The sequence below is a fragment of the Pseudomonas sp. BTN1 genome, from assembly GCF_001907715.1.
In the GTDB taxonomy this organism is placed as follows: domain Bacteria; phylum Pseudomonadota; class Gammaproteobacteria; order Pseudomonadales; family Pseudomonadaceae; genus Aquipseudomonas; species Aquipseudomonas paracarnis.
Genome location: NZ_MPBM01000028.1, coordinates 1 through 57,671, shown reverse-complemented (window position 1 = coordinate 57,671; position 57,671 = coordinate 1). Strand labels below are relative to the sequence as shown.

46 protein-coding genes and 2 pseudogenes (1 of these 48 running past the window's edge) are annotated in these 57,671 nt (G+C 59.2%); 22 read left to right on the top strand and 26 right to left on the bottom strand.

The genetic code is table 11. From position 1 onward, the window contains the following. On the top strand, window positions 1-1,482 hold the 3' portion of the coding sequence (locus tag BMH52_RS14805) for an IS66 family transposase (protein ID WP_034128274.1). The gene continues 66 nt to the left of window position 1, outside the view; the window shows 1,482 of its 1,548 coding nt (coding positions 67-1,548); its start codon lies beyond the left edge, outside the window; it ends in the stop codon at window positions 1,480-1,482. A 132-nt stretch (window positions 1,483-1,614) separates the two neighbouring features. On the opposite strand, the pseudogene BMH52_RS29985 reads toward BMH52_RS14805, so the two are convergent. The 5 genes and pseudogenes from BMH52_RS29985 to BMH52_RS14785 form a co-directional block, all read right to left on the bottom strand. Further along, a pseudogene (locus BMH52_RS29985) lies at window positions 1,615-2,055 on the bottom strand (methyl-accepting chemotaxis protein); the annotation flags it as partial. 102 nt (window positions 2,056-2,157) lie between these two features. After that, a pseudogene (locus BMH52_RS29980) lies at window positions 2,158-2,934 on the bottom strand (PAS domain-containing protein); the annotation flags it as partial. A gap of 152 nt (window positions 2,935-3,086) precedes the next feature. Continuing rightward, window positions 3,087-5,156, bottom strand: a complete 2,070-nt coding sequence (locus tag BMH52_RS14795) for a bifunctional diguanylate cyclase/phosphodiesterase (protein WP_033690316.1) — start codon at window positions 5,154-5,156, stop codon at window positions 3,087-3,089. 655 nt (window positions 5,157-5,811) lie between these two features. Then, window positions 5,812-6,771, bottom strand: a complete 960-nt coding sequence (locus BMH52_RS14790; protein WP_073844135.1) for a DMT family transporter — start codon at window positions 6,769-6,771, stop codon at window positions 5,812-5,814. Between the two features lie 34 nt (window positions 6,772-6,805). Next, window positions 6,806-7,729, bottom strand: coding sequence for a hypothetical protein (locus BMH52_RS14785; RefSeq protein WP_073844133.1), 924 nt, complete (start codon window positions 7,727-7,729; stop codon window positions 6,806-6,808). 313 nt (window positions 7,730-8,042) lie between these two features. On the opposite strand from BMH52_RS14785, the gene BMH52_RS14780 reads away from it, so the two are divergent. From BMH52_RS14780 to BMH52_RS14755, 6 genes are all read left to right on the top strand, one after another. Further along, window positions 8,043-8,561, top strand: a complete 519-nt coding sequence (locus tag BMH52_RS14780; protein WP_073844131.1) for a cysteine hydrolase family protein — start codon at window positions 8,043-8,045, stop codon at window positions 8,559-8,561. A 621-nt stretch (window positions 8,562-9,182) separates the two neighbouring features. Continuing rightward, on the top strand, window positions 9,183-9,434 hold the full coding sequence (locus BMH52_RS14775; protein ID WP_073844129.1) for a DUF6124 family protein: 252 nt from the start codon (window positions 9,183-9,185) through the stop codon (window positions 9,432-9,434). A gap of 128 nt (window positions 9,435-9,562) precedes the next feature. After that, window positions 9,563-10,096: a hypothetical protein gene (locus BMH52_RS14770; RefSeq protein ID WP_073844126.1), complete on the top strand. Its 534-nt coding sequence runs from the start codon at window positions 9,563-9,565 to the stop codon at window positions 10,094-10,096. Between the two features lie 417 nt (window positions 10,097-10,513). Next, window positions 10,514-10,768, top strand: coding sequence for a DUF6124 family protein (locus BMH52_RS14765; RefSeq protein ID WP_073844124.1), 255 nt, complete (start codon window positions 10,514-10,516; stop codon window positions 10,766-10,768). Between the two features lie 106 nt (window positions 10,769-10,874). Then, window positions 10,875-11,900, top strand: coding sequence for a hypothetical protein (locus BMH52_RS14760; RefSeq protein WP_073844122.1), 1,026 nt, complete (start codon window positions 10,875-10,877; stop codon window positions 11,898-11,900). A 116-nt stretch (window positions 11,901-12,016) separates the two neighbouring features. Continuing rightward, a complete protein-coding gene (locus BMH52_RS14755; RefSeq protein WP_073844119.1) occupies window positions 12,017-13,450 on the top strand; it encodes a glycosyltransferase family 39 protein in 1,434 nt (477 codons plus the stop codon). Between the two features lie 15 nt (window positions 13,451-13,465). Here BMH52_RS14755 and BMH52_RS14750 read toward each other — a convergent pair whose 3' ends face one another. Next, window positions 13,466-13,954, bottom strand: a complete 489-nt coding sequence (locus BMH52_RS14750) for a TIGR00645 family protein (protein ID WP_014719996.1) — start codon at window positions 13,952-13,954, stop codon at window positions 13,466-13,468. Window positions 13,955-14,116: 162 nt separating this feature from the next. Here BMH52_RS14750 and BMH52_RS14745 point away from each other — a divergent pair, with 162 nt between their 5' ends. Beyond that, window positions 14,117-15,940, top strand: a complete 1,824-nt coding sequence (locus tag BMH52_RS14745) for a hypothetical protein (RefSeq protein ID WP_083610642.1) — start codon at window positions 14,117-14,119, stop codon at window positions 15,938-15,940. A gap of 59 nt (window positions 15,941-15,999) precedes the next feature. Here the strand turns inward: BMH52_RS14745 and BMH52_RS14740 are convergent, their stop codons facing one another. Together BMH52_RS14740 and BMH52_RS14735 are read right to left on the bottom strand one after the other, a co-directional pair. Beyond that, window positions 16,000-16,317 (bottom strand): hypothetical protein, encoded by a 318-nt coding sequence (locus tag BMH52_RS14740; RefSeq protein WP_003194269.1) that lies wholly within the window; start codon window positions 16,315-16,317, stop codon window positions 16,000-16,002. A 297-nt stretch (window positions 16,318-16,614) separates the two neighbouring features. Continuing rightward, window positions 16,615-19,053 (bottom strand): Lon protease family protein, encoded by a 2,439-nt coding sequence (locus BMH52_RS14735; protein WP_014719999.1) that lies wholly within the window; start codon window positions 19,051-19,053, stop codon window positions 16,615-16,617. Window positions 19,054-19,316: 263 nt separating this feature from the next. Here BMH52_RS14735 and BMH52_RS14730 point away from each other — a divergent pair, with 263 nt between their 5' ends. From BMH52_RS14730 to BMH52_RS14705, 6 genes are all read left to right on the top strand, one after another. Further along, on the top strand, window positions 19,317-19,805 hold the full coding sequence (locus tag BMH52_RS14730) for a DUF3015 domain-containing protein (protein WP_003194274.1): 489 nt from the start codon (window positions 19,317-19,319) through the stop codon (window positions 19,803-19,805). Between the two features lie 92 nt (window positions 19,806-19,897). Beyond that, on the top strand, window positions 19,898-21,751 hold the full coding sequence (locus tag BMH52_RS14725; protein ID WP_073844117.1) for a DUF4105 domain-containing protein: 1,854 nt from the start codon (window positions 19,898-19,900) through the stop codon (window positions 21,749-21,751). Window positions 21,752-21,929: 178 nt separating this feature from the next. Further along, complete coding sequence (locus BMH52_RS14720; protein ID WP_073844115.1) at window positions 21,930-22,229, top strand: chorismate mutase; 300 nt, start codon at window positions 21,930-21,932, stop codon at window positions 22,227-22,229. A gap of 211 nt (window positions 22,230-22,440) precedes the next feature. Continuing rightward, complete coding sequence (locus tag BMH52_RS14715) at window positions 22,441-23,526, top strand: type I restriction endonuclease (protein WP_057711063.1); 1,086 nt, start codon at window positions 22,441-22,443, stop codon at window positions 23,524-23,526. Window positions 23,527-23,724: 198 nt separating this feature from the next. Further along, window positions 23,725-24,081 carry a hypothetical protein gene (locus BMH52_RS14710; protein ID WP_003194277.1) on the top strand — a complete coding sequence of 119 codons (357 nt, stop codon included), beginning with the start codon at window positions 23,725-23,727 and terminating at the stop codon, window positions 24,079-24,081. Between the two features lie 56 nt (window positions 24,082-24,137). After that, window positions 24,138-24,629, top strand: a complete 492-nt coding sequence (locus BMH52_RS14705; RefSeq protein WP_073844113.1) for a GreA/GreB family elongation factor — start codon at window positions 24,138-24,140, stop codon at window positions 24,627-24,629. 2 nt (window positions 24,630-24,631) lie between these two features. On the opposite strand, the gene gdhA is transcribed toward BMH52_RS14705, so the two are convergent. The 7 genes from gdhA to BMH52_RS14670 form a co-directional block, all read right to left on the bottom strand. Continuing rightward, window positions 24,632-25,969 (bottom strand): NADP-specific glutamate dehydrogenase, encoded by a 1,338-nt coding sequence (gene gdhA, locus BMH52_RS14700; RefSeq protein ID WP_072435513.1) that lies wholly within the window; start codon window positions 25,967-25,969, stop codon window positions 24,632-24,634. 352 nt (window positions 25,970-26,321) lie between these two features. Further along, entirely contained in the window at window positions 26,322-27,212 is an 891-nt protein-coding gene (gene aepX / locus BMH52_RS14695) for a phosphoenolpyruvate mutase (RefSeq protein WP_034126960.1), read from the bottom strand. 48 nt (window positions 27,213-27,260) lie between these two features. Further along, the gene (locus tag BMH52_RS14690; RefSeq protein WP_014720005.1) at window positions 27,261-28,106 is read right to left on the bottom strand and encodes a hypothetical protein; all 846 of its coding nucleotides are present in this window, start codon (window positions 28,104-28,106) and stop codon (window positions 27,261-27,263) included. A 24-nt stretch (window positions 28,107-28,130) separates the two neighbouring features. After that, window positions 28,131-29,360: a pyridoxal phosphate-dependent aminotransferase gene (locus tag BMH52_RS14685; protein WP_073844111.1), complete on the bottom strand. Its 1,230-nt coding sequence runs from the start codon at window positions 29,358-29,360 to the stop codon at window positions 28,131-28,133. 39 nt (window positions 29,361-29,399) lie between these two features. Next, entirely contained in the window at window positions 29,400-30,617 is a 1,218-nt protein-coding gene (locus BMH52_RS14680; protein WP_073844109.1) for an MFS transporter, read from the bottom strand. Between the two features lie 32 nt (window positions 30,618-30,649). Beyond that, window positions 30,650-31,474, bottom strand: a complete 825-nt coding sequence (locus BMH52_RS14675; protein ID WP_073844107.1) for a hypothetical protein — start codon at window positions 31,472-31,474, stop codon at window positions 30,650-30,652. Window positions 31,475-31,508: 34 nt separating this feature from the next. After that, the gene (locus BMH52_RS14670; protein WP_019818017.1) at window positions 31,509-32,702 is read right to left on the bottom strand and encodes an MFS transporter; all 1,194 of its coding nucleotides are present in this window, start codon (window positions 32,700-32,702) and stop codon (window positions 31,509-31,511) included. A 95-nt stretch (window positions 32,703-32,797) separates the two neighbouring features. On the opposite strand from BMH52_RS14670, the gene BMH52_RS14665 reads away from it, so the two are divergent. After that, the gene (locus BMH52_RS14665; protein ID WP_073844105.1) at window positions 32,798-33,727 is read left to right on the top strand and encodes a LysR family transcriptional regulator; all 930 of its coding nucleotides are present in this window, start codon (window positions 32,798-32,800) and stop codon (window positions 33,725-33,727) included. Between the two features lie 66 nt (window positions 33,728-33,793). Here the strand turns inward: BMH52_RS14665 and ettA are convergent, their stop codons facing one another. Beyond that, a complete protein-coding gene (gene ettA / locus BMH52_RS14660; RefSeq protein WP_014720011.1) occupies window positions 33,794-35,458 on the bottom strand; it encodes an energy-dependent translational throttle protein EttA in 1,665 nt (554 codons plus the stop codon). 285 nt (window positions 35,459-35,743) lie between these two features. Here ettA and BMH52_RS14655 point away from each other — a divergent pair, with 285 nt between their 5' ends. Both BMH52_RS14655 and glyA read left to right on the top strand, forming a co-directional pair. Beyond that, entirely contained in the window at window positions 35,744-39,595 is a 3,852-nt protein-coding gene (locus BMH52_RS14655) for a bifunctional diguanylate cyclase/phosphodiesterase (RefSeq protein WP_073844103.1), read from the top strand. 235 nt (window positions 39,596-39,830) lie between these two features. Then, window positions 39,831-41,084 (top strand): serine hydroxymethyltransferase, encoded by a 1,254-nt coding sequence (gene glyA, locus BMH52_RS14650; RefSeq protein ID WP_073844101.1) that lies wholly within the window; start codon window positions 39,831-39,833, stop codon window positions 41,082-41,084. A gap of 270 nt (window positions 41,085-41,354) precedes the next feature. Here the strand turns inward: glyA and yjiA are convergent, their stop codons facing one another. The 3 genes from yjiA to BMH52_RS14635 form a co-directional block, all read right to left on the bottom strand. Continuing rightward, the gene (yjiA, locus tag BMH52_RS14645) at window positions 41,355-42,311 is read right to left on the bottom strand and encodes a GTPase (protein WP_073844099.1); all 957 of its coding nucleotides are present in this window, start codon (window positions 42,309-42,311) and stop codon (window positions 41,355-41,357) included. Between the two features lie 183 nt (window positions 42,312-42,494). Next, a complete protein-coding gene (locus tag BMH52_RS14640; protein ID WP_003194308.1) occupies window positions 42,495-42,692 on the bottom strand; it encodes a YbdD/YjiX family protein in 198 nt (65 codons plus the stop codon). Window positions 42,693-42,706: 14 nt separating this feature from the next. Further along, window positions 42,707-44,773 carry a carbon starvation CstA family protein gene (locus tag BMH52_RS14635; RefSeq protein ID WP_014720014.1) on the bottom strand — a complete coding sequence of 689 codons (2,067 nt, stop codon included), beginning with the start codon at window positions 44,771-44,773 and terminating at the stop codon, window positions 42,707-42,709. Window positions 44,774-44,947: 174 nt separating this feature from the next. On the opposite strand from BMH52_RS14635, the gene BMH52_RS14630 reads away from it, so the two are divergent. Beyond that, window positions 44,948-45,316, top strand: coding sequence for a PilZ domain-containing protein (locus BMH52_RS14630; RefSeq protein WP_072435509.1), 369 nt, complete (start codon window positions 44,948-44,950; stop codon window positions 45,314-45,316). A 129-nt stretch (window positions 45,317-45,445) separates the two neighbouring features. On the opposite strand, the gene radA is transcribed toward BMH52_RS14630, so the two are convergent. From radA to katB, 3 genes are read right to left on the bottom strand one after another with little or no spacing between them, the layout of a single operon-like run. Continuing rightward, window positions 45,446-46,813 (bottom strand): DNA repair protein RadA, encoded by a 1,368-nt coding sequence (gene radA / locus BMH52_RS14625; RefSeq protein ID WP_003194313.1) that lies wholly within the window; start codon window positions 46,811-46,813, stop codon window positions 45,446-45,448. Window positions 46,814-46,848: 35 nt separating this feature from the next. Next, entirely contained in the window at window positions 46,849-47,388 is a 540-nt protein-coding gene (locus BMH52_RS14620) for an ankyrin repeat domain-containing protein (RefSeq protein ID WP_073844097.1), read from the bottom strand. A 57-nt stretch (window positions 47,389-47,445) separates the two neighbouring features. Next, the gene (katB, locus tag BMH52_RS14615; RefSeq protein WP_020301753.1) at window positions 47,446-48,987 is read right to left on the bottom strand and encodes a catalase KatB; all 1,542 of its coding nucleotides are present in this window, start codon (window positions 48,985-48,987) and stop codon (window positions 47,446-47,448) included. A 287-nt stretch (window positions 48,988-49,274) separates the two neighbouring features. Between katB and mscL the strand changes: the two genes are divergently transcribed. Further along, window positions 49,275-49,691 carry a large-conductance mechanosensitive channel protein MscL gene (gene mscL, locus BMH52_RS14610; RefSeq protein ID WP_019818024.1) on the top strand — a complete coding sequence of 139 codons (417 nt, stop codon included), beginning with the start codon at window positions 49,275-49,277 and terminating at the stop codon, window positions 49,689-49,691. Window positions 49,692-49,732: 41 nt separating this feature from the next. On the opposite strand, the gene BMH52_RS14605 is transcribed toward mscL, so the two are convergent. Further along, the gene (locus BMH52_RS14605; protein ID WP_073452119.1) at window positions 49,733-50,509 is read right to left on the bottom strand and encodes a ferredoxin--NADP reductase; all 777 of its coding nucleotides are present in this window, start codon (window positions 50,507-50,509) and stop codon (window positions 49,733-49,735) included. Between the two features lie 437 nt (window positions 50,510-50,946). On the opposite strand from BMH52_RS14605, the gene BMH52_RS14600 reads away from it, so the two are divergent. Next, the gene (locus BMH52_RS14600; protein ID WP_038451576.1) at window positions 50,947-51,657 is read left to right on the top strand and encodes a LuxR family transcriptional regulator; all 711 of its coding nucleotides are present in this window, start codon (window positions 50,947-50,949) and stop codon (window positions 51,655-51,657) included. 138 nt (window positions 51,658-51,795) lie between these two features. Beyond that, complete coding sequence (locus BMH52_RS14595; RefSeq protein WP_073844095.1) at window positions 51,796-52,920, top strand: class I SAM-dependent methyltransferase; 1,125 nt, start codon at window positions 51,796-51,798, stop codon at window positions 52,918-52,920. A gap of 118 nt (window positions 52,921-53,038) precedes the next feature. Here the strand turns inward: BMH52_RS14595 and BMH52_RS14590 are convergent, their stop codons facing one another. From BMH52_RS14590 to BMH52_RS14580, 3 genes are read right to left on the bottom strand one after another with little or no spacing between them, the layout of a single operon-like run. Continuing rightward, window positions 53,039-53,203 (bottom strand): DUF2474 domain-containing protein, encoded by a 165-nt coding sequence (locus tag BMH52_RS14590; RefSeq protein WP_003194328.1) that lies wholly within the window; start codon window positions 53,201-53,203, stop codon window positions 53,039-53,041. 12 nt (window positions 53,204-53,215) lie between these two features. Further along, entirely contained in the window at window positions 53,216-54,223 is a 1,008-nt protein-coding gene (cydB, locus tag BMH52_RS14585) for a cytochrome d ubiquinol oxidase subunit II (protein ID WP_014720024.1), read from the bottom strand. 1 nt (window position 54,224) lies between these two features. Then, a complete protein-coding gene (locus BMH52_RS14580; RefSeq protein WP_014720025.1) occupies window positions 54,225-55,664 on the bottom strand; it encodes a cytochrome ubiquinol oxidase subunit I in 1,440 nt (479 codons plus the stop codon). Window positions 55,665-55,980: 316 nt separating this feature from the next. Here BMH52_RS14580 and BMH52_RS14575 point away from each other — a divergent pair, with 316 nt between their 5' ends. Continuing rightward, a complete protein-coding gene (locus tag BMH52_RS14575; RefSeq protein ID WP_058410077.1) occupies window positions 55,981-57,219 on the top strand; it encodes an MFS transporter in 1,239 nt (412 codons plus the stop codon). Window positions 57,220-57,671 lie beyond the last annotated feature (452 nt).

The following is a 57,671-nucleotide window of genomic DNA, read 5'->3' as shown; positions in this document are numbered from 1 at the left end:
CTCTCGCAAGTCGAAACAATGGGTAAGACGGTCGAAACCATGGGCAAGAAGATCAACCGCGATCAGACGGTGATCGAGAAGCTGACCTTCGAAATTGCGCAGCTCAAGCGCTTGAAATTTGCCAAGCGCAGCGAGCAGATGAATCCTGAGCAGGCCAGTTTGCTCGATGACCTGATCGATACAGATATCGCAGCGATTGAAGCAGAGCTTCAGGCCTTGCAAACAGTGCCAGCGGCGACCGAGAAAAAGCAGAAGCCCAAGCGCACTGCATTGCCGGCTGAGTTTCCACGCACACTGATCCATCACGAACCTGACAACACTCACTGCCCATGCGGCTGCGCGCTGAAACGCATCGGTGAAGATGTCAGTGAGAAGTTGGATTACACACCGGGCGTGTTCACCGTCGAGCGTCATGTACGTGGCAAATGGGTCTGCGATGACTGCGAAACGCTTATCCAGGCACCGGTTCCGGCTCAGATCATCGACAAGGGCATCCCAACCGCTGGGCTGCTGGCCCACGTCATGATTGCCAAGTTTGCTGACCATTTACCGCTTTACCGTCAGGAATCGATCTTCGGTCGAGCGGGCCTGGCGATTCCACGCTCAACCTTGGCCGAATGGGTTGGCGTGACTGGGGTTCAGTTGCAGCCGCTGGTCGATGCGCTGCGCGAAGTGGTACTCGGGCAGCAGATTATTCATGCCGATGAAACACCCGTGCAAATGCTCATGCCGGGAACAAAGAAAACCCACCGTTCCTATGTTTGGGCCTACGCCACCAGCCAGTTCTCGGATGTGGCAGCGGTGGTTTATGACTTCAGCCCCAGCCGTGCCGGAGAGCATGCTCGCAACTTCCTGCAAGGCTGGAGGGGCAAGCTGGTCTGTGACGATTTTGGCGGTTACAAAGCCAGCTTCGAACTCGGCGTGACCGAAATCGGCTGCATGGCCCATGCACGGCGCAAATTCTTCGAGCTGCACGCTACGAATAAAAGCACGCTTGCTGAGCAAGCCCTGCGCTATATCCAGTTGTTGTACGAAATCGAGAGCGAAGTCCGCGATCTGGAGCCGGATTTACGGCGGCGAATACGGAAAGAAAAAGCCGTCCCGGTAATGGACATGCTACATGTCTGGATGAGCGCCCAGCGCGACCTTGTGCCCGAAGGCTCAGCCATCAGCAAAGCACTCGATTACAGCCTGAAACGCTGGGCAGCGCTGTCGCGCTACCTCGATGACGGGGCTGTACCCATAGACAACAATTGGGCAGAGAACCAGATCCGACCATGGGCTCTTGGACGCAAGAACTGGCTCTTCGCAGGGTCGCTACGCAGCGGAAAACGGGCGGCGGCGATCATGAGTTTGATCCAGTCTGCGCGGCTCAACGGTCATGATCCGTATGCCTATTTGAAGGACGTGCTCACACGCCTGCCGACGCAGCGGGCGAGTGAAATCGATCATTTGCTGCCGCATATTTGGCAACCGGTCTAATTGCGTAAGACGTGATGCTCGGATGCAAACGTTCAGTTGCGCCCAGTAAGCAGCGATGATGTCATATTGGACAAGCACGCTTATCGTGAGAAATTGGAACAGCCTTACGAGGTTGTGCCCGATACAGTTACATCAGAGCTCTTCCTTTGCCTCGGCGAACTGGCGCACGGCGTCGACTACTTGCCGTGCTCCGCTCTGAATTTCCTCTATCACAAAGCCGGCTTGGCTGACCAAATCGACGCCTTGATCGACCTTTTGGCGACTAGCCTGCATGCTCTCCACAGCATCCTGCGCTAGTTCATGGTTGCGCTTCACAACATCGACGATTTCCACGGTGGCCTGCGCCGTGCGGGCTGCAAGGTTTCGTACTTCATCGGCGACCACCGCAAAACCTCGGCCTTGTTCACCCGCCCTTGCAGCTTCGATAGCAGCATTTAGAGCAAGTAGGTTGGTCTGCTCGGCGATACCTCGGATGGTCTGCACGATGCTGCGGATCATCTCTGACTGCTGATTGACTGCAGTGATGCCTTCAGCCGCTCGTGAGAGCTCGGCTGCTATGCCTTGTACCACCTCGACCGTTTCACTAATGACCTTGGCACCATGGCGAGCGCTTCTGTCCGTCTGCTGGGATATATTGTAGGCGAGCGTGGCTGCATCGGATTCTGCCTGCTGCTGGCGCACTTGGGACGTAATATCACGGGCAAACTTAACTACTTTGTAAAGCCGGCCACTGGCATCGAATACCGGGTTGTAGGTTGCGCTCAGCCAGACGGTATCGCCATGCCGGTTGAGTCGCTGGAAGCGTCCAGAGAAGAACTCACCACGGTTCAGTCGCTCCCAGAAATCGCGGTATTCAGGAGAGTCCGCTTCACCTCGTGTGCAGAACATGCGGTGGTGCTTTCCCCGAATCTCATCCAGGCGATAGCCCATGGCCTGCTCGAAGTTTTCGTTGGCGTCGAGAACCTCACCTTTCAAGTTAAAGGAAATCGCAGCCATCGAGCGACTGATGGCCTGAACCATGCTGCTCTGCTCCTGCTCACGGATCACCTGAGTAGTAATGTCGGTGGCCAGCTTCAGCACGCCTTCGACGCGACCATCGGCGCCTCGGATAGGGTTGTAGCTGGCTTCGAGCCAGACCTCCAGGCCTTGCTTATTACGCCTCAGGAAACGTTCACGTATGTACTCGCCACCAGCCAGGCGCTGCCAGAACTTACGATAGTCGGCACTCGCCTGGTAATCAGGAAAACAGAAAATACGATGGTGCTGTCCGACGATCTCCTCCAGTCGGTAGCCCATGGTGGTAAGAAGGTTCTCATTGGCACCTATGATGGTGCCATCGGGTTTAAATTCAATTGTTGCCGTCGAACGGTCAACGGCCACGGCCCTTGCTTCTGCGGCCTGAAGCTTTTGCAGAGCCTCAGCCAAGGTCTGCTTGATTGCCTTGTTGAACATTGATTAGCCTTAGAGTGAATTTTACTATCGGACGAATGAGGAGAAGCCGTAAATCCCAATTCGAATGTTTAACTGATGCTTAAATCAGGTGATGTAGCGGGTCTGCAAATTGCACCAGCAAGCACCAACTTGAATCTATGGCTTGTGCAGTATCACGCTAGAGTCTTGGTCGCGCTTAAGCTTTCCAGCATCCTCTCTGCGCTCATCGGCTTGCCCAGCAGGTAACCTTGCAAAATGTCGCAACCCAACTCGGTAAGCATCTGTTGTTGTTCAGCGGTTTCCACACCCTCTGCAACGATCCTCAGCCCCAGCGTTTTACCGAGCGCTACTATGGCCGAAACGATAGCCGCGTCATCGTTACACTTAGCCAGCTCGGTGATAAAACCTCGGTCGATCTTCAGTTCGTTGGCTGGTAGGCGCTTAAGATAAAGCAGGCTGGAATAACCGGTACCAAAGTCGTCGATGGAGATATTCACGCCCAATGCTGCCAATTGATCAAGAGCAATCAAAGCAGCTTCAGCGTCCCGCATCGCCGTAGATTCGGTAACTTCCAGTGTCAGGAAACGGGGGGGCAGGCCACTGCTTTGCAGGGCATTGCGCACGACATCAACGAGCTTTGCATGGGCCAGTTGTACCGTCGAAATGTTGACCGCAATACTCCATTCGTCTTTACCTTCGCCTAACGCTTGCCATTCGGCCATCTGCCGGCACGCCTCATGGATTACCCAGCTACCGATTGGCACGATCAATCCAGTACGCTCTGCCAAGGGCAGGAAACGGACGGGCGGCACCAAGCCAAAACCTGGCTTGTTCCAACGCAGTAAAGCTTCAACGCCGATCATAGGGCCATTTGGGGCGAGCATCTTCGGCTGGAAGTGCAGGATAAATTCATTCCGATCCAGTGCGCACCGCAGATCCTGTTGCATTTCCAACTGCAGGTGAGCGTTAACGTTCATAGCTTTTTCAAAGAAGCAGTAGCCATCGCGGCCCTGCTCCTTGGCGTGGTACATAGCCGCATCGGCATTGACCATCAGCTCATGCTCGGTTAGGCCATTTTCTGGGAATATAGCGATACCGATGCTAGCGGACACATGCACTGTCTGCCGCCCAAGTACGTAAGGTAATCGAATATTTTCCACCAAGCGTTGCGCCAACATCGCAGCGTCTTCAGGTTCGCCGGGATCGATAAGCAGAACGAACTCGTCGCCTCCGAGGCGAGCCACCGTATCTTCGCCGCGTTTGGCGTCGTTGATTCGCTTTGCTACTTGCAGAAGCAACTGGTCGCCAGTGTGATGACCGTAAGTATCGTTAACAGCTTTGAAACCATCCAGATCCATGAAGAGTACGGCAAAGTGGCTCTTCTGCCTGATGGCTTTATGAATCGCTTGCTGAAGACGGTCGTTTAGGAGGATACGGTTAGGGAGGCGAGTAAGATTGTCGTGAAGAGCTAGCTGCACCAGTTCACTGTTTGCGAGGTCAAGGGAGCTGGCAAGTATGCTGGTGCGGACGTCAAGCATTGATACGATCAAGGCAATAGCGCAGACAGCCAGCGTGATCAGAATCACCAAAACCATTAGCCAGTTGCTATCAATGCCTGCATTGACCGCTCCGCACACGCTCCCGATAGGAAATTGGGCAGCCGCCATTCCGGTATAGTGCATTCCAACAATGGCACACCCCATAATTAACGAGGCGCCGATGCGTGTACGATTGATGTACTGACCTTCGCCACGCAGGCGGAAAGCGATCCACAAAGCCACGCCCGAAGCAAGGATAGCAATCAGCACCGATAGCGCGAACAAAGACGGAACGTATTCCACTACAGGATTCATCAGCAGCGCCGCCATTCCAACGTAGTGCATGGATGCAATTCCGATACCCATGAGCACCGCACCAAGCAGCAAACGCGGCAGTGGCATTTCCGTCTGGCATGCTAGCCACAAAGCAAAGGCGGAGGAGGCGATGGCGATCAACAACGATAAGCCAGTCAGCGTCGGGTCGTAACCCAGCTCGATGGGCAGTTGGAAGGCCAACATGCCAATAAAATGCATCGACCAGAGGCCCGTGCCCATGGCGGAAGATCCACCGGCAAGCCAAAGTGCCGATGCTTTGCCTTCGGTACGGGTGACTCGACCAGTCATGTCCAGCGCGGTATAAGACGCCAGGATCGCTACGGCGAAGGAAAACAGCACATACACGCTGTTATAGCTGCTTACTAGCATTGAAACCCCGAAGGTTGAATTTGGCTCCTCTGGGCCATCGGCGGCACGAGCAGTTTCTGAAGAGTACGCTTCATCCTATCGTCAAAAATTTTACAAAAAAAAGCGTCATGCCAGCCTTGCGACTTCCACGGGCACGCTTACGGCTGAATGCGATGCTGGAAATTGTAGTGCCGTGCTGGGCACCCATATTGAATGACCTGGGCTTTGAAGGCCTTGGAATAGGAACCGAGTGTTGGCTGCATGAAATACCCGTTTAAAAGGCTAGATCTGGTGCTCACTTAAATTTGAGTGCACACGATGTCTTGGCTTTGCGGGGCTGGGTAGATGACATGGCCGGACGGTTACGCTTCGTTGCTGAGGTAAGGGGTTCTTTACCGACATCGCTAATCACATCAGCCGGCAAAAGGATTTGATGGCTCATGGTCACGAAGCGTGCTGGTCAGATCGAATGCAAACGTGTGGGCAAGTGGAGTGCAGTATTCCAATTGGTATTCCAATTAAAAATTTGGAACTATATTGATCTTATAAATCAATATTTTACGCGACGGATTCAAATTACCCCGGCTCACCAAATGAACGAAAAAAGACGCCCTTGAACGTCCTTTTTGTGCCTGTAAATCCGCTATTGGTCATACCTACCCGCCGACTCAATCAGTCAAACCTGCACCTTCCCCCCCTCGCGATCCCCCTGAGCCATCACCCTCACCGCAATCGAAGCACCGGCCAACAGCCCAACGATACCCAGAACCTCAAGACCGGTAGGCAAGCGCTGCTCGGCGATCAGCCCAAAGGCGACTGCGAATATCGTTTCTACTGAAATAAGCTGCCCGGACAGGGCCATCGGTAGCCTTTGGCTGGCAAAATTCCAGGCCCATGCGCCGCCAACGGAGGCAACACAGGCCAGCGCCGTTGCGGCAGCCAGCACCGGCAGGGTGTTGCCCAAGTGCAGGTCCAGGTGGGGATAGGCGTACAGGTCCGATACGAGCCCGAACGGCACGAACACGACCACGCTCAGACCGGCGCCAACCATCATCAGGCCGGTCCATAGGCCTGCGTGCACCCTGGGGATTTTCGCCAGCATCTTCTGGTTGAGTATGCTGAACATCAGCCAGGTCAGCACCGCACCCACGGCGTAGCTGACCGCGACCAGGTAGGAGGTCAGGTCATTGTCTAAAACGCCGACCAAGGTGCCATAGTTTGCCGCGACCAACCCGCAAACCGCCAGGATGATTGGGACAGCGAGGGTGCTCCAGGTGGTGGTGCGTTCGATCATATTGCCTGCGACCGCAATGATGACCGGTGTAGCGCTCAGGAATGCCGGTGCGATTATAGCGCCGCCATTGAGCACACTGCCCATGATGCAACCGATGTACACCGCATAGCCAAGCACGCCAAGCAGCCCGACGTTGAGGATTGAGCGCCTGCTTAAAGCAGGGTCGCCAGGCCAATAGATGCGCAGCATCACCAGGCCGATGCAGCCGGACACGATGAACCGCAGGGTAATGAAGTCAATCGGACCGAACGCGCCCATCATGTAGGGCGATAGAAAATTAAGCGCCCAGCTAAAGGTGGCAAATACCGCAGCTGCCACCCCCAGCGCGTAGGATCTGGACATTAGCGCTCCTCTGCAGGCGACCTTTGCGGGGGCATCAGATGACAGGCCCACAATAGGTGGAAGTGCGAATTTCCTCGCCGTCATTGATGTCGATAAATTGCGAGCCATAGGCGGTTTGGGTCGGCCTGCCCCAATTGACCCCCATTCCTACGCCGCCACCGCTTTCAGACTCGCCTTCGAACATCGTTTTGTCCAATCGTGAACGCCAATCGAGAAAACGCATGGTCACCGCCAGTCGAGTCGCGAGCGGCCCTGGCAAGAGCGGTTCAGAGCGGTGCCACATCGACTTGGTGAACAGCAGTACATCGCCCAATTCAAAATCGTCTTGGGTCTTATACGCTTCAAACAGGTCTGTGAGCAGGCTGGGCGTTTGGAACACAGCTCTCAAATGCGCGGAAAAGTCCTCCACGGAAACGCCGGCAACCATTTTTCTGGAAAGCAGGCTGGCCATCTGGAAATTCGCCTTCGCGCTATAGATGTCTTCGGCTAGATAAGCCATGCCCCCGCCTTGGCCTGAATTGTCGATAGGATCCAACGGGATCCACACGCTGAAGGCTGCGTCCTGAGGGCGGATGTACCTGAAACTCAGGGAATCGTAGTGCCAGGCAAAACCCTCTTTATGCGGGGTAAGCTCGAAACTCTGGGACTCGGTCATGATCAGCGGATGCCCGATTAACGTCACCAAGGCCGTCCTGAAAGCGATCGAGGAATAGATGTTTTTCACCGCATCGGTTGTCCCCAGATCGTAGGTCAACCGGCTGAAGGAGTCCCCGTAGGCGGACTTCGACTCCCGTGCAGAGATCACTTTCGAACGGGCCGCCTGCTTCAAGGATTGAATGGCGTGCCCAGATAAAAAGCCTTTGAGTTTGATAAACCCTTGGCGACGAAATACTTCGATTTCGTCGTGGCTGAACGAGAGGTTGTTAACAAGAGAAAGATCCTTTTCCTGAGATTGCATCAGCGTGGCCTCCTTTATGCCAGCATTTGAACTCAAGCATGCAATAGGTGGGCGCTGGTGACTTGAACTCACACGACTGTTTTGCGCACAGAGGCGACATTGGAGGTTGTGTTGCCAGCCGACGGCGATATTGCTAGTGTCAGCTCATGACTGCCTATTGCCTCACCTCGACAACCACCACCACGACCGTTGACAGCGGAGCGTGCGAGGTGTCGTGAGCCAATAACTAACGAACTTCAAAGGCCCGCCAGCGATGGACAGGGTCTTTTTTTATGCCCTTGTGTCGCTGGTTCACACGCAAGGAGATGCACCTATGTACGCCCTCTTGATACTCGATATCCAAGTCGGACTCATCCACGGTCCGGACAAACCCTGGCGTTGCGACGAGCTGTTGGAAACCCTCAATACCCTGATGGACAAGGCACGCAGCGCAGGTGCGCCGATTTTTCTCGCTCGCCACATCGGCCCAGCTGGCTCGCCGATCGAACCGGGCAGCCCGCTTACGTTGATTGCACAGGAACTGAAGTTACTGGGCGGGGAAGTGGTGTTCGAAAAGCGTCGGCCTAACGCTTTTGCAATGACTGACCTGGCGGACAATCTGCGCTCCAGCGGCGCCACCGGTGTGGTAGTCACCGGAATGAAAACGCAATACTGCATCGACAGCACCTGCCGTGCCGCGCGTGATCTTGGCTTCGATGCGGTACTTATCGCCGACGGTCATACCTGTTCTGATACGCCTTTGATGAAAGCCGAGGCCATCGTGGCTCATCACAATGCCACGCTCAATGGGCCGTTCTGCCAGTTGGTTCAGGCTGAGGACTGGAGCTTTTAGCAGAGGTTTCCGGAGGAAAGAAAGTCGCCAGAGCAGTGCTTCGGAACTTTCCCGCGATATGGCGCGCTGTTGGTGAACTGGTCAAACTCATCTGTCGCGAATAACCTGCGACTGTTGCAGCAATCGCAGCGCCAGACTCGACGATAGCCCTATCTCGTCCTTGGCGCTCAGGCAGCGACTGAACAAAACCCTCTACCAGCTCAGTACAGCGCGCAGGCAATTGTTAGAACCTGCCCAGCAGTCCTGAGCTTTTTTCGCCGGGCAAAAACACACCAGTAATAATCATGAATCCAGGCTTGAACCCCGCAGGGCCGAGCTTCGGAATTTTCCCGCAAGATACCGCGCTGTTGGTGAACTAGCGCAAGCCACCTCACAACGCTAACTTCTTTGCGTCGCTGATGATCAGCGACCGGCTTTGACAGGCCGAAAAGTGTAACCTTTCACACCCCGTGATAAGGCGGCATGCTTACGCATTACGCCCCGTTCATGGCGGCTGTGCGTGGGGCATCTTCGGGTGCGCCGGGTTCCTACACTTCCGGTCTGTCAACCCGCGTACAGCTGCCACCTATTCTGTTTGACAGCAGGGGGAGGCAGCTCCTTGAACAGTGTAGGAGCTTCATCATGAAAAAGATCACCCCCAATCCCCCCACCGCCAACCTCTTCACACTCTCTCCAGACATTTCCTGCGAAACCCTCCTGATCCAAGCCAGCGAAACTCTCGCCTCTCTCAACGCCATGACCACCGACCTGGCCTTCGAACTTGAAGGCGCCAACCGTCACAAGCTGTTAGCCGCTCAGCAACTCACCGTGCTGGGTGAGCTGTTGGTTGAGCGGGTGCTGGTGCTCACCCAAGACAGGCAAAACTTCCAGTAACCAAAAGGCCGAGGCGCGTTCAGCGGCTCGGCCTTTTTCTGTCATGCGTCTCAGACATCCAAGCGCATCACTGCCATCATATCCCCCGCCGCGGCCCTCAAAGCATTGATGACAAGGACGAACTCCCATTGAACAAAAACTCCTACGCCTTCGTAATACCGGTCGCCATTGGCATGCTGGTGTCCATGGCGCTGGTGCTGGCCTGGGTATTCGTTATCTGGCCGTCTGTGCACTTCAAGCCGCTGGCCGAGAAGATCTGCCTGATCGCGTCGCCGGTGCTGGCAATTGTGCTGATGCTCTATGTGTGGCGCGTCAGGAAAACCGAATGGCTGCGTAAAGAGCCCCTGGACCGATTGAAAATTTTTCTCGGTACGTTCATCGCAAGTGCCATGGCCATGATCTCCCTGCTAGCAGTCGTCATCCTTCTTACAAGTGCGACGCTCAGCACCTACACAACCCAGTACGAATACACAACAGGCGGCAGCCGTAGTTGCTCGGGCATCCTGGTGTTCGATACGGAAGTGAACAAGCAGATCAAGATCTGCCATGTGGGCGGTAGCGGTGATCAGGGCTGGGCGACGGTGGAAAAGCGCAGCGGGCCTTTGGGGATTGTGGTGACGAACGCAACACCTGCGCTCAATATTTCCCCATCCGTTCACTAAAGGCACCAACACCGGGGCGGTGCGGGCCGTTCTGCCAGTTGGTTCAGGCTGAGGACTGGAGCTTTTAACAGAGCCTGACGACGGGGGAGGTCAACAGGGCCGGGCCCCGGAATTTTCCCGCAAGTTGCCGAGCTGTCGGTGAACTAGCGCACTCAGCCCAACAAGCCTAGCCTTCCCCCTGTCGCTGCAAAATCAGCGACCGGGTTTAGCAGCTCGGTTAATATCAAGGCCTGCAAAGCCACCATCCGTTCGAGCGATGCTTTCAGCATCCGCTGGTTCGTATCATGGCGGCTGTGCGTGGGGCACTTTCGGGTGCGCCGGGTTCCTTGATTCCTGGTCTGCTAACCCGCGTACGGTCGCCACCCTTTTCGTTTAGCAGCGATGTCTGGCGACTCCATCAATCAAGGAGTTTGAGCCATGAAAAAGATCACCCCCAATCCCCCAACCACCCTCTTCACCCTCGCCGAAAACATCCACCCCGAAACCCTGCTAATCCAAGCCAGCGAAACCCTCGCTTCCCTCAACGCCATGACCACCGACCTGGCTTTCGAACTTGAAGGCGCGCACCGCCACAAGTTGCTGGCCGCCCAACAATTGATCGTTCTGGGTGAGCTACTGGTAGAACGAGTCTTGAACACCCAACCATTCACTACCCATCCGCCACACCCCTAAAACACGCAAACGGGCGAGACGCCTCAGCGCATCTCGCCCGCTGGCATCCCCTCACACTTCCCATTACCCTGACGGCCTTTATCAGACAACCGGAAGTCAGATACCCGTGTTCAAGCCCTTCGCCGTCATCGCCCTCGCCGTCATCCCTTCACTCGCCACCGCTGCCGAGTTGGCCGGGGTTTGGCAAGGTACTTTGGGCAAGTCCGCTATCACCGCCTGTTTCAACGGCGCCGATGGTGAGCATGGCAGTTATTACTACCAGCGCATCCGTACCCCGATTCAGTTGACTCAGGCCAACGACAACGCGCCGTGGGTGGAGGAAGGAAACACCGGTTTCTGGGCCCTGCAAAAACCTCAGGGCGATACTCTTTCTGGTGCTTGGAGCAAAACCGATGGCGGTGCGCCGCTGCCACTGGCCCTGCGCCGCATTGGTACGGACGGCTGCGGTAGCGATGCCTATAACGCGCCCATGGAAGCCGCGCCGTTGCCGATCAAGACCGAGAAGAAGACTTTCCACAACCACACCTACCAGCTCAAGACCCAAGGCCCCCGCGTCACGCTCAAGCTGGAGGGCGATGGCCCGGCGGTGCAGAAGATCAACCAGCAACTCGCCGCGTTGGCCGTCAATGACGAAGATCTAACCGACTATTTTTATGAACGGCGTGAATACCTGGGTCGAAACGGTTCGGTCTATACCAGTGAGATCGAGGTTGAGCCTGCCTATTGGTCATCGCAATTTCTCACCGTGCGGTTCTACCGCTGGGCCGCGGGCCAAGGCGCCATGGGCATCAGTTGGGGCCTGCACTCCTGGAACCTGCAAACCGGCGAGAGTGTGGACCCATGGACTTGGCTCGGCGGCCATCAGCAATGGCATGACGCCTATTCCGGCCATTTGAAGCTGCCGGCCGCCTTCAGCACTTGGCTGGCCAAGCAAACCACTGCCGACGAGGGCTGCCCGGCGATTACCGATTACTCCAACTTTCACCTGAGCTTCAACACTCAGGGCCTGCAACTCTCGACACCGGCCAATGGTGACGGTTGCGACAACGACTTGGCCTTCACCTGGGAGCAGTTGGAGCCGGTGCTGACCGCACAAGGCAAAGCGGCAGTGCCCAGCTTGAAACTGCCTTGACGCGCCGGAGAAAAACCCCGCGGCCGTTCACCAAAGGTTAAGAATCGCGCTCGTATACTCCCTGACTACCCATGACCGGTCGCCCGATCGGTCTCATGCCTCGGTAGCCAGATTCCATGACGCGCCCTGCTCCCCTGCTGCTCTTGCTTGCTGCTCTATTGTTCTTTTTCGCCCTCGGCAACCACGAGCTGCAAGGCTCTACCGAAGCCCGGGTGTCCGGGATCGCCATGGCGATGCACCTGGACAATGACTGGGTGGTGCCGCGCCTGTTTCGTGAACCCTTCCTGGAAAAACCGCCCCTGAGCCTATGGCTGGATGCCGGGGCGATTCGTTTGTTTGGCGCCAGCACCGGGGCGGTGCGCCTGGCGTCGGCGTTTGCCGGGTTGTTCAGTGTGATGCTGTTGTACGGGATGTTGCGTCGGTTCGGGCGGCCGCAGGCGCTGGCGTTCAGTGCCGCGTTGATCCTGGCGACCATGGCCAGTTACTGGGGCAATGTGCGGGGTGTGGGTGAGGATTCGTTGCTCAGCCTCGGTGTCACCGCGGCCCTGCTGGGGTTTTACCAGGCGGTACGGCCCGAGCGTGAAGGTTCGAGTACCTGGGCCTGGGCGTTGTTTACCGCCGGGATGGTCATCGCCACGTTGAGCAAGGGCGTGTTGGGCCTGGCGATGCCGGGCATTGTGATTTTTGTGTACTTGTTCAGCACCAGCCTGATGGATAAACGCCTGCGGCTGGGCGATTGGCTCAAGCCGGCGCTGTTCACCTTGTTGGCGTTGGTGCCGTTGCTGATCTGGCTGGGGTTTCTGTTTCAGCGCGGCGGGATGCAGGCGGTGGGTGAGGTGTTATGGACCAATAGCGTCGGGCGCTTCAGTGGTTCGTTCGTCGAGGCCGGGCATTACGAACCTTTCTACTATTACCTCGCGAAACTGCCCGAGGCCTTCCTGCCCTGGAACATCCTGGTGTACTTGGGCCTGTGGCACTTCCGCAAAAGCCTGGTGCGCAACCGCTATCGGTTGTTTTTCAGTGTGTGGCTGGTGGCGCAGTTCACCCTGCTGACCCTGGCTTCCAGTAAACGCACGGTGTATTTGATGGCGCTGACGCCAGCCGCTGCGGTACTGGCCGCCGAATATGCGCGGGTGTTGTTGGAGTGGGCCAAGGACCATAAGCCGGGGATGTACCGTTATCACCGGCAGATCATCGGCGGGGCTTTCACCCTGGCGATCGCCTGCTACCTGAGCGCGGCGTTCTGGTTTGCACCCAAAGCCGATGTGCGCCATTCATTCGTACCCGTGATCAGCCAGATCCAGACCCTGCAAGACGAAGGCAGGACGGTGGCGATGTATCAACCCAACGAGCGCATCGACGGCGCCAGCGTGTTCTACCTGCAGGCCTACTTGCCGATCCTGAACACCGAAGCCGAACTGCGCGCCTTCCTCAGCGCCAAGCCCGGCAACGTTGCGTTGACGGACCACACCGACCGGCTGAAAAAGCCGGTTACGGTGATCAAGCAAATGGCAGTCAACCGCCAGCCTTATTACTTCGTGGAGCAGTAAGGCCAGCGCGGGGTATCAATGCTTGGTGAGTTTGTCCAGGTAACCCATGGCAAACGCCGAGACCACGAACGTCATGTGGATGATCACGTACCACATCAGGTGCTGAGGATCGACGTTCTTGGCGTCCATGAAGATGCGCAGCAAGTGGATGGAGGAAATCGCCACGATGGAGGCCGCCACTTTCATCTTCAGCGACGAAGAGTCCATGGTGCCCAGCCAGTTGAGCTTTTCCTTGTTTTCATCGATATCCAGCTGCGAGACGAAGTTCTCGTAGCCGGAAATCATCACCATCACCAGCAAGCCACCGACCAGGGCCATGTCGATCAACGACAGCAGCAGCAGGATCACTTCGGCTTCCAACATGGTGAAGATGTTGGGAATCACGTGAATGATTTCTTGGAAGAATTTCAGCGCCAGGACCAGCAAGCCCAGGGACAGGCCCAGGTAGATCGGCGCCAGCAGCCAACGCGAGGCGTACATCGTATTTTCGATAAAGCGTTCCATTGAATCTCACACAGCTTGGCTAAAAATGGCGCCGAGTATACCAGCCGCCACCTGGCCCCTGTCACCGCGAGAAAACTGACCCAAGTGGCATCTGTAAGAGAATTTTTCTGCTAGTGTCGAGGCCATTCACTCGGCTCGATGATGTCGGACAGGAAAACTCAGATGATGGATGTGCGATCCCCTTTGGCCGCTCTCGGCCTGTGCGCGGCGTTGCTGATGGCCAGCGGCTGCTCCCCCAAAGAAGAGCAAAAGCAGGCGACCCTCGAAGAGAAAACCACCAAGTTCGAACAGTCCCTGGACACTATTCAGGACCCCAAGCTGCGCGATGCCATCGCCGACCTGGGCGGCTCGCTGCTGTTGCTGGAGCGTGCACGCGTCAAGCTCGCCAGCAAGCCCATCGAAGCCGAATACGGCGAAGACAGCCTGGCCCTGCTCAAGCATTACCCTACGCCCCAAGCGCTGGTGGACACCTACATCAATGGCCTGTTCGTCCTGCGCAAAACCTCGCACTCCGACTACCTGACGGATTTGCAGCCGGTCTTCCCGTTCAACTTCAACGCCCCTGACCAGTTCCCCTTCCCCCATGGCCTGGAATGGCAGTCGGTCACCCTGAGCAACAATAAAGTCATTCCCTTCCAGCCGGAATGGTCAGAAACCGACCCCGGCATCCAACTGAGCCCCAGCAGTTCCAACCTGACCAACCCCGACGACCTGACGGTGACCTACCCGTTTATTGAAGGGATCGAGACGGAAAACAAGAGCCAGCCACAACCCATCAGCCTCAAGGGCGCGGTGGAAGTGATCACCCCGGGCAAGGTGCTGACGTTCGACCTGACCAAACAAGACGTGGGCCATAAACGCACCGACGGCAACATCACCCTCAACCTGCTGACGCTGGAAAAGAACTACGCCGAGATCGAACTGACCAACAGCCAGCCCCTGGCCGCCGAAGTGGGCGATGCGTCACCCAACCCGCTGCTGGTGCAGGCACGGGACAGCACCGGGCAGTTTCTGACCCGCTCAGGCTCGATCAACGAGAGTGCCGCGCAAGTGGCGTTCTATGAAAAACAACTGGCCGAGATGCAAAAACAGACCGCGTGGTCCGATGCCTTCGATCAACAGCTCACCGACGCGCAAAAAGCCTTCGAGCGCCAGCAGACCAGCCATTACGCCAAGGTGTATTTCAACGGGCTGATCGATAACCTGCAGGTGAATGTGCTGGATTTCTCCAAGGCCACGCTCACCCGTAAAGACCTGGACCTGCCAGTGATGCGCTTTGACAGGAACAGCCTGCAAAACACCGTACAGCCCCTGCCAATGCCGGTCACGGTGTATGACGACGGCGCCGCCAGTTGGCTCAAAGATGCCTCGATGACGGAGGACCAGCTGAAAAACAGCGTCACCATCAGCCAATCGACCGAAGACGCCAGTGCCGCAAAAATCGTGTTCGACCACCCGTTCACCTTCAATGACGACCTGGTCGGTGCCGAGCGCAACAACAGTGACGCGCCTATCACCTTCTTCACCGCCGACGACAAGGGCGAGCGCGGCGAGCCTATCGAGCTGCCGACCGAGGCTTTCGAGCTGAACGCCGTCAGCGGCACGCTCACCTACGACCTCAACCTGTTCCCGGAAACACCGGCGTTTGTGGTGGGCTCGGTACCGTTGTTTTTGGCCACCATCGAGAAGGCCACGATTGACGCCGCCAAGCTGCCCAAGGGCCTGTCGCTCAAGGACAACGCGCTGATCGTCGACCAGAAGGACTTCCCCGCCGACAGCTGGCGCTTCTACGCCAAGGACGCCAGCGGCAATTACCTCAAGGAGATTCTCGGCGTCAGCCACCGCGCCGAGGAATACGGCACGGCGATGTTTGACGTGCATTACTTCTACGGCCAGCCGACCACGCTGGAAAGTTACCAGCGCACCGACCTCAGCACCGTGCAGTACGGCTTTGAGGTGAAGCTGGACAAGCCTGAGAGCAAATAGCCCTGAGTGGACGCGGAGCGTCCGGGGCGGCGTTACCACGCGGAGCGTGGGAACGATCCTCAGAGGGCTAGCCGCTCCTGGCCGCCATTGAGTTGGCGCAGATGAGCCTGCAGGTGCAGGCACCAGATCTGCGGCTCGTCCATTTGCTCGTAGCCGTGCAAGGTCAGGCTATCAACGATGGTGCCCAGCATGCGTTCTGCCACGAAGGGCCCATGGAACGGGCCCTGGGATTTGACGGTGGAAGGCTGCTCGCCCGACATGCCGGCGGCAAACAACAGCGTCCACATCCCGTTATCCCCGGCGAGAGGGCGAATGGAGCATTCGATACGGGTGACCAGGCCCAGGCACTGGCGAGTAAGGCAAAGGTTGCGCGACATGGCGGCGCCCCTCGGTAGATCGGTGTTCAGCCCCAGCGCAAGGCGAGGCTGTTTCTATCCTGCGACTCCTGTGGATATCCCTGAGTCTGAGAATAGAAGAAAAACACCACAAACCAAGGTTGTAGGGACCAACGGGCGTTGGTCCCAGGCGAGAGTCAATTTTGTGGCAGGCCTAATAGATCAATGTGGGAGCGGGCTTGCTCGCGAATGCGCTGGTTCAGTCACAGATTCAGTGATTGACACTCCGCATTCGCGAGCAAGCCCCCCCACAGTTTTGATCCAGTTTCGCCCTGGCTATCAGGTCGGCTTGGCTTCTGCCAACGCCTGCTGCGCCAGCTCCTTTTCCGCCTCCTTCAAATCTTCCTCACTGATCATCTCGGCAATCGCGCGCAGGCGCTCCACCACCCGCGCATTCACGGTGCCTTCCGGGAACTGCCCCTCGGCGTCCGGCTCACCGGCATCCTCGCCCACCAGCAGGCTCAAGGCCTCATCCGCCTGGCGCACCGCATAAATATGGAATTGCCCGGCACGCACGGCCTGCAACACCTTCTCGTCGAGCATCAGCGTGGCGACGTTGGCCTGAGGGATGATCGCACCCTGCTCACCAGTCAACCCACGGGCTTCGCAGAGGCGGAAGAAGCCTTCGATCTTCTCGTTGACCCCGCCCACCGCCTGCACTTCACCAAACTGGTTGATCGAGCCGGTAATGGCAAAACATTGCTTGAGCGGCGTCTTCGACAAGGCCGAGATCAAGGTGCATGCCTCGCCCAGGGACGCACTGTCGCCGTCCACATACCCGTAGGACTGCTCCAGGGCAATACTGGCGGAGATGGCCAACGGGAATTCCTGGGCATAGCGGCTGCCCAGGTAACCGGTGAGGATCATCACGCCCTTGGAATGAATCGGCTGGCCGAGGTTAACTTCGCGCTCGATGTCGACAATACCGCTACCACCTGGGTACACCGTGGCGGAAATCCGCGCCGGCACGCCGAATGCCGAGTCGCCGACCTCAAGTACCGTCAAGCCGTTGCACTTGCCCACAGCGGCGCCGGCGGTGTCGATCAGGATGACGCCGGCGAGCATGTCGTCGAGAATCCGCGCCGACACGCGGCCGGTGCGCGTGGCCTTGGCCTTGAGGGCGCGCTCGATATGCCCGGCATCGGTCATCTCGTCACCGGCCAGGTGGCGAATAAAGTCCGCCTCGCTGACCAACTGGAACAGGTCGCCAATACGCGCCGACAAACGGCCCTGATGTTCGGCCAGGCGTGCGCTGTAAGTCGCCAGGCGCGCGACCGCATCCGAGGTCAGCGGCGCCATACCCTCTTCCGAAGTACGGGTTTTGAGCAACTGGGCGAACTGCTCCAGGCTCTCGTCGACCATGGGGATGTCTTCGTCGAAGTCCACCAGTACGCGGAACATCTCCTGGAAGTCCGGGTCGGCGTCCTGCAAGGCGTAATACAACTGGCGCGAGCCGATGATGATCACCTTGACCTGCAAGGGAATCATCTGCGGGTTGAGGGTCACGGTGGCCAGGCGGCCGAGTTCGCCCAGGGGCGATTCCATCTTCAGTTTGCGCGATTGCAGGGAGCGCTTGAGCGCATCCCACACAAAGGGCTCGCTGAGCATTTTTTCGGCTTCCAGGATCAGGAAACCGCCGTTGGCGCGGTGCAACGCACCTGGACGCAACTGGCGATAGGTGGTGTAGAGCGCACCCTGGTCGGTGCTGTATTCGATACGGCCGAACAGGTTGTCGTAGGTCGGGTGCGGTTCAAACACCACCGGCGCGCCACCGTTGACCGAGTGGCCCACCACCAGGCTCGGGCAGTATTGTTCCTCAAGTAGCTTGCGCGCCTGGGCGTCGGTCTTGGCGTCGTCCACCAATTGCTCCACCACGGTTTTGAGCAGGTAAACCTGCATGGCCTGCAGGTAGCCACAGACGCCGGCGTTTTCTGCGTATTTTTCCGACAACGGCGCCAGCAAAGGCTGCAGCGCCAGGGTGATGGTTTCTTCGTTGAACTGGCGCAGCTGGTTGTTGGACTCACGCTTCCACTGCGGCAGGCTGGCCAGCTCTTCGTTGAGGCGCTCTTCCAGCTCGGAGATATCGGTGTGGAAGCGCTCGCGATCGGCTTCCGGCAGTTGCGAAAACTCGGCTTCGTCCAGCGCCTTGCCGTCGAGCATCGGCGTAAAGGCGATATTGGAGCTGTCGCGGTACAGCGCCACGTCTTTTTCCAGGGCCAGGCGCTCGATCACGTCCAGCGCTTTGTCGTAGCGCTGGTTGAACGCCCGGTCGATGGCGCTTTTACGCTGTTGATAAGTCGGGTGCTCGAACACCGCCGGGAAGGTGGCGACCAGGTTATCGACCAGGCCGTTGATATCGGCAATAAACGCCGCGGCGGCGCCACCTGGCAATTCCAGGGCGCGGGGCTCGCGGGGCTCATCGAAATTATTCACATAAACCCAGTCCGCCGGGGTTTGCAGGCGCTTGCCTTCGGCTTTCAGGTAGCGTTTGACGAACGAAAAGCGGCCGGTGCCCGGCTCGCCCATGACAAACACGTTGTAACCGGGGCGTGGCATGGCCACGCCGAACTGCAAGGCTTCAACCGCACGTTCCTGGCCAAGCACACCGCGAAAGGGCTCCAAATCATTGGTGGTCGAGAAGCTGAACTGTTCAGCGGAGAAAGGGCGAGTCAGCGCTTCGGGCGCTAGACGCAAGCTGGCAGCAACAGGATCAGGCATCGGGCTTCCTTACATCAGGCGGGGCAGATGGGGCATTCTGGCTCCCGGTTGAGCGCTCTGGCAAGGCGCGCTTTCGGGAAAGCATAGCCATCGCATGCGTCCTGCAAAAAAATCGCCCGCCACTGAATGTTTATAAAAAAACACGGAACCCTGGGAACGTGCCTAAACTCCAAACTGCGCGGGTTGGACTAATAACTGGCCCCTAGGGTGCGTTGAGCACCTGAACCCTTGTCCATTGGTTTGCACACAAAGAGAACAAAGCTATGAAACGGATCCTTCTTGGTACTCTCTTCACCGTCGTCTCCCTCAATGCAATGGCAGAAGCACCAGGTGGCCCGAACTGCGGTTGGGGCAACATGTTGTTCGAAGGCCAGCGCGGTACTCCGGCCCACTTCCTCGCCTCCACCACCAACGGTACTTCGGGTAACGCCACCTTCGGCATGACCTCGGGCACCAACGGTTGCAGCACCAACAGCGCCCTGACCTACGGCGGCAAGTCCTGGATTGCCATGAATGGCATGATGAACGAGCTGTCCGAAGACATGGCCAAAGGCAACGGCGAAGCGCTGACCACCTACGCGGTGGTACTGGGTGTTGCGCCGGAAGATCGCGATCACTTCGCGGCCGTGACCCACGAGCACTTCCAGCAGATCTTCAGCAAGGCTGACGTGACCGCTGACGACGTGCACAACAACACCATTGCTGTACTGAAAAGCGATGCCCGTCTGGCGAAATACGCAACCCAGGCTTAAGCTCGACCTGCCCGCGCCTTTCGAGGCGCGGGTTTTATTTTTTCGACCCGCCCACCTTGGGTCTTTTTTTCCGTCCGACTTAAGTAGCCCCCATGCTCAAACGCCTCGCTTGCCTGGCTCTCTTCGCCTGCGCCCCGCTGCATGCGGCACCGCACCTCGACGATCAACGTTTGCAGCAACTGGCCAATGATCCGTTCTGGCTGTCGCTGGGGCACTACGAAGCCGGCAAGTTCAGTGGCTGGCGCAGCTATGTCAGCGACAAGAAATTCTTCATCGCTCCCGATGGCGCACACCATCCGGACGCCGAACTCAAGGCCACCGTTGATGCGCTGTATGCACCGGCCAGCCTGGGTGAAAAGCACGCCCAATGCGTCTACCCCGCACGCACCCGCTGGCTCAAGGCGCAGTTGCAACTGAACGACCTGCCCGCCCTAGAGTGCAAAGAGTTCACTCAGTGGTTCAAGGACGTCGCGCCCCATAGTGCGGTGATGATCTTCCCGGCGGCCTACCTCAACAGCCCATCGTCGATGTTCGGCCACACCCTGCTGCGCATCGACCAGGCCGACGTGCAAAGCAACAACACCGCGCTGCTCAGCTATGCGATCAACTTCGGTGCCTATATCGAAGGCTCCGACAACAGCATCCTCTATGCCTGGAAGGGCTTGATGGGCGGTTATCCGGGCCTGTTCGCCCTGGTGCCCTATCAGGAGAAACTCTCCGAATACCGCAGCCTCGAAAACCGCGATTTGTGGGAATACCGCCTGAACCTCACCGAGGTCGAGACCAAGCGTATGGTCGAGCACGTGTGGGAGCTCAAGCAGATCCAGTTCGATTACTTCTTCTTCGACGAAAACTGCTCCTATCGTCTGCTCGAACTGCTGCAAGTGGCCCGCCCCGGCCTGCGCCTGACCGAACAGTTCCCGCTCACCGCGATCCCTACCGACACGGTCAAAGCGGTAAAAGATGCAGGGCTGGTGGAGAAGATCGACTATCGCCCCTCCCGTGAACGTGAACTGCTGGAACGCGCCAAGCCGCTGGACGGCGATGAGCAGCAGTGGGTGTTGAAAGTCAGCGATGACCAGAAGCAACTGCAAGAGCCTGCATTCAAAGCACTGCCCCGCGAGCGCCAGGCACTGATCGTGGATGCCGCTTACCGCCTGGGCCGCTACCGCGCCAATGGCCTGGAGCGCGACGCGACACGCTCCCAGCGCAGCTTCGAACTGCTGCGCGCGATCAACCAGAACCCGGCACCAGACCTGAAGATCACCCCGCCTGGCCTGCCGGAAAACGGCCACGAATCGCGCACCTGGCAAGCCGGCATCGGCACCCGTGGCGACAAAGCCTTCGGTGAATACGGCCTGCGCATGGCCTACCACGACCTCAACGACAATGCCGAAGGCTTCCCCTTGGGCGCGCAGATCGAAATCCTGCAAATGAAATTGCGCCAGTACGAGGGCAATCACTGGCAGCTCCAGCAACTGGACCTGGCCACCATCCGCTCCCTGACGCCGCGCAATGCGCTGCTGCAGCCCTGGTCGTGGCAAGTCACCGGCGGCCTGGAGCGGGTGCCGGGCAAACACGACGACGAAACCCTGGTGGCCCACGTCAACGGCGGCGCCGGTGGCACCTGGCAACTCTCCGACGACATGCTCGGCTTCGCCCTCGGCACCGTGCGCGTGGAGCACAACAACGACTTCAGCGAAGCCATCTCCCCGGCGGCAGGGTTCAACACCGGTGTGCTGTGGAAAAACCCGTTGGGCAATCTGAGCCTGGAAGCCAAGGGGGATTTCTTCACCAATGGCGAAGTGCGGCGCAGCATCAGCCTCAACCAGCAATGGGAACTGTCACGCAACCTGGGCCTGCGCCTGAGTGCCCAGCGTGAGTACAGCCACCTGTCCACGCCAGTGAATGAAGTGATGCTTGAGCTGAAGTGGTACCACTACTGACTCAAGCCTTACAACGTTCAAAATGTGGGAGCGGGCTTGCTCGCGAATGCGCAGTGTCAGTCATTGATTATTTGCCTGACGCACCGCATTCGCGAGCAAGCCCGCTCCCACATTTGGCCCGCGAATAGTCAGCCCTACCGCATCTCCCTCTCCCCCCAAATTCAGGAGATCCATCGACATGACTGTTGCCTGCAACACCCTTGAAGAAGTGCGCGAAAACATCGACCGCCTCGACCAACATATCGTCACATTGCTGGCCGAACGCGGCCACTTCGTTTCCCAAGCTGCACACTTCAAAAAAGACACCGATGATGTGAAGGCCCCACAACGGGTTGAACAAGTAATCGCAAAGGTGCGGGCATTATCCGAGGTAGTGGGCGCCAACCCTGACGTCACTGAGCAGGTATATCGCGCGATGATTGCTGCATTTATTCAACAGGAATTGGCTGAGCATGCCGCGCTCGGAACAGCAGGCTGAAAACAATCAAATTTCTTTGCCTGCATGGAAGCTCTAAGCCTCTAATTAACTCTTTGAAATACAGGTAGAAAATTTCAGCCATTTTTTGAGCTTTTTACCTGTGAAAACTTATTCCTAATGACCTAGCTTTATGGAGGTTTGCGTCTAGTCTTGGTTGGATATCAAACTGCCACCAACCTAAACACGGATCTGAAAAGGTAAGAGGCTCACTATGGATTTTTTTGAAAAGCTCACCAGTCTGGCAGCAAAGGTTCGATTGCAAGGCCCGGCCATTCAAACGGAAGAGGCTACAAAAAATGCCTTCGTAATGCCTTTTATCAACACGGTGCTGGGCTACGACGTGTTCGATCCACTGGAAGTGATGCCTGAATTTGTTTGTGATGTTGGAACGAAGAAAGGCGAGAAGATCGATTATGCGATCATGAAGGACGGTGAGGTGCAAATACTCATCGAATGCAAAAAGATCGGCGAGTCCCTGAGTATTAATCACGCCTCGCAGCTCTTTCGATACTTTCACGTCACAAGCGCAAGAATTTCCATCCTCACCAACGGTCAGGTCTACAGGTTCTTTACCGACTTGGACGCCCCCAATAAAATGGACGAAAAACCGTTTTTGGAACTGGACTTACTGGATATTGATGAATACTCGGTACCTGAACTGATCAAGCTCACCAAATCAGCGTTCGATGTCGACTCAATCATCAATGCTGCTGGGGAATTAAAATATGTCAGCCAATTGAAAAAGCTCATCGGTACCCAAGTCAGCAAACCAGAAGATGATTTTGTGAAGTTTTTCGCCTCCCGTGTCTACGAGGGCGTAATCACACAAAAGGTTCGCGAGCAATTTTACGAACTGACCCGTAAAGCATTAGCCCAGTTTCTGAATGATCAAATCAACGATCGTCTGAAGTCCGCAATGAGCGGCGTTATTCAACCCTCGCTAGCATCAATACCCGTTACAAACAGCGCGAAGGCAGACGCACAAGACCGAGATGAAACAGAAGATAAAATCCTGACGACGCTGGAAGAGCTGGAGGGTTATCACATTGTCCGGGCCGTTGTGCGCTCAGTGGTCGATGCAAAACGAATCGTACAAAGGGATACGCAGAGCTATTTTGGAGTGCTGCTAGACGATAACAACCGTAAGCCGATTTGCCGTCTTCACTTCAATCGCAGCCAGAAATACCTCGGGATATTCGACGAGGAAAAAAATGAAACGCGGCATGCGATTTCGTCCATCGATGAGATTTACGAATACGCCGATCAACTGAAAAAGACAGTGGGTTATTACGACTGACACCTGAAAGCAGGCTGGTATTAGCGCAACCCCACACCCTGTACCTATGGCGAGACAGATTGCTCCATCTCCATAGGTACAGCGTCGACTTCGAACGGCGAGTGAACCAAACACCCTTCTCACCTTTTCTTCACACCGCCCCAACAAATCCCCTTCTAGACTCTCCTTATCAGCCGTTAACCGGCCAGGGAGTACGCCATGTGGCGGTATGCGGTCATGCTGTGCGCTGTGGTGGGGTTGTCGGGTTGCCAGTCAACCCATCAGGAATTACTGGCCAAAGGTTATCCACCGGCCTTCGCCGACGGTTTTGACGACGGTTGCAGCAGCGGGCGCCAGGCCGCTGGGGTGATTACCGGAGAGTTTCGCAAGAATGTGCCGCGCTATCTGAAAGACCGGCCATACGCCGAAGGTTGGGAAGACGGGTTTCGTCAGTGCAAGGCCATGCGCGAGAATCAGGAATTGCGTGACTACGAGGAAAACCGCAGGGACGACCGCGAACACGATTGGCAGCAGGAAAAAGATCGCGACGCTGCCAAAGCCTATCGCTCGCGCTGATCGTGGGAACGATCAGCCCGCGAACGTGGCCCAACTTCCATAGGAAGGAGAACGCCATGAGCCGAGCTTTTGTAAATGAAGATAACGCGGCGGCCCAGGCTGATCAGCCAGTGGAGCGTCAGGTCAGCGCGCAACCTAACCGCCTGACCGCGCAAGGGTTGGCGCAGTTGCAGGCCAAGGTGGCGCAGTTACAGGGGGAGCACAGCGCCGAGTCCGCCAAGGGTGAGCAGGCTGATAAACAGCGCCAGGCTGACCTTGAGCGGGATTTGCGCTACTTCAACCAACGCGTGCAAAGCGCTCAGGTAGTCGCGCCGGCCACGTCCACCGACAAGGTGCAGATCGGCAGTTGGGTCACGTTCGCCAACGAGCAGGACGAACAGCAGCGCATCCAGTTGGTCGGTGAAGACCAGGCCGATGCCAACGCAGGCTTGATCAACTGGGGCTCGCCCCTGGGCCGTGCCTTGTTGGGCGCCCAGGTGGGCGACGAGGTGCTGTGGCAGCGCCCCGTCGGCGATCAGTTGATCGAAGTGCTGCGCATCGAACCCTAGGCCTAGACGATACCCTGGGCCAGCATCGCGTCAGCCACTTTCACGAAGCCCGCGATGTTCGCGCCCTTGACGTAGTTGATGCGGCCGTTTTCTTCACCGTAATGCACGCAGGCATGGTGGATCGACTGCATGATGTTGTGCAGCTTGCTGTCCACTTCCCCGGCGGTCCACAGCAGGCGCATGGCGTTTTGCGACATTTCCAGGCCGCTCACCGCCACGCCCCCCGCGTTGGACGCCTTGCCCGGCGCAAACAGGATGCCCGCGTCGATGAAGATATCCACAGCCTCCAACGTGGTCGGCATGTTCGCGCCTTCGGCCACGCAGAGGCAGCCGTTGCGCAGCAAGGTGCGCGCAGCGTCGGCATCAAGTTCGTTCTGTGTGGCGCACGGCAGCGCGATATCGCAGGCCAGTTCCCAAGGCGCCTGGCCTTTGCGGAACTCCAGGCCGAAACGTGTGGCCAGCTCACTGATACGCCCGCGCTGTACGTTTTTCAGTTCCAGCAGGGCCGACCACTGTTCTTCGGTCAACCCGCTTTCGGCGTACAGGGTGCCTTCGGAGTCCGACAGGGAAATCACCTTGCCGCCCAGGTCCATGACCTTGCGCGCCGCGTACTGCGCCACGTTGCCAGAGCCGGACACCGCCACCCGCTTGCCTTCGACGCGCTGGCCTTGGCGCTTGAGCATTTCCTCGGCGAAATACACACAGCCGAAACCGGTGGCTTCAGGGCGGATCAGGCTACCGCCATAGGTCATGCCCTTGCCGGTCAGCACTGAGGTGAATTGATTGCTCAGGCGTTTGTACTGGCCGAACAGGAAGCCGATTTCCCGTGCGCCCACGCCGATATCGCCGGCTGGTACGTCCACGTCCGCACCGATGTGGCGGTACAGCTCGCTCATGAACGCCTGGCAGAAGCGCATCACTTCGGCGTCGCTCTTGCCCTTGGGGTCGAAGTCCGAGCCGCCTTTGCCGCCGCCCATGGGCAGCGAGGTCAGGGAGTTCTTGAAGGTCTGTTCGAAGGCGAGGAATTTCAGCACACCCAGGTTGACCGAAGGGTGGAAGCGCAAGCCACCTTTGTAGGGCCCAATGGCGCTGTTCATCTGGATACGGAAACCGCGATTGACCTGGACCTTGCCGTGGTCATCCACCCACGACACCCGGAACGTGATCGCGCGCTCCGGCTCGCAGATGCGCTCTAGGATGCCCGAGGTCAGATAGTGCGGGTTGGCTTCAAGAAAGGACCACAGGCTGCGCAGGACTTCTTCTACAGCCTGGTGGAATTCCGGTTGGTCCGGGTCGCGTTTCTTGAGGCGGGCAAGGAAGGAATCGACGGATTCGGTCATGAACAGTCTCGGCAAATTGATTGTTGTTAAACGGAGATTGAGCCGGACTTTATCAATTCGTTTCGCACCGTGACAGGGCAAAATGTCGCTTTTGTGAAATTAAATGGTGCAATAAGTATAAGTAACTGCCTTTTTTTGCCCTTAAAAATGGGGATTTCACTCTGAGTTTTGCACCAACAGGTAGGCCGTTATCGCAGGCAAGCCAGCTCCCACATTGGATCGAGTACACCGGTCATGTGGGAGCTGGCTTGCCTGCGATAGCGGCGGTGCAGTTACAGATGCAGCGACTGACCCAACGCTTTCGCGAGCAAGCCCGCTCCCACAGCATTTGCCCACAGACCCGCGCATGTCTCTAGCGCGTACCGGGCACTAGGTCGAGTATCTCGTCGATGCCCAGGCAACGTGGCTCCAGTTCCAGCGTCCTGCCATTGGCGAGTATGCCGACGGCGGTATCGCGCATGGCCAGGTAGGCACTGCGCAACATGTGATTGGCATAAATCACCGCGTTGAAACCTGCTCGCTCCAGCACCTCGAACTTCAGGTGAACATAGCTGGTCGGCACACAAATCAGCGGTACCCTGGGCCGCTGCAGGCGAAACTGCCGGGCGAATTCCAGAATTTCCAGGCCATCCTGCTTGCGGCTGTGGATCATGATGCCATCCGCCCCCGCCTCGACATACGCCAGGCACCGCGCCATCGCCTCTTCCATGCCGCGATCCAGGATCAAGCTTTCACACCGGGCAATCATCATCAGCCCTGAGCCGGTGCGACTCGTGCACCCGGCCTGGAGCTTGGCGCAAAAGGCCTCGATGGACTCCTGCGCCTGGTCGACCTCGATGCCCAAGAGTGAGTTCTTCTTCAAGCCGCACTTGTCTTCGATCACCACCGCCGAGACGCCCGCGCGCTCCAGCATCTTGATATGAATCGCGAAATGTTCGGCCTTGCCGCCGGTATCGGCATCGAATATCAGCGGCAGCGAGCACACATCGAAGATTTCGCGAATCCCCGGCAATCGGTTACTGGGCGAAAGAATTTCGATGTCGGGTAACCCGCGCTGGGTCGAGTCGGTCAGCGAACTCGACCAGATGGCGTCGTACCCCACCGTATGCCCTGGGCTGATTTCCAGCCTGGCGCGCTGCGCGAGCAACGCCGATATCGGGCTATGGGCTTCGAGTACACGCAGGCAACGGTTGCTATCCAACAGCGCCGACAGAGGGCGTCGGCGCGCTTCGGTATCCATCATAGGGTTCAGGCTCCTTATCAGCGGCACAACAAGGGTTATCGAACAGCCTCAATCCCAGGCGGGCTGTTCGCACTTGAGCACCGACGCCATCTTTTGCAGATGTTCGCAGGCCCTGGCCACGTACTCCCTGGAGAGCCGTGCGATACGCGCGTAATCCACGGCCTGCCCGGTGGCGCTGGCATACAGCCGCAACGCCTCAGCGGCATGCTTGAAGTGGCGTGCTTCCACGCTGCCGCAATGCACGCTGAGAAAACTCGCGACGCGGCTGGCCTCACCGGCGCTGTAGCCCCGTACATCGCGCAACCACTGCTTCCATAGCGGGGTCATCAGGTTGTATTCGCCGGTATTGAACAACTCCGTCATGGCCATCATTTCCAGCGCTTCGATGAGTTGCGGCGCCAATGGGCGTTTTTCCCCCACCCAACCGGAGAATTCTTTGGTAATCGGGTTGAGGAATTTGTCTTGCAGGCGCCAATCATCGGAGCCGCAGATGGCCGAAGCCATGCGGTAATACAGCTTGGAATGGTGCGGATGCCCATGCATTTCACCCAGCCCGATGTCCTCGACAATGATCTCCCCACAATGGGCCGCCGCTTCGAGCATTTTCAACCGGGCGTCATCCGTCAACGATGCCGACTCCTGGAGGATGCGCACGATGACGCTCGAGACGGCATGGGCGGCGCCGTCCGGGCTACGCCAGCCACAGAAGAACGTACACAGTGACGACTCGCTCCAATTACTGGAGGTCATGTCGACATAGGTCTCGCAGTACGTGTCCAGCGCGGCGGTTTGACTGTTGAAACCGCTGAGCAGGGCCTGGACCAGATGTCCGTCCTCGACATCCACCAGCGCCTGGTTCACGTACCCGATCAATTGGCGGCTCAGATTTTCCACGGCTCATATCCTTTTAAGGTGGGGTTAATGCGCAACGATTTCTGACATGAAACGACTAAAGCGTGTGAGGCCCTCAATCAGCGCTTCACGCTCAACGGCGTAGGAGATACGGATGCTGTTGCCGTCACCACAACCAGAGCCGGGCACTACCGCGATATGGGCCTCGGTCAATAACAGATCGGCCAAGTGGTCGACGTCACGAATAACGGTGCCCAGGTAGCGGCCCCCAAACTTGCGGGACACATCGATAAACAGATAGAACGCCCCTTCTGGCGGGGCGCACCGAATGCCGTCGACATGCCCCAGGCAGGTGCAGGCCACGAGCAATTGCTGGTCGAGGAAGGCATTGATCTGGCGGGTAAAGTGCGGCGCGTCCGCCATCAGGCTGCCGAGCGCGGCATATTGGGACAGGCTGCTGGGGTTGGACGTCGTATGCCCTTGCAGGTTGTGCATGGCGGCGATGACTGGGGCGGGCGCGCACGCATACCCTACCCGCCAGCCGGTGACCGCGTGGCTCTTGGAAAACGAATCGACCAGTACCGTCTGATGTTTGAGCGGCGCAAACAGCGACACGATGTTGTGATGTTCATGGGGCGCGCGCACCAGTTTGCGGTAACACTCGTCGAACACCACCCAAAGCCTGTGTGCGAAGGCGAGCCGGGCAATCCCCAGCAGTTCTTCGCGCTGATAAACCGTGCCCGTCGGATTGTTCGGGGTGTTGATCACAATCATCCGGGTGCGCGGGGTCAGGGCCTTCTGGACCGCTGCGCAGGTGAGGCGATAGTCATCCGCAGCCGTGTCGACATAGACGGGAACGCCACCGGCCAGTTGGATCTGGGTGGGGAAGGTTTCCCAGTACGGCACCGCGACGATGACTTCATCCCCCGGATTGAGCAGCACCATTGCGGCGTTATACAGCGCCTGCTTGGCACCGGCGGTCACCGCTATTTCATCGGCGGCGTAATTCACCCCGCAGCGCTGAGTGACCTGCTGCGCCAGCGCGTGGCGAAGCTGGGGCAGGCCGATGGGCGGCGTGTAGCGGTTGCGGGCAGTGGCGAGCGCATCGGCCGCGGCGGCTTTCATCACCGGGCAGGCATCGAAGGACAATTCGCCCGCGGCAAAGTTGACCACGTTGACGCCGGCTTCTTTCAAGGCATTGGCTTTACTGCGCATGCTGGACGTGCCGGGTGCGCTGAGACGTTGCGCACGCTGGGACAACGGCAATGACACGGCAGACGGTTCACTGTTATTCATTGTTATACCTGCCAGAACACGTTGGAACGTTCGTTCGCCCTACCGGGCTTGGGCCTCCAGCCCTTGCTGAACCCGCCAGGACAGCGGCAAGGTCAGCAACAGGGTGGCGGCCAGCAACAGGACGGCCATGGGCACACCGGTGGCATCCCCAAGGCTGCCGAACAGCACCGGCGCCAAGGCGCCGCCACCGATGGTGCCGGTGTAGAACACGGCGAACGCCTGGTCGCGCCTGCCCGGCCCTGCCAGGTCCGGGACTGCGCCGTACAGCACCGACGACGTGCCATTCAGCGCCAGCCCCAGCAGCGGCAACATCACCATCAAGCCGGCGTAGGGCAAGTACACCGCCATGACAATCAGCACGGCCGTGGTGAACTCCGTGGCCCATACCGTTTTCATCATGCCGATGCGCGCACCGAGGTAACCGCACAACAATTTGCCGAAGGCGCCCCCCACGAACAGCATGGTCAGCGCTAGGCCGATGCCCGCAGGCCCGGCGCCCTTGGCCTTGAGCAAAAACGGCAGGAACGTGAGGAAACCCATGCGCACGGCGCTGTCCAGCGTGCCGGTCACGATCAGCGCACGCAGGCCGCTCGCGGAGCCGGCGCCGTCGCCCGTACGGGTGGCTTTCAGCGGCGCCGCCGTCGCCTCGGTGCGTGCCGGGATCAGCCACCACAACAGGCCTGCCGCCAGCAGCCCGAGTACACCCAGCAGGGTGACACTGGCGCGCCAACTGATGGCCGCCAGCAACAGGCCAATCAGCCCCGGGATCAGGGTCTTGCCGATATCGCCGCTGAAGTTGTACTGCGACAGCGCTTGTTTGACGCCCCCGCCGGCCTCGTGCGTATCGGTGATCAACGACGAGGCCAGCGGGTGCTGCGTACTCGCGCCGAGCCCGCCCAGCAGCAGCGCCAATAACAACACGCCCAGCCCACCGGCCTGGCCGGCCAGCAGGTAGGCCAGGCCCGCCAACGCCGTGCCACCTACCAGCAAGCGTTCACGCCCCCAGCGCGCGGCAGCCCGGCTGGCCAGTAACTGAAAACCGGCCATCATGCCCGCATAGGCACCGCGCAACAGGCCGATCTGGGCGTAGCTGAGGCCGAACTGCGCTTGCCAGATCGGCAACAGCACATAAATCACATCGGTCAGCCCGTCGTGCACGGCATGCGCGCCGCAGCCGGCCACCAGAGCGCGGCGACGCACGCTGACCGGGTCAGGCGGCGACAACGATGGCGTTGCGGTCTGCTTCAGGGTGTTCATCTGGGTCAGAGGCTCTCAGGCAAAACGCCGGGTTAACCCAGCAACTGCGCACAGTCGCTCATCACACTGGCTTTACGCTGCAGGTATTGGGCGAAAATGTCGCGTGCCATGGCGGGGTCCACTTCAATCTGCATGGCAGTGGTGAACTCATTCACCGCCGCCACCGCATGGGCGAAATGGTTGCTCTCAGTACCGCCGGTGTGCACCGTGACCCAGGCCACCGTCGCACGGGATTTCTCCGGAGGCACGCCCATGTCCCGCACGAACCACTGCGAGTACAACGGGTGGATGAATTCCACTTCGCCATGGGTGTACACCTCGTGGATCAACGTGGTCAGCAACCCCTGCAGCAGGTCGCGATCACGCAGGCGGCGGGTGTCGGTCCAGTCCTTGAACGCCTGTGCCGAGGGCAGGCAATTGTCCTTCAATATCCACTGGTCATCACCGCACAGCGCGGTGGCCATGGTGTAGAACAGGTCTGCGTGCAAGGTGTTGCCCAACGCGCCCAGATCTTCATCGGTGATGCGTTGCAGGCTGCCGCAGGCGCGGTACAACTGCGCCGCGGCGGCGGAGCCTTCATCGGAGCGCGCCAGCAAGGTAATGCGGTTGGCCAGGCCGGACACACTGGCTGCCGAATTATTGGTCTTGGACCAACTGGCGAAGAACTTGCGCAGTACCGCCGGCGAATGCCGACGCGAGGTGAGTCGCGCAAAAGCGTCTTCGATATCCACCAGCGCGTCTTCCTGAGCCCAGAAGGCTTCGAACAGCGCGTGGCGCAATGCACCGGCCGGCATGTCGTTCAATACCGGTTCGATGAGCTTCAACAACTGGCTGCGCTTGATCACGGTGTTAGTCATGTTCACCTCTCATAGTCCTTTATTGGATGAAAAATCAGGCTGGTTTGCCGCGCTGTCCGGCGATCAGGGCCTGGGGCTTTACCGGTTTCCAGCCCAGCAGTGCAATCGCCAGCGACAACAGCTGAAAACCTGCGACCAACGCCACGCAGCCCGGCCAGCCCCATTGATTCCAGAGCATGGCCGGGGCCACGGCGCCGGCGCTGCCGCCCAGGTAATAACCGGTCAGGTACAGCCCCACGGCGCCGGACTTGTCCGGGCCCGCCGTGGTGGCGATATACGCATTGGCGGATGCCTGTGCCAGGAATACGCCGGTGGAGCTCAGGGCCAGCCCCAGCACGATCAGCCACAGGGACGGCAACAATGTCAGCGCCGAGCCACAGATGCCGAGCGCCACAGCGCCGGTCAGTAACTGCGATTGTGGTCGCGATTTGCTCAAGCGCCCCGCAACAGGAATGACCACCAGCGCCAGCAGGAACACCGCATACAAAGTGCCCAAGGCTGCAGCGCCCAGGTTGAACGGGGCCTGGCTGAGATACAGCCCGGCATAGGTAAAGGTTGCGACTTGGGAGAACAGCACGCAGAAACCGACGCCATAGGCCGCCAGCAAGGGTTTGCGCAGGAGCCGGCGCACCCCGTGCATGCCCACGGCCGCAACGCCGGGCCGCGCCACCGGATTGGCCGGCAACAGCCACACAATCAGCAGGCCGACCAGCAGGCTGATCACCGCCAACAGTTCGAAGGCTTCGCGCCAGCCCACATATTGGGTCATGACACCCGAAACAAAGCGCCCGGCAAACCCACCGAGCACCGTCCCCGCGACGTACAAACTGGTGATCTCGGTGACCGTGGCCGCACGCCAGCGATCACCGATATAAGCCACGCTGGTGGCGAACACCACGGGAATCAACATCCCTTCGACAAAACGCCACACCAGCAGCTCGGCAAAACTGTCCACATAGGCCGTCAGCAGCGTCGGTAGCGCCAGCAGCAATGCGGCCACGGCAATCACCGTGCGCTGCTCGAAACGGCCGGTCAGGCGCCCGACAAACGGCGCGGTCACCGCCACCGCCAGCGTGGTCACCGTAATGCTCCACCCTGCCTGTCGGGCACTCACCTGGAAGCTTTCGGCAAACGCAGGCAGGATGCTCTGTGTCGCATAGAGATTCAGAAACGCCGCACAGCCACACAGGAACACGGCGAAGCGGGCGTGATGCATGCGCGGGTTCATGTGGCCTCTCGTCTTATAGTCGAGGATGTTTATAGAATACCCAGCGCAGGGAACACCAATACCGAATTCGGACCGATCAATACCCAGGAAACAGCATGCTTGATCTACGCAAGTTACGGTACTTCCTGACGGTCGCCGAAGAGCTGCACTTCGGCCGTGCGGCCCAGCGCCTGCACCTTGCCCAGCCGCCCCTGACGCGGCAGATTTCGGCCCTGGAAACCGAGCTTGGCTTTCGCCTGTTCGACCGCACCAGTCGCACGGTCACACTGACCGCCCAAGGCCAGCACTTTTTGCCGTATGCCCGCGCAGCGCTGGAGCACGCCAGGCTTGCGCAAGACATCGCCGCCAAGCTGGCTGCCGGCTCGACCGGCCAACTGGTCGTAGGCTATGCCAGCTCGATCGCGTTGTCGGAACTCTTCAGCCAAACCCTGCAAGCCTTCGCCCAGCGTTTTCCCGATGTGCAACTGACCCTGGTGGAGAGCGCTTCCGGCAGCCTGCACACGCACGTGCTGGACGGGCGCATCGACATCGGCATGAGCCGCCTGCTGCCGGAAGCCGGGCAAACCGGCGTCGAGGCTTTGTCCTTGGGGCAAGAACCGCTGGTGGCGGCGCTTTGCAGCGACAACCTGCTGGCGGACCAGGACGAAGTCACCCTCGCCCAGCTCAGTGAGTACCCGTTGATTCTGTTCCCCAGCGACTACGGTTCGGGCCTCAACGGCTCCATCGAGCACCTGTATCAACGCCGCGGCCTGGCGCTGCGCCCGGGCCCTGCGGGGCGCCAGATCACCTCGATCATCGCCCTGGTGGCGGCAGGCCAAGGTGTCTCGCTCGTGCCCCAGTGCACCCGCACCCTGGCCAGGGAAGGCGTGGTCTACCGCCCCTTGGCAGACCCCGAAGCCTGGGTACACCTGCTGATACTCACGCGCTCACCGTCACGCTCATTGTTGGTCGAGGCGTTTATGGGGGTGGTCGAAGAATTGCTGCGCAGCCGCCCAACGCTGGCGCCCACGACGCTTCCGGCATAACGCGGGCAAAAAAATACCCCTGCGTGAGGGGTATTTTTTCAACAGGCTGTTGCGGCTATTGCAGCATCAGGCCAGCTTTTTGTGACGCACACGGTGCGGCTGGGCAGCGGCCTCACCCAAGCGCTTCTTACGGTCGGCTTCGTACTCGGTGTAGTTGCCTTCGAAGAACACCGCCTGGGAGTCATCTTCGTACGCCAGGATGTGGGTCGCGACGCGGTCAAGGAACCACCGATCGTGAGAGATCACAATGGCGGCGCCCGGGAAGTCCAGCAGGGCTTCTTCCAGGGAACGCAGGGTTTCAACGTCGAGGTCGTTGGACGGTTCGTCGAGCAGCAAGACGTTGCCGCCCTCTTTCAGGGTCAGGGCCAGGTGCAAGCGACCGCGCTCACCACCGGACAGGTCCTTGACGAACTTCTGCTGGTCGCCGCCCTTGAAGTTGAAACGGCCGACGTAGGTGCGCGACGGGATTTCATAGTTGCCGATACGGATCTGGTCGGAACCGTCGGAGATCTGCTGGAACACAGTCTTGCTGCCGTCGAGGTCGTCGCGGCTCTGGTCCACACAGGCCAGTTGCACGGTGTCACCGATCTCGATGCTGCCGGAGTCCGGGGTTTCCTTGCCCATCAGCATGCGGAACAGGGTGGATTTACCCGCACCGTTACCGCCGATGACGCCGACGATCGCGCCTTTTGGCATGGCGAACGACAGGTTGTCGATCAGCACGCGGTCGCCGTAGCCTTTGGTCACGTTCTTGAACTCGATGACCTTGTCACCCAGGCGCGGACCGGCCGGGATGTAGATCTCGTTGGTTTCGCTGCGCTTCTGGAATTCCTGCGACTGCATTTCTTCAAAGCGTTGCAGACGGGCCTTGGATTTGGACTGGCGGGCCTTGGCGCCTTTGCGCACCCACTCCAGTTCTTCCTTCATGGCTTTTTCGTGGGCCGATTGCTGCTTGGATTCGGCGGCCAGACGGTCGGACTTGGCTTCCAGCCAACCGGAGTAGTTGCCCTCGTAAGGGATACCGGCGCCGCGGTCGAGCTCCAGGATCCAGCCAGCGACGTTGTCCAGGAAGTAACGGTCGTGCGTGATCGCAACCACGGTGCCCGGGAAATCGTGCAGGAAGTGCTCCAGCCAGGCGACGGAATCGGCGTCCAGGTGGTTGGTCGGTTCGTCGAGCAGCAGCATGTCAGGGGCCGACAGCAGCAGGCGGCACAGGGCCACACGACGCTTCTCACCACCGGACAGGTGCTCGACCTTGGCGTCCCAGGCTGGCAGGCGCAGCGCATCGGCGGCGACTTCCAGTTGGCGCTCCAGGTTGTGGCCATCGCCCGCCTGCAGGATCGCTTCGAGCTTGGCCTGTTCGGCAGCCAGCTTGTCGAAGTCGGCATCCGGTTCGGCGTAGGCGGCGTACACCTCATCGAGGCGGGCCTGGGCGTCCTTGATCACGCTGACGGCTTCTTCGACCACTTCGCGCACGGTCTTGGTCGGGTCCAGGATCGGCTCTTGCGGCAGGTAACCGATGTTCAGGTCCGGCATCGGACGGGCTTCGCCTTCGAACTCGGTGTCGACGCCCGCCATGATTTTCAGCAGGGTGGACTTACCCGAACCGTTGAGGCCGAGCACGCCGATCTTGGCGCCTGGGAAGAAGGACAGCGAAATGTTTTTCAGGATTTCCCGCTTCGGCGGAACAACTTTTCCCAGCCGATGCATGGTGAAGACGTATTGAGCCATGGTGAACCTAGCGTCAGTGACTGATGAATTAAGCGGACGAAGCCCGTGCCAGGCCATGCGCCGCGCGGGCCTTTGACTATCATCAATGCCAGCGAGCAAAAAAAGCCTGAATGTCTGGGGCTGGAACGCCCCCGCGTAACCGGCAAAGCTACCTGAATGCGCTGGGGCAGTCCAGCCAGGCAGGACTGGCACTTTGCCACAACTCAAGGCATGCTAGCCGCCCTTCGGGCGTCCGGCTTATAGTGCACGTCGCGCGCCAGTCCAGCCAAACCGCAGGATCACAGTTTGTCCAACGTCACGCCGCCCACGCCCTTGCGCGCCGCTCATATTGCGCCGGGAGCGCCCCTGCACGGCACCTTGAAAGGCGCGTTGGCGACGCTTGTCCTGCTGTTGCTCGCCCTGTTGTTCTGGCAACTGCTGGACCAATTGCAGCAAAACCAGAAAAACCAACAGCAATACACCATCGACTACAGCGCCGACCTGGCCGAGCAGATCAGCCAAAACATGGCCCTGAGCGCACAGATCGCCCTGAACCTGTTGCCGATTGTCGAGCCGCCGCGCAATGCCGAACAGCAGCAGGCCCTGATGCGCACGCTGCAGCGCTCATTACCGGACCTGCGCAGCTTCGCCCTGCTCGCCCCCAGCGGCGCACTGATCAGCGACACTGCCGAAGGCAGCCAAGACAGTGCCCTGCTTGAAGACCTGGTCAAACGCAGTCACGCCCAGTCCTACTACCTGAGCAATGATAATGACGGCACGGTCATCTATCTGTTGCTGCACCAACCCAGCGGTGGCTCCAAGGTGTACTGGGCCTTGCGCCTGGCGCCCAATTATCTGGCCAACCTCACACGCCAGGATGTCCAGGGCCAGCGCCCGATGTGGGCAATCGAGAACAGCCTGAACCATCGTGTGGTCAGCCGTGACAGCGGCATGCCGGCGCAGTGGTCCGGCGCCCTGACACCGGAAGAATTGAACCGCAGCGTGCTGGTCACGCCGTTGAGCAAAAGCGATTGGCAACTGCGCGGCATGTTTGACCGCAGCGCGGTGCTGGAACAACTACTGCCCGCCTTTATCGGCAAGTGCCTGCTGGGCCTGGCGTTTTCGCTGATCCCGGTGATCGTGCTGCTCAACATGCGCCGTCGCCAACGCCAGGTGAACGAAGGCCGGCGACGCTACCAGGACATCTTCGAAGGCACCGGCGTCGCGTTGTGCGTGTTGGACCTGTCGGGGCTCAAGGCGTTTTGCAACAAGACCCAGGTGCAAAGCCGTGAGCAGTTGCACGCCTGGTTGCAGGCCAACCCCACGGAGCGCAAGCAACTGCTCAAGGAGTTGCGCGTCACCGAGGTCAACCAGATGGCCGTGCGCCTGCTCAACGTCGCGTCCTGCGAGCAGGCGTGGGAACGCCTGATCGATGACTGCCCGCGCAATGCCACGTCCATCGGCTATCAGGTGCTGGAAGCCGTACTGACCCGGCAAAAACAGCTGGAGCTGGAAATCCAGCTCAACGACGTGGCCGGCAACGAACAGTACCTGTGGCTGGTGATGCGTTTGCCCGAGCAGCAGGATGACGTCAAGGCCGTGATTCTCAGCATCAGCGACATCACCAGCCGCAAGCTGATCGAGTTGTCGCTGGTGGAGCGTGAAAGCTTCTGGTCGGATGTGGTGCGCACCGTGCCCGACCACCTGTATGTGCAAGACGTGATCAGCCAGCGCATGATTTTCAGCAACCATCATTTGGGTCACACCCTGGGCTACAACAAAGCCGAGTTGCAGCAAATGGGTGAGTACTTCTGGGAAATCCTGCTGCACCCCGAAGACGCCGAGCACTACCATGACGCGCGCCAACAACAACGCCAGGTCGGCTATACGACCCAATTGCACTGCCAACTGCGCTTTCGTCACCGCAATAACCAGTGGCGCCGCTTCGATATCCGCGAACAGGCCCTGGCCCGCGATACGTCTACGGTGGTCACCCGGATCATCGGCGTGGCCAAGGACATTACCGACCAGATCGAGGCCAGTGAATCGCTGCGCGACAGTGAACAGCGCTACCGGATGCTGGCCGAAAGCATCAGCGACGTGATCTGCTCCACCGACAGCCAACTGGCCCTCAACTACATTAGCCCCTCGGTCAACACCGTCCTGGGCTATGACGTGGACTGGGTGTTCAAGAGCGGCTGGCAGTCGATCGTTGCCAACCCTCAGCAGTTGACCGGCATTTATAGCCTGATGGAACAGGTCAGCCGCGCCCTCGGCAACCCCGACGCCTTGAACACCTTGCGCGATGAACTGCAGACCCAACTGTTTCTGTTCGACTGCCTGCGCGCCGACGGGCGCAAGGTGCCGATAGAACTGCGCCTGGTGCTGGTGTGGGATGAACATGGCGCGTTTGAAGGCATCCTCGGCGTGGGCCGCGATATCAGCCAGCAACGCCGCGCCGAAAAAGACCTGCGCATGGCGGCCACGGTATTCGAGCATTCCACCTCGGCGATCCTGATCACCGACCCGGCCGGTTATATCGTGCAAGCCAACGAGGCGTTCAGCCGGGTCAGCGGCTATGCGGTGAGCGATGTGCTCGACCAGTTGCCCAATATGCTCACCGTCGATGAGCAGCAGGAAGCCCATCTGCGTTATGTGCTCAAGCAATTGCACCAGCACAGCACCTGGGAAGGCGAGGTGTGGCTCAAGCGTCTCAATGGCGAGCATTACCCGGCCTGGGTGGGCATTACCGCGGTGTTCGACGACGAAGGCGACCTGGCCAGTTACGTGTGTTTCTTCAGCGATATCAGCGAGCGCAAGGCCAGTGAGCAGCGCATCCACCGCCTGGCCTACTACGACGCCCTGACCCACCTGCCCAACCGCACCCTGTTCCAGGACCGCCTGCACACCGCGTTGCAGTCCGCCGAACGGCAGAAGTCGTGGGTGGTGCTGATGTTCCTCGACCTTGACCGCTTCAAGCCGATCAACGACTCCCTCGGCCACGCGGCCGGCGACCGCATGCTCAAGGAAATGGCCACGCGCCTGCTCGGCTGCGTGGCCGAGGACGACACCGTGGCGCGCATGGGCGGCGACGAATTCACCTTGCTCCTGCAACCACGGGTCAGCCGCGACATGGCGCTGAACCGCGCCATTCATGTGGCCGAGCAGATTCTCGCCAGCCTGGTCAAACCTTTTGTGCTGGAGGGCCGCGAATTCTTCGTGACCGCCAGCATCGGCATCGCCCTGAGCCCGCAAGACGGCAACGAGCTGAGCCAATTGATGAAAAACGCCGACACGGCGATGTATCACGCTAAAGAGCGCGGCAAGAACAACTTCCAGTTCTACCAGGCCGACATGAACGCCAGCGCCCTGGAGCGCCTGGAACTGGAAAGCGACCTGCGCCACGCCTTGGACCAGAACGAATTCGTGCTCTATTACCAGCCGCAATTCAGCGGCGACGGCAAACGCCTGACCGGCGCCGAAGCCCTGCTGCGCTGGCGCCACCCGCGCCGTGGCCTGGTACCGCCCGGGGACTTTATCCCAGTGCTGGAAGAGCTCGGACTGGTGGTGGATGTGGGCGACTGGGTAATCGGCGAAGCCTGCCGCCAGCTCAAGACCTGGCACCAGAACAAGGTGCGCGTGCCGAAAGTCTCAGTGAACATCTCGGCGCGGCAGTTCTCCGACGGCCAGTTGGGCACGCGCATCGCCACTATCCTCAAGGACACCGGCCTGCCACCGGCGTGCCTGGAGCTGGAACTGACCGAAAGTATCCTGATGCGTGAAGTCAACGAAGCCCTGCAGATCCTCGCCAGCCTGAAAAACCTGGGCCTGAGCATCGCGGTGGATGACTTTGGCACCGGCTATTCGTCGCTCAACTACCTCAAGCAATTCCCCATCGATGTGCTGAAGATCGACCGCACCTTCGTCGACGGCCTGCCCTCGGGTGAGCAGGACGCACAGATTGCCCGGGCGATCATTGCCATGGCCCACAGCCTGAACCTGGCGGTGATTGCCGAAGGGGTGGAAACCCATGAGCAGTTGGACTTCCTGCGTGAGCATGGCTGTGATGAGGTGCAGGGTTACCTGTTCGGACGGCCAATGCCGGCGAATCGGTTTGAGGTGCAGTTCAGTAATGATGCGCTGTTCATGTTTGACTGAAAGTGCCGTCCCTGATCGTTCCCACGCTCCGCGTGGGAACGCAATTCTGGACGCTCTGCGTCCGCTTTTAAATGTGACGCAGAGCGCCACGGGAGGCATTCCCACGCAGAGCGTGGGAACGATCAGGGGCTGAGTGAAAACCACTTGTCCGCGACATGATGTCCTTTCATATGCCATCTAAAACCCATTGGGTTAGAATGCCCTCCTTTTCTGCCCCCGATCCTTGAGGACCGCCATGTTCAGCCGTGATTTGACTATTGCCAAGTACGACGCCGATCTCTTCGCCGCCATGGAGCAAGAAGCCGTGCGCCAGGAAGAGCACATTGAGCTGATCGCTTCGGAAAACTACACCAGCCCTGCGGTGATGGAGGCTCAAGGTTCGGTTCTGACCAACAAGTACGCCGAAGGCTACCCAGGCAAGCGCTACTACGGTGGTTGCGAGTACGTCGACGTGGTTGAGCAGTTGGCCATCGACCGTGCAAAAGAGCTGTTCGGCGCCGATTACGCCAACGTCCAGCCACACGCCGGTTCCCAAGCCAACAGCGCCGTGTACCTGGCCCTGCTGCAAGGCGGCGACACCATCCTGGGCATGAGCCTGGCCCACGGCGGTCACCTGACCCACGGCGCCACGGTTTCGTCCTCCGGCAAGCTGTACAACGCCGTTCAGTACGGTATCGATGCCAACGGCCTGATCGACTACGACGAAGTCGAGCGCCTAGCGGTTGAGCACAAGCCAAAAATGATCGTGGCCGGTTTCTCTGCCTACTCGCAGATCCTGGACTTCCCACGCTTCCGTGAAATCGCCGACAAGGTCGGTGCCTACCTGTTCGTCGACATGGCCCACGTGGCCGGTCTGGTGGCTGCGGGCGTTTACCCCAACCCAGTGCCTTACGCTGACGTGGTCACCACCACGACCCACAAGACCCTGCGCGGTCCACGTGGCGGCCTGATCCTGGCGCGTGCCAACGCCGAGATCGAGAAGAAGCTCAACTCCGCCGTTTTCCCGGGCGCCCAAGGCGGCCCGCTGGAGCACGTGATCGCGGCCAAGGCGATCTGCTTCAAGGAAGCACTGCAGCCTGAGTTCAAGACCTACCAGCAACAAGTGATCAAGAACGCCAAGACCATGGCCAGCGTGTTCATCGAGCGCGGTTTTGACGTGGTGTCCGGCGGTACTGAAAACCACCTGTTCCTGCTGTCGCTGATCAAGCAGGACATTTCTGGTAAAGATGCTGATGCTGCCCTGGGCAAAGCCTTCATCACCGTGAACAAGAACTCCGTGCCGAACGACCCACGTTCGCCGTTCGTCACCTCCGGCCTGCGCTTCGGCACCCCGGCAGTGACCACCCGTGGCTTCAAGGAAGCCGAGTGCAAGGAACTGGCGGGCTGGATCTGCGACATCCTGGCAGACCTGAACAACGAAGCCGTGATCGACGCGGTACGTGAGAAGGTCAAGGCCATCTGCAAGAAGCTGCCGGTATACGGCGCGTAATACCAAGAAGCCCACTGTAGGAGCGAGCTTGCTCGCGAAAAACGTCAACGATAACGCGTGCATCTTGGGTACACGCGTTGCCTGTGAGTTCTTCGCGAGCAAGCTCGCTCCTACAAGTGGGCTTTTTTATGCCGATTTCAATTTGAAACAGGGTTTTCTGTGGGAGCTGGCTTGCCTGCGATGGCGGTTGTGCAGTCAGCCCATCAGTGATTGACCCACCGCTATCGCAGGCAAGCCAGCTCCCACATTGGAATGCATTTCAAGCCGGGTTTATTGGTAGACCCGCTCAAAGCCTTGGCGAATCTTGTCTTCGGGCAGCTCATCGGCAATAAACACGATCACACTCTCCCGCGCCTCGCCCTCGGCCCATTCGGTATCCCAGTCGAAGCCATACAGCTTCAGCACGCCCTGGAACACCATGCGTCGATCCTCCCCGGCAATGTTCAACACGCCTTTGTAACGCAGCAGTTGCTTGCCATGGTCTTCCAGCAGTTCGTTCATGAACTCGCTGAGACGGTCGATATCCAGCGGCTTGTCGGTGCGTAGCACCAGGCTGGAAATACGGTCCACCGAAGGCGCTGCACTCACCGGGCGCAGGCTCATGCCGGCATTGAGGTTGAAGCCGCGCACGTCCAGCAGCTCGGCCAAATCAATCTTGCCGTGGTCCACTACGCGAATCGGCGCACGGCGGTTGATGCGGGTGAGGCGCTGGCTGAGGGCGTCGAAGCTGGCGTCGTCTACCAAGTCGCGTTTGCTCACCAGCAAGCGGTCGGCAAAGCCGATCTGGGCCTGGGCGATGGTCTGGGTCAGGTGATGCTCGGCGTGGGCCGCATCCACCAAGGTGATGATGCCGTCGAGGATATAACGCTCGCGCAGTTCTTCGTCGATGAAGAACGTCTGGGCCACCGGCGCCGGGTCGGCCAGGCCGGTGCATTCGATCACCAGCCGGTCGAAGGCGATCTCGCCGCTGTCCAGGCGTTCCAGCAGCAGGTACAGGGCTTTGGTCAGGTCGGTGTGGATGGTGCAGCACACGCAGCCGTTGGACAGGGTCATCACTTGCACCGGCTCGTCGCCCAGCAGTTGGGTGTCGATACCGGCGTCACTGAATTCGTTTTCGATCACGGCGATTTTCAAGCCGTGCTCGGCTTTGAGCAGGTGGCGCAGCAAGGTGGTCTTGCCGGCGCCGAGAAAGCCACTGAGGATGGTGACGGGGATGGGAGAGGACAAGAGATTCTCCTTGAAGAAAAACAGAAACAAATGTGGGAGCAAAGGCCCCTGTGGGAGCTGGCTTGCCTGCGATGCAGACAACTCGGTGCTTGCGTCAGACCGAGGTGATGCTATCGCAGGCAAGCCAGCTCCCACAGAAAGCCCTGCTCCCACAGGGATATTGCATTGGCCCGCGTTACCGGGTCAGCAGCACTTGGGCCCACCCTTGCCGCCGTAACGGGCTTCCTGGCGTTCCCGGAAGAACGCCTTGTAGTCCATCACCGGCTTGTCCGGGTGTTTGGTTTGCATATGCTCGACGTAGGTGTCGTAGTCGGGCATGCCGACCATCAAGCGGGCGGCCTGACCGAGGTATTTACCGAGGCGACTGATGTCATTGAACATGTCTGCAATCCTCGTTATGCGTCCGGTACAGCCTGGAACGGGGCTTCTTTATCCGTACGCTCTTTGTTGCCCCAGGCGGCGACGCCGACTTTGAGCGCATAGAACAGGATGCTGAACACCACGAACAGGAACAGCGCCGTCAGCGTTGCGTTGGTGTAGGCGTTCCAGATCACGTGCTGCATCTGGTCGATGCTCTTGGCCGGGGCGAGGATCTGGCCGTTAGCCAGGGCATCGCTGTATTTCTTGGCCAGCGACAGGAAGCCGATCGCAGGGTTGGCGTCGAACAGCTTGATGAAGCCTGCCGTGGTGGTGCAGATCAGCAGCCAGACAGCCGGCAACATGGTCACCCAGATGTAGCGCTGACGCTTCATTTTGATCAGCACAACGGTCGCCAGCATCAGCGCGATACCGGCCAGCATCTGGTTGGAGATACCGAACAGCGGCCACAAGGTATTGATGCCACCCAGCGGGTCGATCACGCCTTGGTACAGCAAGTAGCCCCACATGGCCACGCAACCGGCCGTGGCGATCAGGTTGGCGGTCCAGGACTCGGTGCGTTTGAGCGCAGGCACGAAGGAACCGAGCAGGTCTTGCAGCATGAAACGACCGGCGCGGGTACCAGCATCCACTGCCGTAAGGATGAACAGCGCTTCGAACAAGATCGCAAAGTGGTACCAGAACGCCATGGTGTTTTCACCCGGCAGCACGCTGTGCAGGATCTGCGCGATACCTACCGCCAGAGTCGGCGCACCGCCGGCACGTGCCAGGATGGTGGTTTCACCGATATCGTGGGCAACGGCCGACAGCGCCTCAGGCGTAATGGCAAAGCCCCAGCTGCTGACGGTTTGCGCCACGGTGACCACGTCGGTGCCGACAATGGCAGCCGGGCTGTTCATGGCGAAGTACACGCCAGGCTCAATCACCGAGGCGGCAACCATCGCCATGATGGCCACGAACGACTCCATCAGCATGCCGCCGTAACCGATGTAACGGGCATGGCTCTCACTGGCGAGCAACTTGGGCGTGGTGCCCGAGGAGATCAGCGCATGGAAGCCCGAGACCGCGCCACAAGCAATGGTGATGAACAGGAACGGGAACAGGCCGCCCTTCCACACCGGGCCGGTGCCGTCGATGAACTGGGTGAGTGCCGGCATTTTCAGATCAGGCATGGTGATCAGGATGCCAATCGCCAGGGCGATGATGGTGCCGATTTTCAGGAACGTCGACAGGTAGTCGCGGGGCGCCAGAATCAGCCACACCGGCAGCACAGCGGCCACGAAACCGTAGCCGATCAGCATCCAGGTGATCTGGATACCGGTGAAGGTGAACGCCTTGGCCCACACCGGATCAGCGGCAATCTGCCCGCCCAGCCAGATCGAACCGAGCAGCAACAGCACGCCGATGATCGAGATTTCACCGATGCGGCCCGGGCGGATGTAGCGCATGTAGATGCCCATGAACATCGCGATCGGGATGGTCGCCATCACCGTGAAGATGCCCCATGGGCTCTCGGCCAGGGCTTTGACCACGATCAGCGCCAGCACCGCGAGGATGATGATCATGATCAGGAAGCAGCCAAACAGCGCGATGGTCCCCGGAATGCGGCCCATCTCTTCGCGAACCATGTCCCCCAGGGAACGGCCATTGCGACGGGTGGACAGGAACAGGACCATGAAGTCTTGCACCGCACCGGCCAGCACCACCCCGGCAATCAGCCACAGGGTACCGGGCAGATAGCCCATTTGCGCCGCCAGCACCGGGCCGACCAACGGGCCTGCACCGGCAATCGCCGCAAAGTGGTGACCGAAAAGAATGTGTTTGTTGGTCGGCACATAGTCCAGACCATCGTTGTTGACCACCGCAGGGGTTGCCCGCCGGGGATCGAGTTGCATCACGTTGTTGGCGATGAACAGACTGTAGTAACGGTACGCAACCAGGTAGATGGCCACCGCAGCGACCACAATCCACAAGGCGTTGATCGCCTCGCCGCGGCGCAAGGCCACTACGCCCAGGGCGCACGCTCCTACAATTGCCAGCACCAGCCAGGGTAAGTGGCGTAGCAGGCTATTATTATTTTTCATTTTTATATTCCAGCCAGGGTGGACAGAAAGGACAGCCAGCCCGAGTTTAGCGCTACTGGCCTTAAAGACCAGCCCCCTACGTTGGTCTAGAGCCTTCAACCGTTAAAAAAAGCCGAAATAAACGCCCCTTGATGGCCCCGGGCTACACTCCTCCCATTCACAGAGGGCTTTACCATGACCGAGCATGCGTCCGAACGTCGCCGTTTTCGCCGGATCGCCTTTGATGCCACGGCCGAACTTCGGCAAAGCGGCAGCGAATGGCCGGTAAAACTGGTGGATCTGTCACTCAAAGGATTGCTGGTGGAACGGCCTGACAACTGGAAGGGAAATAAAGCGCTGCCCTTTGACGTCGACATACGCCTGGACCAGAAGACGCATATAAAGATGCAAGCGCGGCTGACCCATGAAGATCAGGGTCAATTGGGCTTTGTGTGCAAACACATTGATCTGGATTCGATCAGCCATTTGCGTAGGTTCGTTGAGCTGAACCTGGGTGATGAGCAAGAACTGGAGCGCGAGCTGGGCGCCCTGCTGGAGATCTGAAAACGCACATCAATCAAAATGTGGGAGCTGGCTTGCCTGCGATAGCGGCGGGTCAGCTTACCCATTCTTGCCTGATACACCGCCATCGCAGGCAAGCCAGCTCCCACAGGGGTTCAGCGGTGCTGCGGATTATTCGAACAGGGCATCCAACGCCTGCTCCAGCCGCGTCACAGCAATAATCTGCAACCCCGGCGGCGCCTCCTTCGGCGCATTGCCCTTGGGCACAATCGCCCGTTTGAAGCCATGCTTGGCCGCTTCCTTCAAGCGCTCCTGCCCACTCGGCACCGGGCGCACTTCGCCCGACAAACCCACCTCGCCAAACACCAGCAAGTCATGGGGCAACGGCCGATTACGCAGGCTGGACATCACCGCCGCCATCAACGCCAGGTCGGACGCGGTCTCCAACACCTTGACCCCGCCCACCACGTTGAGGAACACATCCTGGTCGTGGGTCGGAATGCCGCCATGCCGGTGCAGCACCGCCAGCAGCATCGCCAGGCGGTTCTGGTCCAGGCCCAGTGTGACCCGCCGTGGGTTGGCCAAATGGCTGTCATCCACCAGCGCCTGGACTTCCACCAGCATCGGCCGGGTGCCTTCCCACGTGGCCATCACCACACTGCCTGGGACTTCTTCCTGGGCGCGGGTGAGAAAAATCGCCGAGGGGTTCGAGACCTCTTTCAGCCCCCGGTCGGTCATGGCGAACACCCCAAGTTCGTTGACGGCGCCAAAACGGTTCTTCACCGCCCGAAGCAAGCGCAGGCGACCGTCGGACTCCCCTTCGAAATACAACACGGTGTCGACCATATGTTCCAACACCCGTGGCCCGGCCAGTGCGCCTTCCTTGGTCACGTGGCCGACCAGGAAGATCGCCGTGCCGCTCTGCTTGGCGTAACGCACCAACAGCGCCGCGCTTTCACGTACCTGGGACACGCCACCAGGGGCCGATTGCAGTTGTTCAGTGAAAATCGTCTGGATCGAGTCAATGACCATGACCTTGGGCTTTTCGATGCGCGCCGTGGCGATGATGCTTTCAATGCAGGTTTCGGTCATGACCCGCAGTTGGTCCTGGGGCAAGCCCAATCGTCGGGCACGCATGGCCACTTGCTGCTGGGACTCTTCGCCGGTGACATACAGCGCAGGCATGCGGCTGGCGATGCTGCACAGGGTTTGCAGCAGGATCGTGGACTTGCCGATGCCCGGGTCACCGCCGATCAGCACCACCGAGCCGTCCACCAGACCACCGCCCAAGACCCGGTCCAGTTCGCCGGAGGCGGTGGAAAAGCGCGGAATCTCTTCGACGCTGACTTCGGCCAGGGTCTTGATCTGCGCCTGTTGCCCGGTCCAGCCGGCACGGCCGGTGGGGGCCGCGGCACCGCCGCTCTCGATCATGGTTTCAGTCAGGGTGTTCCACGCGCCGCATTCGGAGCACTGGCCCGCCCATTTGGGAAAGGTCGCGCCGCACTCTGTGCAGCCGTACATGCGCTTGGCCTTTGCCATATGAGAACCTCCAACCGAAAAACCGCGATGATAGCTCAGCGCGACGCTGGGGTCCGGATTTCGCCCTTGGCTAAACGTGAAGCACTGTTACCGACCGGGTCCTCGGCGTTCAGGTCTGCGCCTTTGGCTTGCAGCGCCCCCAACAATTCGACGCGCTTGAACAACCCGGCGTACATGGCAGCGGTCTGCCCTGCGCCGTTGCGCTGGTCGGGGTTGCAGTCGGTGGCCAACAGGCGCTGGGCGATTTTCAGCTCACCTTTGAAGATGGCGCCCATCAACGCTGTGTTACCGCGTTTATCCTGCACGCAGGCGTCGGCGCCGGCATCGAGCAGACGCTCCACATACGGGCCCTGGCCGTGATAAGCAGCCAGGATCAATGCGGTGTAGCCCTTGTCATCCTGGGCATTGAGGCCGTAGCCGGACTCTATGAAGGTGTTGAGCATGTCGAGGTCGCCACGACGGGCGGCGTCGAAATAGTAGTCCTGCAACTGTGCCTTGAGCGCCACCGGGTCGGGGGACTCGGCATGGGCAGCGAAGGCCAGCATGGCCATCAGTAAACCGATAGTGATGCGCATAGGGTGTTCTCCTGCCAAAGGTCGACGCCCGTGAAGGCGCCGACCATAACCAACGAATCAGTCAGTCAGTTTTTCCGCCAGCGCCTTTACGCGAGCCAGGTCGCCCTTGGCGACCTTGGCCACGCCAGTGCCGTACTCGGGATCGGCCTTGTAGAGGAACGACAGGATGATGTGCTTGCTCTCGTCATCGGTGGTGGCCAATGAGCCGCCGAAGTTGTTGATCAGGTCTTCGCGCTCTTTCTTGGTGTAGGAACGGTACAGGTCACCGGCCTGCTTGAAGTTCTGCTCACGCTGGATCTTGGCCTGCTGGGTGCTGCCCGACAGCGGCGCCTGGCTGTAGCGTGCGGCTTGCGGCTCTTCCCGCGGCAACAGGCGGCTTGGCTGGTAATTCACACCGGTGGTGGTCTTGCCAAAGTTCATCGCGCCATCCTGGTTGCCGTTGTTGACGGTGACCCGTGGAGCGTTGATCGGCAACTGCAGGGCGTTCGCGCCCAGGCGGTACATCTGCGTATCGGCGTAGGAGAACACCCGCCCCTGCAGCAAGCGGTCTTCCGACGGCTCGATACCCGGTACCAGGTTGGCCGGGGCCATCGCGACTTGCTCGGTTTCCTGGAACACATTGGCCGGGTTGCGGTTCAGCACCATTTGCCCGACTTTGCGCTCGGGCACATTCGGCCAGATCTTGGTGGCATCCAGTGGGTCGAAATCAAACTTGGCCAGGTCTTCAGGCTTGAGCACCTGCACATACAGGTCCCACTTAGGGAAGTCGCCTTTGTTGATGTGCGTGACCAGATCATTGGTCATATGGCTGTAGTCACGCCCTTGTACTTCGGTAACTTGCTTGGGATCAAGGTTCTTGATGCCCTGCAGGCTCTTCCAATGAAACTTGACGTAGTGCACTTCACCTTTAGTGTTAATCAACTTGTAGGCATGTACGCCATTGCCGTCCATTTCGCGGTAACTGGCGGGGGTGCCGGAGTCCGAGTACAACTCGGTCAGTGTACGAGTGGACTCTGGAACATGGGAGAAGAAGTCGAAACGGCGCGAGTCATCGTCCAGGTTAGTGCGCGGGTCCGGTTTAAAGGCATGGACCATGTCCGGGAACTTGATGGCATCGCGAATAAAGAACGTTGGGAAGTTATTACCGACCAGGTCCCAGTTACCTTCGGCGGTATAGAACTTGGTGGCGAAGCCCCGTGGGTCCCGCAGGGTTTCCGGGGAGTGGTTGCCATGCACCACCGCCGAGAAGCGCACGAACACCGGCGTGGTTTCACCGGCGGCGAACACTTTGGCCTTGGTCAGGTCGCTGAGGTTGTCGGTCACGGTGAAGGTGCCATGGGCGCCCGTGCCGCGTGCGTGCACCACGCGCTCCGGGATGCGTTCGCGGTCGAAGCGCTGCAGCTTCTGGATCAGTTGCACATCCTGCAGCAACACCGGGCCATTGGCGCCGGCGGTCTGGGAGTTCTGGTTATCACCGACGTTGGCCCCGTTATCGCGGGTCAGGTTGGCGGCTTGCACAGAGAGGGAAAGCAGGCTGGCGGTTACCAGTGCCAGCGCATGGCGCGCCGACACGGGCCTGCGGCTGATTGGAGTGTTCATCGAGGTTTCCTCTGGTTTTTTTAGCGCACATTCTGTTGTGCTTGTCAGAGGCTAGTGACCTGCGAGTCAGAAGATAAATAGAAAAACACCACAGACCCGATTAAGAAAAAAATCTGGTAACCCGCTGAAATAGCGGCTAATTCGCGCGCGATTGATGGCACTTTGCAAACTATTTGCGATTTGATGTGTCGATAAAAACCGACAGTGTTAACAGTTGTGTCGAGCAAGCGCTGTTCGACTGAATTACACTGACCTCCACCCTCCTCAACTGTAACAAGGAATAACCTATGGGCGTGATCAGTGAGTTCAAGGCCTTCGCGGTCAAAGGTAATGTGGTCGACATGGCCGTCGGTATCATCATCGGTGCTGCCTTCGGCAAGATTGTTTCCTCATTTGTAGGCGACGTGATAATGCCTCCCATCGGCCTGCTGATCGGTGGTGTGGACTTTGCCGATCTGGCCGTCACGCTCAAGGCCGCACAGGGTGATGTCCCCGCTGTTGTCCTGGCCTACGGCAAGTTCATCCAGAGCATCATCGACTTTGTGATCGTCGCGTTTGCAATCTTCATGGGCGTGAAGGCGATCAACCGTCTGAAGCGCGAAGAAGCCGTGGCCCCAAGCCTGCCGCCGACGCCGAGCAAGGAAGAAGTGCTGCTGGGCGAGATCCGCGATCTGCTCAAGGCACAGAACAACAAGCCGCTTTAACCGGTGGATGCAAAAAAGGCGCCTCGCAAGGCGCCTTTTTTCTACCAATAATTTTCTACCGCCACCTGGCCAGGCCGTCGGCTCAGGCTCAGTTGCATGTCCCGCTGCTTGAGCAACTGGCGCGTGTCATCGACCATCTGTGGGTTGCCGCAAATCAGTACGCGCGAATCCTGCGCCGTCAGCTCCACGCCGGCGGCCCGCTCCAATTCGCCATTTTCGATCAAGGCCGTAATACGCCCATTCAATGCGCCCGGATGCTGCTCGCGGGTGACGATAGGAATGTAGGTGAGCTTGTGGGCGTACTCGGCCAGGTACTCGCGCTCACCCAGTGTGTCGATCAGCGACTGGTAGGCCAGTTCCTTGGCTTCCCGGGCGCTGTACACCAGGATGATGCGCTCGAATTTTTCCCAGACTTCGAAGTCCTGCAGGATCGACAGGAACGGCGCAACGCCCGTACCGGTTCCCAGCAACCACAGGTCGCGCCCGTCGACAAAGCGGTTGAGGGTCAGAAAACCCGTAGCCTGGCGCTCTACCAGCAAGGTATCGCCCGCCTTCAGACGGCTCAGTTCACTGGTGAACTCACCACCGGGGACCACGATGGAAAAGAAATCCAGATGCTCGTCAAACGGCGAAGACACGATGGAATAGGCACGCCAGACGGTGCTGCCATCCGCCTTGGTAACGCCCAGGCGCACGAACTGGCCGGCGGTAAAACGAAAACCGGCATCGCGGGTGGTGCGCAGGGTGAACAGGCTGGGGGTCAGCGATTGCACATCGAGCAGGGTCTGGCGGGTAAATTTCTCAGCACTGGCCGTCATGGGGGGCTCCGTTTTGCACAGGCCTTTAGTGTCCCTCAAAACAGCCCGCGCAAACACCGATGATTGGTACTGGCTTTGCAATCGCTCAAAGCACACTCAGCTGGGCTGCACGTTTTTTGCCCATCACGGGGTCAACCATGCACTCCACTCCGGAACTAATTATTTGGCTATTAACGTGCCCCGAATACCTCACTAGAAGCAACGGCACTTTACAGCGACATCATTTTGATACCACCTTCAAAACATTGAAAAAAAAGCCCCTGCCAAGCGCTCCTATACAAAACTTCGAGTCTTGTACAAAACCGGCGAACTAAACGAGCCCTGTAGATAAAATTTTTTTTAAACTCAATTGTAGGACTTACCCTACACTTCTTTTCGAGCTGCATTGGGAGATCAGGACGTACCCAGGTTACACAGACACCTATGGAGAGTCACCGATGGTCAATTGGCATAATACCCGGCTACCCAAGCTGGACGGCGAGAGTGAAATCACCAGTGTGTTTGAGATGGTGATAAACCACACCTATGAACTAGGCTTCGAATATTGCTCCTTTACCATGAGCACCCAATCACAATGCCCCCCTACAAAACCAATTTTATTCAATAACTATCCAAATGAATGGCTCAGTATTTATAAAAAAGCACACTTCTTCGATGTAGACCCCGTTGTAACCCACTGTAAAACTTCGGTACTGCCCATTCTCTGGGAGCAAAAAACATTTGCTGACGCCCCCCAGCTGTGGGAGTTGGCCCAGGCATGCGGAGTGCATTTCGGCTGGACCCAACCTGTGCATGATTTCCAGGGGGTGTTCAGCATGCTGACCCTGGTTCGCAGCAAGGGCAAGGTCACCCCTGCAGAGCTCTACGAAAAAACCGCCCAGGTGTTGTGGCTTTGCCATGTGATGCATGCGGTGGTCGCGCGCAAGTACGCCAACGCACCCGAGATCAAAGCGCCCAGCAAATTGACTGCCCGGGAAACAGAAATACTCAAGTGGTCCGCGATGGGCAAGACCGCCTCCGAGATTGCCGCGATTCTTTGCCTGTCCGAGCGCACCGTGGGCTTTCATATCAGCAGTACCTTCAAGAAGCTGGGCGTGCATAACAAGATCCAGGCGGTGCTGCGTGCCGCTAAAGCCGGGCTGTTTTAGCCCACGCAAAACACCGCATGTCATCGCGTTGAAAAAAACGTAATATTTACGGCCAATTCTGAGTGTTGAGGGTGCGCTTCGCGTGGCCCCCGCCGTTCACTCAGACGGTCCGTCGATTACCCAGAGCCTTGCCCCGCCATGCCCCTGCTTGACAGCCCTTTCGCCCAGCTCGACCTGATTCGTCAGCCAGAGCAACACAATGATCCGCTGCAAGCCTTCGATGCCGCCGACGAATACCTGCTCAGCCACCTCGCCGCGCAACAGCCCACTGCCGCCACCCGCGTGCTGGTCCTCAATGACAGCTTCGGCGCCCTGGCGGCCAGCCTTCAGGGCCAGGTACAGGTAACCTCCAGCGGCGATTCGTTCCTCGCCGCCCAGGGCCTGGAAAAAAACCTGGTGCGCAACGGCAAGCCCTTCGATGCCGCGCCCTTCATACCGGCTAGCCAGCTCGCGACCGGGCCGTTCGATCGCGTGTTGATCCGCGTGCCGAAAACCCTGGCGTTGCTGGAAGAACAACTGATCCGCCTGCAAGGGCAACTGGCGCCCGGCGCCGAGGTGATCGCAGGTGCGATGGTCAAGCATTTGCCCCGGGCCGCAGGTGAATTGCTGGAGCGTTACATCGGGCCCATGCACGCCTCATTGGCGGTCAAAAAGGCACGGTTGCTGATCGCCAGCGTCGAGCAGCGCCCTGCCGCGGTCTCGCCCTACCCGACCCGCTATACTCTGGATGCGCCGGTCATCGAGTTGTGTAACCACGCCAACGTGTTTTGCCGCGAAGGCCTGGACATCGGCACCCGTGCCTTCCTGCCGCATCTGCCAAAAAGCCTGGGCCGCGCCCGCGTGGCGGACCTGGGCTGCGGCAACGGCGTACTAGCGATTGCCAGCGCCCTGCAAAACCCCGACGCGCACTACACCTTGGTGGATGAGTCGTATATGGCAGTGCAATCGGCCGCCGAAAACTGGCAAGCCGCCTTGGGTGAACGGGACGTCAGCGTACGTGCCGACGACGGCCTGGCCGGCCAGGAGGCGCAATCGCTGGACGTGGTGCTGTGCAACCCGCCGTTCCACCAACAACAAGTGGTCGGTGACTTCCTCGCCTGGCGTATGTTCCAGCAGGCACGCGAAGCTCTGGTGGTCGGCGGAGCCCTGTATATCGTAGGTAATCGTCACCTGGGCTACCACAGCAAGTTGGCGCGGCTGTTCCGTGGCGTCGAACAAGTAGCGGCCACGCCCAAGTTCGTCATCCTCAAAGCGCGAAAATAAAAAGCCCTGCTTTTTTGTAGGAGCGAGCTTGCTCGCGAAAAGCCTGAGAATACCGCGGGGCGTCAGGCACCCCGCGTTATCGTTGACGTTTTTCGCGAGCAAGCTCGCTCCTACAGCTTCAGTGGGTGCTCAGGCCTGCCGCATTCATGAACATGCGCATCAGGCTGGCCACCACGAACAGGGCCAGCACGCTGCCGGTCCAGATCATCGCCAGCCACCCCAGGCGCCGCCACAATGGCTGCTTCTCGGCCTGTTCAATTTCGTGCAACGAAGGTTTGGACATGTTTCAACCCTCCTAGTGATAGCCGTCTTCGTGGGTGACCTTGCCGCGGAACACGTAGTAGCTCCAGAAGGTGTAGCCCAGGATGAACGGGATGATGAACAACGTGCCCACCAGCATGAAGCCCTGGCTTTGCGGCGGCGCGGCGGCATCCCAGATCGACACGGACGGCGGGATGATGTTCGGCCACAGGCTGATCCCCAGGCCACTGTAGCCGAGGAAAATCAGCACCAGCGTCAACAGGAACGGCGTGTAGTGCGCATTACGTGCCACGGCGCGGATCAGCCCGTACATGGTAACCAGCACCAGGATCGGCACCGGCAGGAACCAGAACAGGTTCGGCAAGGTGAACCAGCGCGACGCGATTTCCGGGTGGGTCAGCGGCGTCCAGATGCTGACGATGCCGATCACCGCCAACACCACGAAGGCCAATGGCCGCGCCAGGTTGTGCATCTGCTCCTGCAACTTGCCTTCGGTCTTCATGATCAGCCAGGTGCAGCCGAGCAAGGCATACGCCACGATCAGCGCCACGCCGCAGAACATCGTGAAGGGTGTGAGCCAGTCCAGTGAACCGCCGGCGAACTGGCGATCCACCACCGGAATACCGTCGATAAAGGCGCCCAACGCCACCCCCTGGAAGAAGGTCGCCGCCAGCGAGCCGCCAATAAACGCCTTGTCCCACAGGTGACGCTTGTGGTCCTTGGCCTTGAAGCGGAACTCAAAGGCCACGCCGCGGAAGATCAGCCCGATCAGCATCAGGATCAGCGGCAGGTACAGCGCCGACAGCACCACCGAATAGGCCAGCGGGAACGCGCCGAACAACGCCGCGCCGCCGAGTACCAGCCAGGTTTCGTTGCCGTCCCATACGGGTGCCACGGTGTTCATCATCACGTCACGGTCGACTTTGCCCGGGATAAACGGAAAAAGAATGCCGATACCCAGGTCGAAGCCGTCCATGACCACGTACATCATGATGCCGAAGATGATGATCACGGCCCAGATCAGCGGAAGATCAATACCCATCTCAATTCCCCTTGTGCTGGATGTGGTCGTGGTCGTTGTCACTGCCGTCGTCGGCAGCAGACAACGGACGCGCCGGGGTGCGTTTCTGGCCAGGGCCACCGTGGGCTGGCTCGGTACTGTCGTGGGTCACAGGACCTTTGCGCACCAGGCGCATCATGTAGCCCAGGCCCGCACCGAACAGCGCGAAGTACACCACCACGAACAACACCAGGGTAATGGTCATCTGCGTCAGGCTATGCCCGGAGGAGGCATCCGCCGTGCGCATCAACCCGTAGACCACCCAGGGCTGGCGACCGATTTCGGTGGTGAACCAGCCGGCAAGAATCGCAATCAGGCCAGACGGGCCCATCCACAACGCCAGGTACAGGAACGGTTTGGACGTGTACATCTTGTCGCCCCGGCGCAGCCACAGGCTGAACAGACCGGTGAAGATCATCAGGAACCCCAGGCCGACCATGACCCGGAACGACCAGAACACAACGGTGGAGTTGGGGCGGTCTTCAGGCGGGAACTCCTTGAGCGCCGGCACCTGCTTGTCCAGGGAGTGAGTCAGGATCAGGCTACCCAGGTACGGAATCTCGACCGCGTATTTGGTTTTCTCGGCTTTCATGTCCGGCCAGCCGAACAGGATCAGCGGCGTGGGTTCGTTGCCGATATTTTCCCAGTGGCCTTCAATCGCGGCGATCTTGGCCGGCTGATGCTTGAGGGTATTGAGGCCGTGGAAGTCGCCGATCACCGCCTGGATGGGCGCAACGATCAAGGCCATCCACATCGCCATCGAGAGCATTTTGCGGATCGCCGGGTTGTCCTTGCCGCGCAGTAGATGCCAGGCCGCCGACGAGCCGACGAAGAAGGCCGTGGCCACGAACGCCGCTGTGGCCATATGCATCAGGCGGTAGGGGAACGAGGGGTTGAAGATCACCGCCAACCAGTCGGTCGGTATCACGCGGCCATCGATGATTTCAAAGCCCTGGGGCGTCTGCATCCAGCTGTTGGAGGCGAGAATCCAGAACGTGGAGATCAACGTACCCACGGCCACCATCACGGTGGCGAAGAAGTGCAGCTTGCGCCCCACCTTGTTCCAGCCAAACAACATCACCCCCAGGAAACCGGCCTCGAGGAAGAAGGCCGTGAGCACTTCGTACGTCAGCAACGGCCCGGTGACGGCACCGGCGAAGTCTGAGAAGCGGCTCCAGTTGGTGCCGAACTGGTAGGCCATGACCAGGCCCGATACCACACCCATGCCGAAGTTGACGGCAAAGATCTTCGACCAGAAATGATAGAGGTCACGGTAGGTGTCGTTGTGGGTCTTGAGCCACAAGCCCTCCAGCACCGCAAGGTAACTGGCCAGGCCGATGGTGATCGCCGGGAACAGGATGTGGAATGAGATGGTGAACGCGAATTGAATTCGGGCGAGATCTAGCGCCTCCAAACCGAACATAAGTCTTCCTCTGTCAGGTAATACCGGCTGCTGGCTGGGAGCCTGCACCCACTGCCCCCACGGATATGGAGTGTGGCGAATTTCAATTCGTTTCTTTTATTACCCATCGCGTGGGGAATCTGGCCTTTCGGCCACCAGAACAATCCCGGGGCAGGTTTTGATCTGGATCAAGCATCGTTGAAAGAGTAGTCCCATTTTTGCTGTAGGACTGTGTGGTCTTTTGCCGCGTGACAGCTTGCCTCAGCTCAGTTCTTGCAACTATTTGTTACAGCTTGATGCTAATCTCGCCATTCTCCCGTTGCCGACCTGATTCCCGATGCCCAGTGAACCTGCGTTGCTGTTACGTCACCACCGCCCTTTCATCGCGTTCTGGCTGGCGCGGATCTTCACGGCCAGCGGCTTCCAGATGCTCACTGTGGCAATTGGCTGGAACCTCTACCAACTGACCGGCAACGTCCTGGACCTGGGCCTGGTCGGCCTGGTGGAATTCATACCGCGCGTACTGTTCATGCTGCACACCGGTCACGTGGCTGACCGCTATGAACGGCGCCGGGTCGCCGCTATCTGCCAGACGTTACAGGCACTCATTGCCTTGTCCCTGGCCATCGGCGGCCTGACCGGCAACGTGACCCGCGAGATGATCTTTATCCTCGCCTTCCTGCTGGGCGCCGCACGTTCGTTTGAAATGCCTACCACCCAGGCGCTGTTGCCGAGCATCGTGCCCAGCGCGCTGTTCCCCCGCGCCGTGGCCGCCTCGCAATCGGCCCAGCAACTGGCAACCATCGTCGCACCGGCCCTGGGCGGCCTGCTTTACGCGTTTGGCAGTGTGTGGGTGTACGGTCCCACCGTGGCGCTGTACCTGATTGCCTGCGTGCTGACCCTGAACCTGCCCGCACGCCAGACCCCACTGAACAAAGCCAAGGCCACGATGGACTCGTTGCTGGCCGGTATTCGCTTTATCCGCAGCCGCCCGGACATTCTCGGCGCCATCTCCCTGGACCTGTTTGCCGTGCTGCTGGGCGGCGCCACCGCGCTGTTGCCGGTGTTCGCCAAGGACATCCTGCTGACCGGTGCCTGGGGCCTGGGCCTGCTGCGGTCGGCCCCGGCCGTGGGCGCATTGCTGATGTCACTGTGGCTGGCGCGCTTTTCGGTAGACCGCCAGGTGGGCCGCGTAATGTTCACCGCCGTCGGCGTGTTCGGGGTGGCAACCATTGCCTTCGGCCTGTCGACTTCGTTCTGGTTTTCACTGGCGGTGCTGGTGGTACTGGGCGCGGCAGACATGATCAGCATGGTGATCCGTGCGTCGTTCGTGCAGTTGGAAACGCCAGATGAAATGCGCGGGCGGGTGAGTGCGGTCAATGGCCTGTTTATCGGTGCGTCCAATCAATTGGGCGAATTCGAATCCGGGATTACCGCCCACTGGTTTGGCACCGTGCCTGCGGTGGTGATGGGCGGGGTTGGCACTTTGGTGGTAACCGGGGTGTGGATCAAGCTGTTCCCGACGCTGGCCAACCGTGATCGTATGCACGTACCGGTCGAAGAAAAGAGTACTTGAGAACGTTTTGACCATTGCACGTTTACCGGGGAGGATGAGTAGGAACCAAGCCGATCCCAAAGGTTGCAAAGAGCTACACAGCCAATGGAACTTTACCTACAGCATCACCACTCAGGGGCTACCTAGTTCAGTCATAAAATCTGAGGTTTTTCATGCTAGTCGGCTCCCCTCGCCCTAACACCTACCCCGCACTGTCCGAGCCTGCTTCGGCAAACGTTGGTCAGCGCCAGAAACGCTCAATCGATTCCAGTCCACCTCAAAAACAGGAACTAGTGAAGGAGACCGTGCCAGACTCAGGCAATGGATATACTCAAATCACTGTTAACCCTGATCCGGGCAAAAGCGTCGGGATGGAGCAGAAAGCCCCCGCGACCGTCGACCTTGGCCCAAACACTAGCGTCGACCCAGTCACACAAAAGATAAGCGACGACTTCAAAAGCGTTCAACAAGAA

Excerpts from the sequence above, each read along its gene's own strand:
- cydB (WP_014720024.1), bottom strand. The coding sequence starts at position 54,223 with ATGGGTATTGATCTTCCGCTGATCTGGGCCGTGATCATCATCTTCGGC.
- gdhA (WP_072435513.1), bottom strand. The coding sequence starts at position 25,969 with ATGACCGAATCCGTCGATTCCTTCCTTGCCCGCCTCAAGAAACGCGAC.
- BMH52_RS14715 (WP_057711063.1), top strand. The coding sequence starts at position 22,441 with ATGGATTTTTTTGAAAAGCTCACCAGTCTGGCAGCAAAGGTTCGATTG.
- BMH52_RS14705 (WP_073844113.1), top strand. The coding sequence starts at position 24,138 with ATGAGCCGAGCTTTTGTAAATGAAGATAACGCGGCGGCCCAGGCTGAT.
- BMH52_RS14720 (WP_073844115.1), top strand. The coding sequence starts at position 21,930 with ATGACTGTTGCCTGCAACACCCTTGAAGAAGTGCGCGAAAACATCGAC.
- BMH52_RS14620 (WP_073844097.1), bottom strand. The coding sequence starts at position 47,388 with ATGCGCATCACTATCGGTTTACTGATGGCCATGCTGGCCTTCGCTGCC.
- aepX (WP_034126960.1), bottom strand. The coding sequence starts at position 27,212 with ATGATGGATACCGAAGCGCGCCGACGCCCTCTGTCGGCGCTGTTGGAT.
- BMH52_RS14795 (WP_033690316.1), bottom strand. The coding sequence starts at position 5,156 with ATGCTAGTAAGCAGCTATAACAGCGTGTATGTGCTGTTTTCCTTCGCC.
- mscL (WP_019818024.1), top strand. The coding sequence starts at position 49,275 with ATGGGCGTGATCAGTGAGTTCAAGGCCTTCGCGGTCAAAGGTAATGTG.
- ettA (WP_014720011.1), bottom strand. The coding sequence starts at position 35,458 with ATGGCTCAATACGTCTTCACCATGCATCGGCTGGGAAAAGTTGTTCCG.
- radA (WP_003194313.1), bottom strand. The coding sequence starts at position 46,813 with ATGGCAAAGGCCAAGCGCATGTACGGCTGCACAGAGTGCGGCGCGACC.
- BMH52_RS14735 (WP_014719999.1), bottom strand. The coding sequence starts at position 19,053 with ATGCCTGATCCTGTTGCTGCCAGCTTGCGTCTAGCGCCCGAAGCGCTG.
- BMH52_RS14745 (WP_083610642.1), top strand. The coding sequence starts at position 14,117 with ATGATGGATGTGCGATCCCCTTTGGCCGCTCTCGGCCTGTGCGCGGCG.
- BMH52_RS14630 (WP_072435509.1), top strand. The coding sequence starts at position 44,948 with ATGACCGAGCATGCGTCCGAACGTCGCCGTTTTCGCCGGATCGCCTTT.
- BMH52_RS14740 (WP_003194269.1), bottom strand. The coding sequence starts at position 16,317 with ATGTCGCGCAACCTTTGCCTTACTCGCCAGTGCCTGGGCCTGGTCACC.
- BMH52_RS14600 (WP_038451576.1), top strand. The coding sequence starts at position 50,947 with ATGGTCAATTGGCATAATACCCGGCTACCCAAGCTGGACGGCGAGAGT.
- BMH52_RS14595 (WP_073844095.1), top strand. The coding sequence starts at position 51,796 with ATGCCCCTGCTTGACAGCCCTTTCGCCCAGCTCGACCTGATTCGTCAG.
- BMH52_RS14680 (WP_073844109.1), bottom strand. The coding sequence starts at position 30,617 with ATGAACACCCTGAAGCAGACCGCAACGCCATCGTTGTCGCCGCCTGAC.
- BMH52_RS14750 (WP_014719996.1), bottom strand. The coding sequence starts at position 13,954 with ATGGAACGCTTTATCGAAAATACGATGTACGCCTCGCGTTGGCTGCTG.
- BMH52_RS14590 (WP_003194328.1), bottom strand. The coding sequence starts at position 53,203 with ATGTCCAAACCTTCGTTGCACGAAATTGAACAGGCCGAGAAGCAGCCA.
- BMH52_RS14605 (WP_073452119.1), bottom strand. The coding sequence starts at position 50,509 with ATGACGGCCAGTGCTGAGAAATTTACCCGCCAGACCCTGCTCGATGTG.
- BMH52_RS14675 (WP_073844107.1), bottom strand. The coding sequence starts at position 31,474 with ATGACTAACACCGTGATCAAGCGCAGCCAGTTGTTGAAGCTCATCGAA.
- BMH52_RS14775 (WP_073844129.1), top strand. The coding sequence starts at position 9,183 with ATGAAAAAGATCACCCCCAATCCCCCCACCGCCAACCTCTTCACACTC.
- BMH52_RS14580 (WP_014720025.1), bottom strand. The coding sequence starts at position 55,664 with ATGTTCGGTTTGGAGGCGCTAGATCTCGCCCGAATTCAATTCGCGTTC.
- glyA (WP_073844101.1), top strand. The coding sequence starts at position 39,831 with ATGTTCAGCCGTGATTTGACTATTGCCAAGTACGACGCCGATCTCTTC.
- katB (WP_020301753.1), bottom strand. The coding sequence starts at position 48,987 with ATGAACACTCCAATCAGCCGCAGGCCCGTGTCGGCGCGCCATGCGCTG.
- BMH52_RS14665 (WP_073844105.1), top strand. The coding sequence starts at position 32,798 with ATGCTTGATCTACGCAAGTTACGGTACTTCCTGACGGTCGCCGAAGAG.
- BMH52_RS14755 (WP_073844119.1), top strand. The coding sequence starts at position 12,017 with ATGACGCGCCCTGCTCCCCTGCTGCTCTTGCTTGCTGCTCTATTGTTC.
- BMH52_RS14765 (WP_073844124.1), top strand. The coding sequence starts at position 10,514 with ATGAAAAAGATCACCCCCAATCCCCCAACCACCCTCTTCACCCTCGCC.
- BMH52_RS14640 (WP_003194308.1), bottom strand. The coding sequence starts at position 42,692 with ATGTTCAATGACATCAGTCGCCTCGGTAAATACCTCGGTCAGGCCGCC.
- BMH52_RS14730 (WP_003194274.1), top strand. The coding sequence starts at position 19,317 with ATGAAACGGATCCTTCTTGGTACTCTCTTCACCGTCGTCTCCCTCAAT.
- BMH52_RS14575 (WP_058410077.1), top strand. The coding sequence starts at position 55,981 with ATGCCCAGTGAACCTGCGTTGCTGTTACGTCACCACCGCCCTTTCATC.
- BMH52_RS14780 (WP_073844131.1), top strand. The coding sequence starts at position 8,043 with ATGTACGCCCTCTTGATACTCGATATCCAAGTCGGACTCATCCACGGT.
- BMH52_RS14790 (WP_073844135.1), bottom strand. The coding sequence starts at position 6,771 with ATGTCCAGATCCTACGCGCTGGGGGTGGCAGCTGCGGTATTTGCCACC.
- BMH52_RS14635 (WP_014720014.1), bottom strand. The coding sequence starts at position 44,773 with ATGAAAAATAATAATAGCCTGCTACGCCACTTACCCTGGCTGGTGCTG.
- BMH52_RS14685 (WP_073844111.1), bottom strand. The coding sequence starts at position 29,360 with ATGAATAACAGTGAACCGTCTGCCGTGTCATTGCCGTTGTCCCAGCGT.
- BMH52_RS14670 (WP_019818017.1), bottom strand. The coding sequence starts at position 32,702 with ATGAACCCGCGCATGCATCACGCCCGCTTCGCCGTGTTCCTGTGTGGC.
- BMH52_RS14725 (WP_073844117.1), top strand. The coding sequence starts at position 19,898 with ATGCTCAAACGCCTCGCTTGCCTGGCTCTCTTCGCCTGCGCCCCGCTG.
- BMH52_RS14785 (WP_073844133.1), bottom strand. The coding sequence starts at position 7,729 with ATGCAATCTCAGGAAAAGGATCTTTCTCTTGTTAACAACCTCTCGTTC.
- BMH52_RS14710 (WP_003194277.1), top strand. The coding sequence starts at position 23,725 with ATGTGGCGGTATGCGGTCATGCTGTGCGCTGTGGTGGGGTTGTCGGGT.